General features: G+C 64.2%; 61 protein-coding genes and 1 tRNA gene (2 of these 62 only partly in view). 25 read left to right on the top strand and 37 right to left on the bottom strand.

Annotated features, from left to right (window positions below):
- A protein-coding gene (locus tag RMN73_RS08435) for a DUF3089 domain-containing protein (protein WP_309602876.1) crosses the window boundary here: on the bottom strand, positions 1-205 show its beginning. 920 nt of this gene lie to the left of the window's left edge; the window shows 205 of its 1,125 coding nt (coding positions 1-205); the start codon lies at positions 203-205; its stop codon lies beyond the left edge, outside the window.
- On the bottom strand, positions 205-1,248 hold the full coding sequence (ruvB, locus tag RMN73_RS08430) for a Holliday junction branch migration DNA helicase RuvB (protein WP_309602875.1): 1,044 nt from the start codon (positions 1,246-1,248) through the stop codon (positions 205-207). The genes RMN73_RS08435 and ruvB overlap by 1 nt, the downstream gene beginning before the upstream one ends.
- Positions 1,249-1,340: 92 nt before the next feature.
- On the opposite strand from ruvB, the gene RMN73_RS08425 reads away from it, so the two are divergent.
- Complete coding sequence (locus tag RMN73_RS08425; RefSeq protein WP_309602874.1) at positions 1,341-2,465, top strand: membrane dipeptidase; 1,125 nt, start codon at positions 1,341-1,343, stop codon at positions 2,463-2,465.
- A 4-nt stretch (positions 2,466-2,469) separates the two neighbouring features.
- Here RMN73_RS08425 and RMN73_RS08420 read toward each other — a convergent pair whose 3' ends face one another.
- From RMN73_RS08420 to RMN73_RS08390, 7 genes are read right to left on the bottom strand one after another with little or no spacing between them, the layout of a single operon-like run.
- Positions 2,470-3,132: an MIP/aquaporin family protein gene (locus tag RMN73_RS08420; protein WP_309602873.1), complete on the bottom strand. Its 663-nt coding sequence runs from the start codon at positions 3,130-3,132 to the stop codon at positions 2,470-2,472.
- On the bottom strand, positions 3,129-3,725 hold the full coding sequence (gene ruvA, locus RMN73_RS08415) for a Holliday junction branch migration protein RuvA (RefSeq protein ID WP_309602872.1): 597 nt from the start codon (positions 3,723-3,725) through the stop codon (positions 3,129-3,131). The genes RMN73_RS08420 and ruvA overlap by 4 nt, the downstream gene beginning before the upstream one ends.
- The gene (locus RMN73_RS08410) at positions 3,722-4,129 is read right to left on the bottom strand and encodes a hypothetical protein (protein WP_309602871.1); all 408 of its coding nucleotides are present in this window, start codon (positions 4,127-4,129) and stop codon (positions 3,722-3,724) included. Before RMN73_RS08410 ends, ruvA begins: the two co-directional genes overlap by 4 nt.
- A gap of 21 nt (positions 4,130-4,150) precedes the next feature.
- Entirely contained in the window at positions 4,151-4,648 is a 498-nt protein-coding gene (gene ruvC, locus RMN73_RS08405; protein ID WP_309602870.1) for a crossover junction endodeoxyribonuclease RuvC, read from the bottom strand.
- The gene (locus RMN73_RS08400; RefSeq protein ID WP_309602869.1) at positions 4,645-4,998 is read right to left on the bottom strand and encodes a DUF3147 family protein; all 354 of its coding nucleotides are present in this window, start codon (positions 4,996-4,998) and stop codon (positions 4,645-4,647) included. Before RMN73_RS08400 ends, ruvC begins: the two co-directional genes overlap by 4 nt.
- A complete protein-coding gene (locus RMN73_RS08395; protein ID WP_309602868.1) occupies positions 4,998-5,741 on the bottom strand; it encodes a YebC/PmpR family DNA-binding transcriptional regulator in 744 nt (247 codons plus the stop codon). The genes RMN73_RS08400 and RMN73_RS08395 overlap by 1 nt, the downstream gene beginning before the upstream one ends.
- Before the next feature lie 9 nt (positions 5,742-5,750).
- Entirely contained in the window at positions 5,751-5,993 is a 243-nt protein-coding gene (locus RMN73_RS08390; RefSeq protein ID WP_309602867.1) for a DUF2312 domain-containing protein, read from the bottom strand.
- Positions 5,994-6,097: 104 nt separating this feature from the next.
- Here RMN73_RS08390 and pyk point away from each other — a divergent pair, with 104 nt between their 5' ends.
- Positions 6,098-7,549 carry a pyruvate kinase gene (gene pyk, locus RMN73_RS08385; RefSeq protein WP_309602866.1) on the top strand — a complete coding sequence of 484 codons (1,452 nt, stop codon included), beginning with the start codon at positions 6,098-6,100 and terminating at the stop codon, positions 7,547-7,549.
- An 8-nt stretch (positions 7,550-7,557) separates the two neighbouring features.
- Here the strand turns inward: pyk and RMN73_RS08380 are convergent, their stop codons facing one another.
- Positions 7,558-8,328 carry a histidine phosphatase family protein gene (locus RMN73_RS08380; protein ID WP_309602865.1) on the bottom strand — a complete coding sequence of 257 codons (771 nt, stop codon included), beginning with the start codon at positions 8,326-8,328 and terminating at the stop codon, positions 7,558-7,560.
- Between the two features lie 96 nt (positions 8,329-8,424).
- On the opposite strand from RMN73_RS08380, the gene RMN73_RS08375 reads away from it, so the two are divergent.
- The 6 genes from RMN73_RS08375 (at position 8,425) to RMN73_RS08350 (ending at position 16,173) form a co-directional block, all read left to right on the top strand.
- Positions 8,425-9,951: an acyl-CoA carboxylase subunit beta gene (locus RMN73_RS08375; RefSeq protein WP_309602864.1), complete on the top strand. Its 1,527-nt coding sequence runs from the start codon at positions 8,425-8,427 to the stop codon at positions 9,949-9,951.
- 10 nt (positions 9,952-9,961) lie between these two features.
- Positions 9,962-10,855, top strand: coding sequence for a hypothetical protein (locus tag RMN73_RS08370; RefSeq protein WP_309602863.1), 894 nt, complete (start codon positions 9,962-9,964; stop codon positions 10,853-10,855).
- A complete protein-coding gene (locus RMN73_RS08365) occupies positions 10,852-11,310 on the top strand; it encodes an OsmC family protein (RefSeq protein ID WP_309602862.1) in 459 nt (152 codons plus the stop codon). The genes RMN73_RS08370 and RMN73_RS08365 overlap by 4 nt, the downstream gene beginning before the upstream one ends.
- Entirely contained in the window at positions 11,307-11,726 is a 420-nt protein-coding gene (gene mce, locus RMN73_RS08360) for a methylmalonyl-CoA epimerase (RefSeq protein ID WP_309602861.1), read from the top strand. Before RMN73_RS08365 ends, mce begins: the two co-directional genes overlap by 4 nt.
- A gap of 36 nt (positions 11,727-11,762) precedes the next feature.
- Entirely contained in the window at positions 11,763-14,030 is a 2,268-nt protein-coding gene (gene scpA, locus RMN73_RS08355; protein WP_309602860.1) for a methylmalonyl-CoA mutase, read from the top strand.
- A 145-nt stretch (positions 14,031-14,175) separates the two neighbouring features.
- The gene (locus RMN73_RS08350; RefSeq protein ID WP_309602859.1) at positions 14,176-16,173 is read left to right on the top strand and encodes an acetyl/propionyl/methylcrotonyl-CoA carboxylase subunit alpha; all 1,998 of its coding nucleotides are present in this window, start codon (positions 14,176-14,178) and stop codon (positions 16,171-16,173) included.
- A 1-nt stretch (position 16,174) separates the two neighbouring features.
- On the opposite strand, the gene RMN73_RS08345 is transcribed toward RMN73_RS08350, so the two are convergent.
- Genes RMN73_RS08345 through RMN73_RS08325 form a run of 5 tightly spaced genes read right to left on the bottom strand, consistent with a single transcriptional unit; the run spans position 16,175 to position 20,840 of the window.
- Complete coding sequence (locus tag RMN73_RS08345) at positions 16,175-17,734, bottom strand: AMP-binding protein (protein ID WP_309602858.1); 1,560 nt, start codon at positions 17,732-17,734, stop codon at positions 16,175-16,177.
- On the bottom strand, positions 17,731-18,123 hold the full coding sequence (locus tag RMN73_RS08340) for a RidA family protein (RefSeq protein WP_309602857.1): 393 nt from the start codon (positions 18,121-18,123) through the stop codon (positions 17,731-17,733). Before RMN73_RS08340 ends, RMN73_RS08345 begins: the two co-directional genes overlap by 4 nt.
- A complete protein-coding gene (locus tag RMN73_RS08335; RefSeq protein ID WP_309602856.1) occupies positions 18,120-19,280 on the bottom strand; it encodes an acyl-CoA dehydrogenase family protein in 1,161 nt (386 codons plus the stop codon). Before RMN73_RS08335 ends, RMN73_RS08340 begins: the two co-directional genes overlap by 4 nt.
- Entirely contained in the window at positions 19,273-20,082 is an 810-nt protein-coding gene (locus tag RMN73_RS08330; protein WP_309602855.1) for an enoyl-CoA hydratase family protein, read from the bottom strand. Before RMN73_RS08330 ends, RMN73_RS08335 begins: the two co-directional genes overlap by 8 nt.
- Positions 20,079-20,840, bottom strand: coding sequence for an SDR family oxidoreductase (locus RMN73_RS08325; RefSeq protein WP_309602854.1), 762 nt, complete (start codon positions 20,838-20,840; stop codon positions 20,079-20,081). Before RMN73_RS08325 ends, RMN73_RS08330 begins: the two co-directional genes overlap by 4 nt.
- Before the next feature lie 113 nt (positions 20,841-20,953).
- Between RMN73_RS08325 and RMN73_RS08320 the strand changes: the two genes are divergently transcribed.
- From RMN73_RS08320 to RMN73_RS08295, 6 genes are all read left to right on the top strand, one after another.
- On the top strand, positions 20,954-21,772 hold the full coding sequence (locus RMN73_RS08320; protein WP_309602853.1) for a class I SAM-dependent methyltransferase: 819 nt from the start codon (positions 20,954-20,956) through the stop codon (positions 21,770-21,772).
- Positions 21,773-21,905: 133 nt separating this feature from the next.
- Entirely contained in the window at positions 21,906-23,144 is a 1,239-nt protein-coding gene (locus RMN73_RS08315; RefSeq protein ID WP_309602852.1) for a hypothetical protein, read from the top strand.
- 57 nt (positions 23,145-23,201) lie between these two features.
- Complete coding sequence (locus RMN73_RS08310; RefSeq protein ID WP_309602851.1) at positions 23,202-24,314, top strand: S-(hydroxymethyl)glutathione dehydrogenase/class III alcohol dehydrogenase; 1,113 nt, start codon at positions 23,202-23,204, stop codon at positions 24,312-24,314.
- 11 nt (positions 24,315-24,325) lie between these two features.
- On the top strand, positions 24,326-24,715 hold the full coding sequence (locus RMN73_RS08305; protein WP_309602850.1) for a VOC family protein: 390 nt from the start codon (positions 24,326-24,328) through the stop codon (positions 24,713-24,715).
- Entirely contained in the window at positions 24,712-25,551 is an 840-nt protein-coding gene (fghA, locus tag RMN73_RS08300) for an S-formylglutathione hydrolase (protein ID WP_309602849.1), read from the top strand. Before RMN73_RS08305 ends, fghA begins: the two co-directional genes overlap by 4 nt.
- Positions 25,548-26,810: a DUF4010 domain-containing protein gene (locus RMN73_RS08295; RefSeq protein ID WP_309602848.1), complete on the top strand. Its 1,263-nt coding sequence runs from the start codon at positions 25,548-25,550 to the stop codon at positions 26,808-26,810. Before fghA ends, RMN73_RS08295 begins: the two co-directional genes overlap by 4 nt.
- Before the next feature lie 50 nt (positions 26,811-26,860).
- On the opposite strand, the gene RMN73_RS08290 is transcribed toward RMN73_RS08295, so the two are convergent.
- The 6 genes from RMN73_RS08290 to recJ all read right to left on the bottom strand — a co-directional run bounded on the left by RMN73_RS08290 (position 26,861) and on the right by recJ (position 33,454).
- Complete coding sequence (locus tag RMN73_RS08290) at positions 26,861-27,976, bottom strand: S8 family serine peptidase (RefSeq protein ID WP_309602847.1); 1,116 nt, start codon at positions 27,974-27,976, stop codon at positions 26,861-26,863.
- 150 nt (positions 27,977-28,126) lie between these two features.
- Positions 28,127-29,689 carry a secretin N-terminal domain-containing protein gene (locus RMN73_RS08285; RefSeq protein ID WP_309602846.1) on the bottom strand — a complete coding sequence of 521 codons (1,563 nt, stop codon included), beginning with the start codon at positions 29,687-29,689 and terminating at the stop codon, positions 28,127-28,129.
- A gap of 150 nt (positions 29,690-29,839) precedes the next feature.
- On the bottom strand, positions 29,840-30,532 hold the full coding sequence (locus tag RMN73_RS08280) for a glutathione S-transferase (RefSeq protein ID WP_309602845.1): 693 nt from the start codon (positions 30,530-30,532) through the stop codon (positions 29,840-29,842).
- Positions 30,516-31,484: a rhodanese-related sulfurtransferase gene (locus RMN73_RS08275; protein ID WP_309602844.1), complete on the bottom strand. Its 969-nt coding sequence runs from the start codon at positions 31,482-31,484 to the stop codon at positions 30,516-30,518. Before RMN73_RS08275 ends, RMN73_RS08280 begins: the two co-directional genes overlap by 17 nt.
- Positions 31,485-31,589: 105 nt before the next feature.
- Positions 31,590-31,664, bottom strand: a tRNA-Glu gene (locus RMN73_RS08270).
- Between the two features lie 41 nt (positions 31,665-31,705).
- On the bottom strand, positions 31,706-33,454 hold the full coding sequence (gene recJ / locus RMN73_RS08265; RefSeq protein WP_309602843.1) for a single-stranded-DNA-specific exonuclease RecJ: 1,749 nt from the start codon (positions 33,452-33,454) through the stop codon (positions 31,706-31,708).
- 102 nt (positions 33,455-33,556) lie between these two features.
- Between recJ and RMN73_RS08260 the strand changes: the two genes are divergently transcribed.
- Complete coding sequence (locus RMN73_RS08260) at positions 33,557-33,748, top strand: hypothetical protein (RefSeq protein WP_309602842.1); 192 nt, start codon at positions 33,557-33,559, stop codon at positions 33,746-33,748.
- Here the strand turns inward: RMN73_RS08260 and RMN73_RS08255 are convergent.
- The 10 genes from RMN73_RS08255 to RMN73_RS08210 form a co-directional block, all read right to left on the bottom strand.
- Positions 33,745-34,416: a Crp/Fnr family transcriptional regulator gene (locus tag RMN73_RS08255; protein ID WP_309602841.1), complete on the bottom strand. Its 672-nt coding sequence runs from the start codon at positions 34,414-34,416 to the stop codon at positions 33,745-33,747. The genes RMN73_RS08260 and RMN73_RS08255 overlap by 4 nt on opposite strands.
- 191 nt (positions 34,417-34,607) lie before the next feature.
- Positions 34,608-36,062, bottom strand: coding sequence for a PH domain-containing protein (locus tag RMN73_RS08250; RefSeq protein WP_309602840.1), 1,455 nt, complete (start codon positions 36,060-36,062; stop codon positions 34,608-34,610).
- Positions 36,059-36,544 (bottom strand): PH domain-containing protein, encoded by a 486-nt coding sequence (locus RMN73_RS08245; RefSeq protein WP_309602839.1) that lies wholly within the window; start codon positions 36,542-36,544, stop codon positions 36,059-36,061. The genes RMN73_RS08250 and RMN73_RS08245 overlap by 4 nt, the downstream gene beginning before the upstream one ends.
- Positions 36,545-36,581: 37 nt before the next feature.
- Complete coding sequence (gene glpX / locus RMN73_RS08240) at positions 36,582-37,562, bottom strand: class II fructose-bisphosphatase (protein ID WP_309602838.1); 981 nt, start codon at positions 37,560-37,562, stop codon at positions 36,582-36,584.
- Positions 37,563-37,634: 72 nt separating this feature from the next.
- The gene (locus RMN73_RS08235) at positions 37,635-38,456 is read right to left on the bottom strand and encodes a hypothetical protein (RefSeq protein ID WP_309602837.1); all 822 of its coding nucleotides are present in this window, start codon (positions 38,454-38,456) and stop codon (positions 37,635-37,637) included.
- Between the two features lie 67 nt (positions 38,457-38,523).
- Positions 38,524-39,012 carry a DUF2721 domain-containing protein gene (locus RMN73_RS08230; protein WP_309602836.1) on the bottom strand — a complete coding sequence of 163 codons (489 nt, stop codon included), beginning with the start codon at positions 39,010-39,012 and terminating at the stop codon, positions 38,524-38,526.
- Positions 39,013-39,015: 3 nt separating this feature from the next.
- Positions 39,016-39,597, bottom strand: coding sequence for a hypothetical protein (locus RMN73_RS08225; RefSeq protein WP_309602835.1), 582 nt, complete (start codon positions 39,595-39,597; stop codon positions 39,016-39,018).
- A 28-nt stretch (positions 39,598-39,625) separates the two neighbouring features.
- Positions 39,626-40,084 (bottom strand): GreA/GreB family elongation factor, encoded by a 459-nt coding sequence (locus RMN73_RS08220; RefSeq protein WP_309602834.1) that lies wholly within the window; start codon positions 40,082-40,084, stop codon positions 39,626-39,628.
- Entirely contained in the window at positions 40,081-41,259 is a 1,179-nt protein-coding gene (locus RMN73_RS08215; RefSeq protein ID WP_309602833.1) for an LL-diaminopimelate aminotransferase, read from the bottom strand. The genes RMN73_RS08220 and RMN73_RS08215 overlap by 4 nt, the downstream gene beginning before the upstream one ends.
- Before the next feature lie 9 nt (positions 41,260-41,268).
- Positions 41,269-41,892, bottom strand: coding sequence for a trimeric intracellular cation channel family protein (locus RMN73_RS08210; RefSeq protein WP_309602832.1), 624 nt, complete (start codon positions 41,890-41,892; stop codon positions 41,269-41,271).
- 56 nt (positions 41,893-41,948) lie between these two features.
- On the opposite strand from RMN73_RS08210, the gene RMN73_RS08205 reads away from it, so the two are divergent.
- Complete coding sequence (locus RMN73_RS08205) at positions 41,949-43,691, top strand: class I poly(R)-hydroxyalkanoic acid synthase (RefSeq protein WP_309602831.1); 1,743 nt, start codon at positions 41,949-41,951, stop codon at positions 43,689-43,691.
- Here the strand turns inward: RMN73_RS08205 and RMN73_RS08200 are convergent, their stop codons facing one another.
- The 3 genes from RMN73_RS08200 to rarD all read right to left on the bottom strand — a co-directional run bounded on the left by RMN73_RS08200 (position 43,692) and on the right by rarD (position 45,298).
- Positions 43,692-43,985, bottom strand: coding sequence for a PilZ domain-containing protein (locus RMN73_RS08200; RefSeq protein ID WP_309602830.1), 294 nt, complete (start codon positions 43,983-43,985; stop codon positions 43,692-43,694). It lies immediately after the preceding gene.
- A gap of 133 nt (positions 43,986-44,118) precedes the next feature.
- Positions 44,119-44,340 (bottom strand): hypothetical protein, encoded by a 222-nt coding sequence (locus RMN73_RS08195; RefSeq protein ID WP_309602829.1) that lies wholly within the window; start codon positions 44,338-44,340, stop codon positions 44,119-44,121.
- 22 nt (positions 44,341-44,362) lie between these two features.
- The gene (gene rarD, locus RMN73_RS08190) at positions 44,363-45,298 is read right to left on the bottom strand and encodes an EamA family transporter RarD (RefSeq protein ID WP_309602828.1); all 936 of its coding nucleotides are present in this window, start codon (positions 45,296-45,298) and stop codon (positions 44,363-44,365) included.
- 118 nt (positions 45,299-45,416) lie between these two features.
- On the opposite strand from rarD, the gene RMN73_RS08185 reads away from it, so the two are divergent.
- Genes RMN73_RS08185 through RMN73_RS08160 form a run of 6 tightly spaced genes read left to right on the top strand, consistent with a single transcriptional unit; the run spans position 45,417 to position 49,289 of the window.
- The gene (locus tag RMN73_RS08185) at positions 45,417-46,070 is read left to right on the top strand and encodes a DUF4893 domain-containing protein (RefSeq protein ID WP_309602827.1); all 654 of its coding nucleotides are present in this window, start codon (positions 45,417-45,419) and stop codon (positions 46,068-46,070) included.
- A complete protein-coding gene (locus RMN73_RS08180) occupies positions 46,067-46,444 on the top strand; it encodes a ribose-phosphate pyrophosphokinase (RefSeq protein WP_309602826.1) in 378 nt (125 codons plus the stop codon). Before RMN73_RS08185 ends, RMN73_RS08180 begins: the two co-directional genes overlap by 4 nt.
- A 13-nt stretch (positions 46,445-46,457) precedes the next feature.
- Positions 46,458-47,738, top strand: coding sequence for an RluA family pseudouridine synthase (locus RMN73_RS08175; RefSeq protein WP_309602825.1), 1,281 nt, complete (start codon positions 46,458-46,460; stop codon positions 47,736-47,738).
- Positions 47,735-48,391 carry an HAD-IA family hydrolase gene (locus RMN73_RS08170; RefSeq protein ID WP_309602824.1) on the top strand — a complete coding sequence of 219 codons (657 nt, stop codon included), beginning with the start codon at positions 47,735-47,737 and terminating at the stop codon, positions 48,389-48,391. The genes RMN73_RS08175 and RMN73_RS08170 overlap by 4 nt, the downstream gene beginning before the upstream one ends.
- Positions 48,388-48,609, top strand: a complete 222-nt coding sequence (locus tag RMN73_RS08165; RefSeq protein ID WP_309602823.1) for a hypothetical protein — start codon at positions 48,388-48,390, stop codon at positions 48,607-48,609. Before RMN73_RS08170 ends, RMN73_RS08165 begins: the two co-directional genes overlap by 4 nt.
- The gene (locus RMN73_RS08160) at positions 48,606-49,289 is read left to right on the top strand and encodes an ATP12 family protein (protein ID WP_309602822.1); all 684 of its coding nucleotides are present in this window, start codon (positions 48,606-48,608) and stop codon (positions 49,287-49,289) included. The genes RMN73_RS08165 and RMN73_RS08160 overlap by 4 nt, the downstream gene beginning before the upstream one ends.
- A 9-nt stretch (positions 49,290-49,298) precedes the next feature.
- Here RMN73_RS08160 and gmk read toward each other — a convergent pair whose 3' ends face one another.
- Positions 49,299-49,958 carry a guanylate kinase gene (gene gmk / locus RMN73_RS08155; RefSeq protein WP_309602821.1) on the bottom strand — a complete coding sequence of 220 codons (660 nt, stop codon included), beginning with the start codon at positions 49,956-49,958 and terminating at the stop codon, positions 49,299-49,301.
- Between the two features lie 123 nt (positions 49,959-50,081).
- On the opposite strand from gmk, the gene RMN73_RS08150 reads away from it, so the two are divergent.
- The 3 genes from RMN73_RS08150 to murA all read left to right on the top strand — a co-directional run bounded on the left by RMN73_RS08150 (position 50,082) and on the right by murA (position 52,629).
- Entirely contained in the window at positions 50,082-50,828 is a 747-nt protein-coding gene (locus RMN73_RS08150; RefSeq protein ID WP_309602820.1) for a phasin family protein, read from the top strand.
- 147 nt (positions 50,829-50,975) lie between these two features.
- Positions 50,976-51,308 carry an ATP-dependent Clp protease adapter ClpS gene (clpS, locus tag RMN73_RS08145; RefSeq protein ID WP_309602888.1) on the top strand — a complete coding sequence of 111 codons (333 nt, stop codon included), beginning with the start codon at positions 50,976-50,978 and terminating at the stop codon, positions 51,306-51,308.
- Positions 51,309-51,345: 37 nt separating this feature from the next.
- Positions 51,346-52,629, top strand: a complete 1,284-nt coding sequence (gene murA / locus RMN73_RS08140) for a UDP-N-acetylglucosamine 1-carboxyvinyltransferase (RefSeq protein ID WP_309602819.1) — start codon at positions 51,346-51,348, stop codon at positions 52,627-52,629.
- On the opposite strand, the gene RMN73_RS08135 is transcribed toward murA, so the two are convergent.
- Positions 52,626-53,963: an amidohydrolase family protein gene (locus RMN73_RS08135; protein ID WP_309602818.1), complete on the bottom strand. Its 1,338-nt coding sequence runs from the start codon at positions 53,961-53,963 to the stop codon at positions 52,626-52,628. The genes murA and RMN73_RS08135 overlap by 4 nt on opposite strands.
- A gap of 14 nt (positions 53,964-53,977) precedes the next feature.
- Positions 53,978-54,268: the final stretch of a DUF445 domain-containing protein gene (locus tag RMN73_RS08130; protein ID WP_309602817.1), read on the bottom strand. 969 nt of this gene lie beyond the right edge of the window; the window shows 291 of its 1,260 coding nt (coding positions 970-1,260); its start codon lies beyond the right edge, outside the window; the stop codon is at positions 53,978-53,980.

Genomic DNA, 54,268 nt, shown 5'->3' with positions numbered 1-54,268 from the left:
TCGGCGGTGCCTTGGCGGAGGTGGGAACCGTCTTCGCGCCATAGCCGGCCGGGGTGACCTCGACCGTCGATTGCGGGGCAGAGCAGACGTCGGCCCGGCCCGGGAGGCACAGCCAGTTGCTATCTTTTGCGTAGTCGACACGGGCTGGGGTTTGGGCGGCGAGCGGGGTCGCGGCAAGCAGTGCCCCGGCAGCTAGGATACGCATCACTTGGCTGAATCTCCGGTGTCGAACAGGCCGGTCTGCGCGCCGGCGGGCGGGTTGAGGCCGAGGTGGCTCCAGCCGCGACCGTTGAGACAGCGACCGCGTGCGGTGCGGGCGATGAGGCCAAGCTGAATGAGATAGGGTTCGACCACGTCTTCCAATGTGTCGCGCGGCTCGCTGAGTCCTGCGGCGAGGGTTTCGATCCCGACCGGGCCGCCGCCGTAGAGATCCGCGATCATCATGAGGTAACGGCGGTCCATCGAGTCGAGGCCTAGCTGGTCGATTTCGAGGCGGTGGAGCGCGCGGTCGGCCGAGGCGGCGTCGATGCTGTCGTGGCCAGCGGCATGGGCGAAATCGCGCACACGGCGGAGCAGGCGACCGGCGATGCGCGGGGTGCCGCGACTGCGCTTGGCGACTTCCTTCGCACCATCCTCGGTCACCGGGGCATTGAGCAGGCGCGCGGCGCGACGGACAACTTGCTCAAGTTCCTCGACCGAATAGAAATTGAGGCGAATGGGAATGCCGAAGCGATCGCGGAGCGGGGTGGTGAGCAAGCCCTGACGCGTGGTTGCGCCGACGAGGGTGAATTTGGGCAAATCGATGCGGACCGATCGGGCGGACGGGCCTTCGCCGATCATCAGGTCGAGCGCGCGATCCTCCATCGCCGGGTAAAGGATTTCCTCGACTGCCGGATTGAGCCGGTGGATCTCGTCGATGAACAAGACGTCGCCATCCTCGAGGTTGGTGAGCAAGGCGGCGAGATCGCCCGACTTGGCGATGACCGGCCCGCTGGTGGCGCGGAAGCCGACCCCCATTTCACGCGCCAGGATCGCGGCGAGCGTGGTCTTGCCGAGCCCGGGCGGGCCGAAGAACAATACATGGTCGAGCGCCTCGCCGCGTGCTTTCGCTGCATTGACGAAGATGCGGAGATTTTCGCGCGCGCCCTGCTGGCCGATGAATTCGTCGAGCGACTTTGGCCGCAACGCCGAATCGGCATCCTCGGCGGTGCGCTCGGGGGTGGTCAATCTGGCGGGGTCGGTGCTCATGCGGCGATGCTTGTGGCAAAAAGGTCCGGCCATGGCGAGCGACTTGTCGTAGCCATCGATCAACGGCACATCGGCCGAAAGGGGAGACGATAATGGAGATTTCACGACGGGCGATGCTGGGCGGGGTGGCCGCGCTGGCGGCGACGGGGCCAGCAATGGGGCAACGCCGGGGGGCTGCACCGGGCTGGTTTGACCGCGCCATCGTCATCGACGGGCTGGGCGGGGTGGCCGATCCCTATGGCGGCGAGGGCATTACCCGAATGAGCGACCGCGCCTTTGCCGAGACGATGGCGACCGGCGTGACCATGCTACGCGACACGGTTTTTCCGGTCGGCAATGTCGCCGACCCGTGGGGCGATTATCAAAAAGCGCGGGACGAAAATGCATCCTATCTTGGTGCCAACCCCGACCGATTGCTGCTGGTGCGGAGCGCGGCGGATATTCTGAAAGCCAAGCGCGAGAAGAAATTCGCGGTGATGGTCGGCACCCAGGACAGCTGCATGATCGGCGGCGAACTGGATCGCGTGGCGCAGCTCAAGAAGGACGGCGTGATGTCGGTCCAGCTGACGTACAATAATCGCAATCTGTGTGGTGACGGGGCGCTCGAGCCGGCCAATGCCGGTCTGTCCAAGCTGGGCCGGGCGACGATCGAGCGGGTCGAGGCGGAGAAATTATTGCTCGACCTGAGCCATGGCGGGGCGCGGACGATGGCGGAAGGCGCAGCGCAGGCGAAGCGACCGTTGGTCATCAGCCATACCGGCGCGCGGGCAGTGACCGACCATCCCCGCAATACCGCCGATTCGACGATCAAGGCCGTGGCCGACAAGGGCGGGGTGGTCGGGGTCTATTTCATGCCGTTCCTGCGCATCGGCAGCCCGGCGCGACTGGAAGATGTGGTCGCGCATGTCGAGCATGTTGCACGGGTCGCGGGCGAGGATCATGTCGGGATCGGCACCGACAATGGCGTGCTTCCGCAGGGCACGACGCCAGAGGCGCGCAAACGGAACGACGATTATACCGCCCAAAGGATCAAGCTGGGGATCGCCTCGCCCGGCGAAGGGGTCGGCATTTATCCGTGGATCGACGACCTCAACACTATCGACCGCTATCGGCGGTTCGCCGGCGTGTTGGCAGCGCGCGGGTGGAGTGTCGGGCGGCTGGAGAAATTATTCGGCGGCAATTTCCTGCGAGTCTATCGCGAGGCGTGGGGCGGGTAGGCGCTTAGTCGGGTGATTTGGCAAACAGCAGGCCGCCGAGCCACGCGCCGAGGCCCGCGCCGATCAGTTGGGCGACGATGAAGGCCGGGACGTCGACGGGTGCAATGCCCGAAAAGCTGTCCGACAGGCTGCGGGCGATGGTGATCGCGGGGTTGGCGAAGCTGGTCGAGGCGGTGAACCAGTAAGCCGCGACGATATAAAGAGCGACTGCAGCTGCGGCCTCGGCGGGCTTGCGACCGGCGACGCCCATTACGGTGAAGAGCAGGCCGAAGGTAGCGATCCCCTCCGCGAGCCACTGTCCAGGGCCGGTGCGGGCGTGGGCCGAGGTTTGGAACAATGGCAAATCGAACATCGCATGGACCGCTAGGACCGCGAGCAGGCCGCCGGTTAGCTGGGCGAGGATGTAGGCGAGGGCTGTGCCCGGCGTGATTTGGCGGCGGAAGGCGAGGGCGAGCGTCACCGCCGGATTGAAATGCGCGCCCGAGATGGGACCGAGCAGCGCGATCATCACGAACAGGATTGCCCCAGTGGCGATGGTGTTGGCGAGCAAGGCGACGCCGTCATTTCCGTTGGAAAGCGCGGCGGCCATGATGCCCGAGCCGATCACCCCGGCGAAGAGGAAGAACGAGCCGACGGCTTCGGCGGCGAGGGGGCGGGGGAGAGTCACTTCGCCGCCTTGCGCAACGCCCGCCTGACGAGGGCGTCGAGCGTTGCTGCGTCGCCGAGGTCCGCAAGCGCGGCGGCGACGGCGGCGCTGGCATCGGCGGGTTTGAAGCCGAGGTTGGCGAGCGCGCTAAGCGCATCCTGGGCGGCACCGCCTTTGGCGAGTGGGGTTCCGGCGGTGGCGGCGAGCGCGGGGTTGCCGAGTTTTCCGGCGAGCTCGTTGACGATCCGCATCGCGAGCTTGGGGCCGACGCCATTGGCGCGCGCGACCATGGCCTTGTCGCCGCGCGATACGGCAGCGGCGAGCTCGGCCGGGTCGAGTACCGACAGGATCGCGAGCGCGACTCGGCCGCCGACGCCTTGCACGCTGGTGAGGTGGCGGAAGCTCTCGCGCTCGCCGGCGGTGCCGAATGCGAACAAAGTCATGCTATCCTCGCGCACCTGCATTTCGGTGAGCAGCATCACCGTGCCGCCGATCGGGCCGAGCGCGTCGAGCGTGCGGGCGGAGGCGAGCACCTGATAGCCGACCCCCGCGACATCGAGCACCGCGCTGTCGGCGGTGGTTTCGGCGAGCGTTCCGGTGAGGCGGGCAATCATCCGGTGATGAGCGTCGGCGAGTTGATATTATAGCCAATCATCTTTGGCTTTGGTTTGCCCATATCGAACGTGAAGGTTTCAACGGCATCACCCTTGGTGAAGTGACTCTTATATTGGACAACGACGTTGTTGCCCGAGGTGTTGTAATTCACCCGCCAACCCTCGTTCTTCCCATGTTCGTAAGCGCCGAGCTTGGTGTGGACCGCCGTCATGAACTTGGTGAAGTCAGGCCCGGTGGCAACTGCGCGGAATTTCGGTGATGCAGTGGCATAAATCGTGTCGAAGGCTCCCTGATTGAGCTGCTGGTGGAAGACGTCGATCGCATTTTCGGATTGCTCAATCGATTCGCTGCCGCTGCAGGCGGCAAGCGCGAGCATCGTACTGGCCAGAAAAGGAAATCGCATTGCCATCAAACTCCAAAACAATCAGCGAGGAGTAAGGCCGCTTTGCGCACTCGCCAAGTGGTGGGCGTGGGTGATCGCAACCGCGAGGGCATCGGCGGCGTCGGGGCCGGCGATTGCGACTCCGGGGAGCAGGCGCTGGACCATCGCGTGAACCTGCACTTTTTCGGCCGAGCCAACACCGACGACGGCCTTCTTGACCAGCCGCGCGGCATATTCGCCGACGGTCATGCCCGAGCGTGCGGCGATCATCAGCAAGGCGCCGCGCGCCTGGGCGAGCTTGAGCGTGGTCTGGGGGTTCTTGTTGACGAATATTTCTTCCGCGGCGGCGGTGTCGGGCGAATGATCGGCAATCAATGCTTCGAGCATCGTCGCGAGATGGGCGAGACGCGCCGGGAGCGGCTCCTTCGGGTTGGTCTTGAGCTGGCCATTGGCGAGGTGGCTGAGGCGATTGCCCTCGGCGCGGATCAGGCCCCAGCCGGTGGTACCAAGCCCCGGATCAAGCCCGAGGATGATCGTCAAAGCTTGACGCCGAAGCGTGGGGCGAGGGCGATCATGGCGAGGTAGAGCAGGATGGTGAGGAGGCAGCCGAGTAACAGTGACAAGTGGAAGTTGAGGCCGGCGCGGAGCAAGGCGGGGATGACGAGGAACATTGGCAGGCTGGGGAGCACATACCAGAAGGTCGCGGCGCTATGGACCGCCATGTTGGCGCGGTCGGGCTGGTCGTTCCACAGCCACAGCATGCCGAGCACGGATACGAGCGGCAGCGAGGCAATCAGTGCGCCGGTGGTCGGATAACGGCGGGCGATTTCGGACACGGCGGCAATGATCAGGCCGGACACGAGCGCCTTGATCGCCAGCCAGCCCCACATCAACCGAGCTTTTCGAGGATGTCGTCGGCGATGTCGTAATTGCCCCATACGGTCTGGACGTCGTCGTCATCGTCGAGCGCGTCGACCAGCTTGAACAAGGTCCCGGCATCGCCTTCGCCGACGTCGATCATGACTTGCGGCCGCCACGCGAGCTTGGCACCTTCGGCCTCGCCGAGGACGGCTTCGAGCGCCTTGGCGACTTCGTGCAGGCTGCCGATCTCGGTCCAGATTTCGTGGCCGTCGTCGGACGAACTGACGTCCTCCGCGCCGGCATCCAATGCGGCTTCGAACACTTTCTCGGCGTCGCCGACGGTGGCGGGGTAGTTGATCAGGCCGACGCGGTCGAAGGCGTGGCTGACACTGCCCGAGGCGCCCAGATTGCCGCCGTTCTTGGCGAAAGCGGTGCGGACGTTGGTCGCGGTGCGGTTGCGATTGTCGGTCAACGCCTCGACGATCAACGACACGCCGCCGGGGCCGAACCCCTCGTAGCGGATTTCCTCATAGGTTTCGGCGTCGCTGGCCGAGGCCTTGTCGATCGAGCGCTGGATATTGTCCTTGGGCACCGACTGCGCCCTGGCGGCGATGACGGCAGCGCGCAGGCGCGCGTTCATGTCCGGATCGGGCAGCCCGGTCTTGGCCGCGACGGTGATTTCGCGGCATAGTTTCGAAAACAAGGTCGAGCGCTTTTTATCCTGCGCGCCCTTGCGGTACATGATGTTCTTATATTTGGAATGACCTGCCATGGTGTGACCTTATGCCAGACCCAAGGCATTGCGATAGGTGTCGAGCAATGCGTCCGCTTCCTGGCGGACATGGGCTTCCATGCGGCGCAGCGCGACAATCTTGCGCATCGTCTTGGTGTCATAGCCGTTCGACTTGGCCTCGGCGTAAACATCGCGGACATCGTCGGCCATGCTCTTTTTCTCTTCTTCGAGACGTTCAATCCGTTCGATGAACAGCCGCAGCTGGTCCGCCGCGACATTGCCTTCGGCCATAGATATTGCTCCGATTCCTGAGTTGGTTTGGCGGTGCCTTAGGCGAGGCGGCAGGCGGCCTCAAGCCGGTTGAATGAAGCCCGCGAACCTTTATGGCTGCGCTGGTGACGACCACCATTCATCCGCGCGCACGCAAGGTGCGCATCCTCGCCACGCTTGGTCCCGCAAGCAGCACACCAAAGATGATTCGCGGGCTGTTCGACTGCGGCGCCGACGCGTTCCGGATCAACATGAGCCACGGCACGCAGGCCGACAAAGCCAAGTTGATCGCCACCATCCGCGCGATGGAGGCCGAGACCAAGCGGCCGACGACGATCCTGGTCGATCTTCAGGGACCAAAGCTGCGCGTCGGCAAATTTGCCGGCGGCGAGGCGATGATCGGCAATGGCCAGATGTTCGTGATGGACCGCGACAAGAAGCCGGGCGACGAGAACCGGGTCGAATTGCCGCATCCCGAACTGTTCGCCGCAGTCAGCAAGGGCGATCGCCTGTTGATCGACGACGGCAAGGTGCGGCTGCGGGTGGTCGCGGTCGAGGCCGACAAGATCGCCTGCGTGGTCGAGGTTGGCGGCCGGGTGTCGGACAATAAGGGGGTCAATGTCCCCGACGTGCTGGTGCCGATCCCGGCGCTGACCAAGAAGGATCGCGGTGATTTGGCGTTCGCGCTGGAGCAGGGTGTCGACTGGATCGCGCTGAGCTTCGTTCAGCGGCCCGAGGATGTGGCCGAAGCGCGTGCATTGATCGGCGACAAAGCGGCGTTGCTGGCCAAGATCGAGAAGCCCGCCGCAATCACCCAATTGGACGCGATCATCGATTTGGCCGACGCGGTGATGGTCGCGCGCGGCGACCTGGGTGTCGAACTCCCGCCCGAGGACGTGCCGCCGATGCAGAACCGGATCGTCGCCGCCGCCCGCCAGCGCGGCAAGCCGGTGGTGGTCGCGACGCAGATGCTTGAATCGATGATCATCTCGCCGACCCCGACCCGCGCTGAAGTGAGCGACGTCGCGACTGCAATCTATGACGGTGCGGATGCGATCATGCTATCGGCCGAATCGGCAGCGGGGCAATATCCGCTGGAAGCGGTGGCGATGATGGACCGCATCGGGCGCAGCGCGGAAAGCGACCCGGTCTATCCGGCGCGGATCCATTTCACCGAGACCCCGGCCGAGGCGACGACCGCCGATGCCTTGTCCGAAAGTGCGGCGCAGATCGCGCGGCTGATCGATGCCAAGGCGATGGTCTGTTATACGTCGTCGGGATCGACCGCGCGGCGCATCGCGCGCGAGCGGCCGCCGGTGCCGATCATGGTGATGACTGCGTCACTGAAGGTCGCGCGGCGATTGGGGTTGCAGTGGGGGGTGCATGCGATCCACACCAAGGACGTCAATAATTTCGAGGAAATGGTCGGCAAGGCCAAGCGCATGGCCTTGCGCCACAACGTCGTCGGCGCGGGCGAGCGGATGGTGATCATGGCCGGGGTGCCATTCGCCAAGAGCGGATCGACCAACGTGATCCATGTGGTCAAACTGGAAGGCGACGAGCTCGACGACCACTAGGTCGAGGCTTAGCGCGAGCCGGTCATCGCATCGGGGGCGGAGGTCTTGGTCGCGCCGGCCTGTTCCATCGGCGCCGCGAGGTTCCAGATGGCGAGCCTGGGGCGGCCGAAGCGCGGGTCGCTGGTATCGAAATCGAACGCCGAAATGCCGCAATTCAATAATTCGCCCTGTTTGTTGAGCGCCATCAATTGCTCCTCGGTCAATTCCTCGAGAATGTAGCGCAGGCACATCACCACCACCTGATGACCGACGACCAGCACACGCTTGCCGGCATATTGCAGATTGATGGTGTTGAGCACCGACCTCAGGCGCAGGATGACGTCGGCCCAGCTCTCGCCGCCGGGCGCGCGATGGTAAAACTTGCCGAGCTTGGCGCGGTGCGCGGCTTCCTCGGGATATTTGTCGGCGATGCCGAGCGGGGTCAGCCCGTCGAAGATACCGAACTCGCGTTCGCGCAATCGCTCGTCGAGCAGAGTCGGGCGCGCACCGCCGCCAAGACCGCCAGCGGCGCAGATTGCCTCGGCGGTCTGGCGCGCGCGGAGGTACGGCGAGCTGAGCAGGACTTCGGGGCGCTGGTCGTCGGGCAAAGCGGCGAACCATGCGCCGGCCGCCTTGGCCTGGATATGACCGAGCGCGGAGAGCGGCACGTCGACGTCGCGAATGTCGAGATTGATGATCTTGGCATCGCTCGCCTCGGCCGCGACGCGCGCGAGGTTGCCTTGGCTTTCGCCATGCCGGACGATCCACAATCGCTCGGGCCAATGTTCGACGGACGGCATTCGTATGCTCCTTCGGCGAACAGATTGCCGCGTTGCCGCCATCCTCGCAATGACGAATGATTTGACGGGTGAAGCCGAGCGCCCGAAAGAGCGAGCATGGCAACGACGATCGACGAATTGGAAGCACGGCGCGCGGCGGCGCGGATGGGCGGGGGGCAGAAGCGGATCGATGCGCAGCACGCCAAGGGGCGGCTGACCGCACGCGAGCGATTGAGCATATTGCTCGACGTCGAATCGTTCGAGGAAGTCGACATGTATGTCGAGCATAATTGCGTCGACTTCGGGATGGAGGAGCAGAAGTTTCCGGGCGACGGGGTGGTCACCGGCAGCGGCACGATCAACGGGCGGCTGGTGTATGTGTTCGCGCAGGATTTCACCGTGTTCGGCGGATCCTTGTCCGAGCGGCATGCGCAGAAAATCTGCAAGGTGATGGACGCGGCGATGAAGGTCGGCGCGCCGGTGATCGGCTTGAACGACAGCGGCGGGGCGCGGATCCAGGAGGGGGTGGCGAGCCTTGGCGGCTATGCCGAAGTGTTCCAGCGCAATGTGCTGGCGAGCGGCGTAATCCCGCAACTGTCGCTGATCATGGGGCCATGCGCGGGGGGTGCGGTTTACTCCCCCGCGATGACCGACTTCATCTTCATGGTGAAGGATTCAAGCTACATGTTCGTCACCGGACCCGAGGTGGTCAAGACGGTGACCAACGAGGTAGTGACGCAGGAAGAATTGGGCGGGGCGGTGACTCATACCACCAAGTCGGGCGTGGCCGATGTGGCGTTCGAGAATGATGTCGATGCGTTGCTCGCGACGCGCGATTTCTTCGACTTTTTGCCGTCGTCGAACCGTCACGACGTGCCCGAACGGCCGACCGACGATGCGTGGGACCGGATCGAGGAAAGCCTGGATACGCTCGTGCCACCGTCTGCGGCGACGCCGTATGACATGCACGAATTGATCCGCAAGCTGGCCGACGAGGGCGACTTTTTCGAGCTGCAGCCGAACCATGCGGGCAACATCATTGTCGGTTTCTGCCGGATCGAGGGGCGCAGCGTTGGGGTGGTGGCGAACCAGCCGATGGTGCTTGCGGGGTGCCTCGACATCAATTCGTCGAAGAAGGCGGCGCGGTTCGTGCGCTTCTGCGATGCGTTCGACATTCCGATCGTGACATTGGTCGACGTGCCGGGGTTTTTGCCCGGTGTGGGGCAGGAGCATAACGGGATCATCAAGCATGGCGCTAAACTGCTGTTCGCTTATGCCGAGGCGACGGTGCCCAAGATCACGGTGATCACGCGCAAGGCCTATGGCGGGGCGTATGACGTGATGGCGAGCAAGCATTTGCGCGGCGATTTGAACTATGCCTGGCCGACTGCGGAGATTGCGGTGATGGGGGCCAAGGGCGCGGTCGAAATCATCTTCCGCGGCAAGACGGCCAAGGAAATTGCCGAGCACACCCGCGAATATGAGGAGCGCTTCGCCAACCCGTTCGTGGCGGCGAGCAAGGGCTTCATCGACGAAGTGATCATGCCGCATTCGACAAGGCGGCGGGTGGCGTTGGGGCTGCGGAAACTGCGCGACAAGCAGCTGGAAAATCCGTTTAAGAAGCACGACAACATTCCGCTTTGAGGTCGCAATTATGAAGTTTGACGTACTCAACCTTGTGATTACCTCGGTTGTCTCGTTGGTATTGGGTATTTTGATATCCCGGCACTTTGCGTCGCGGCGTAAAATTGCCTGGACCTTACGTCGTCGTAAGGTTTTAGATCCAGTGGGCGGTAAGTTTCCCACCAATGTCAAAATGTTTTTCGACAATCATGAAGTGCTAGGTCTTAGCGAATGGAAATTTGGCCTGTGGAACAGCGGAAACAGAGCAATAACCAAGGAAGAAATAACCACCGCAGGTAAATTAACTGTAAATTTTAAAAACGATAATTTACTGAAAACCACAGAGCCATCTCAGTCTAGGGAAGGCATGATTACTTCAATAGACATTGTATCACAAAGCGTTATAGAAATCATCCCTGAATTATTAGACGTCGGCGATGCGATCGCATTCACCATTTATACTACACATGACAATGCAATATCGACGAAAATTCGAGATGAGGTTAGTGTAGAAGGGCATGTATTGAACATGCCCCGCGGGTTACGTTTCGTTGGATATTCAAGGTTTGACCGCACAAATAGTGTTATATTGTTGCTGGGATTAGTGTTCTACGGTGTTTCTGGGGCTTTTCTCCTTGGAGGTGGTTTGAGAGGTTGGGGCAATCCGACTGGCGATGATGCGTATCGGTACTTGGTAACGATCTTTTTAAGCGATATCGCCTGGCTACTCACTATGGCCTTGGCGGCGGCTTTGATCGTGTTAGGCGCTTTGATGATCTTTGGCGGGCTGGCGCTTGTGGTTGTTTTTATCACGGATTGGTTCAACCAACCGCCGAAGTTCATACAGCGCAACCTTTCGCCAACCGACGACGTGAAGGGCCTGAGGACTTCGATCAGAAACTTTTTCCGATTCACGTACGGATGAGCACTTACACCGCCACGATCCGCTGGGCACGCGCCACTTCCGACGACTTCGCCAAAGGCCGCTATTCGCGCGCCCACAGCTGGTCGTTCGACGGCGGGGCGGTGGTGCCCGCCTCCTCATCACCGCATGTCGTGCCGCTGCCGTTTTCCGATCCTGCCGGGGTTGATCCGGAGGAGGCGTTTGTGGCGTCGCTGTCGTCTTGCCACATGCTGTTCTTCCTCGATTTCGCGCGGCGGGCAGGGCTGGTGGTGGAGGGATATGAGGATGTTGCCGAGGGGGTGATGGCCAAACGCGAAGACGGGCGGATGGCGATGACTCTGATAACGTTGCGGCCCAAGGTGAAGTGGGGCGGGGAGGCGCCGGATGCGGAGGCGCTCGCGGTCCTGCACCACAAGGCGCATGAGGCGTGCTTCATTGCCAATAGCGTGACGTGTGAAGTGAGGATCGAACAATGAAACTGGGGCGTTTGAACCATGTCGGGGTCGCGACGCCGTCGATCGAGGCGTCGGTGGCGCATTATCGCGACGTGATGGGGGCCGAGGTGGTGCGGGAGGCGCTCAATCTCCCCGCGCAGGGGGTGCGGGTGTGTTTTGTCGATACGCCTAATTCGCAGATCGAATTGATCGAGCCGCTTGGGGACGCCTCGCCTATAGCGGCGTTCCTGGCGAAGAACCCGCTCGGCGGGCAGCACCATGTTTGTTTCGAGGTGCCTGATATCAACGCGGCCAAGGCGTGGTTCGAGGCCAAGGGCGCGCGGGTGCTTGGCGAGCCGCGGATCGGTGCGCACGGGACGATGATCTTCTTTCTCCACCCCAAGGACATGGGCGGCGTGCTGACCGAGATCATGGAATCGCCGAAGCAGGCGCATTGATTGGCAAGGCGGCGGGGCCGCGCTAGGGCCGTTGCCATGAATGACGTCGATAAGAAAACCGCCTGGAAAGCCCTTGCCGACAAGGAATCGAAGGGCCGCGACCTGAGCCGCGAAACGCTTGAGGGGATCACGCTCAAGACGGTCTACGGGCCGGAAGATGTTGCGGGGATCGACAGCGGCTACCCCGGCGTCGCGCCCTACACGCGGGGGCCCTATGCGACGATGTTTGCGGGGCGGCCGTGGACCATTCGCCAATATGCGGGCTTCTCGACCGCCGAGGAATCGAACGCTTTTTACCGGCGCAACCTGGCGGCGGGGCAAAAGGGGCTCTCCGTCGCGTTCGATCTGGCGACGCACCGGGGATACGACTCGGACCACCCCCGCGTCACCGGCGATGTCGGCAAGGCCGGGGTAGCGATCAACAGCGTCGAGGACATGAAATTGCTGTTCGACGGAATCCCGCTCGGCGAGATGTCGGTCAGCATGACGATGAACGGCGCGGTGCTGCCGATCCTGGCGTTCTACATTGTCGCGGGGGAGGAGCAGGGGGTGTCGCGCGCCGACCTGACGGGGACGATCCAGAACGATATCCTCAAGGAGTTTGCGGTCCGCAACACCTATATTTACCCGCCCGAACCGTCGATGCGGATCGTGTCCGACATTATCGCTTTCACATCGCGCGAAATGCCCAAGTTCAACTCGATTTCGATCTCGGGCTATCACATGCACGAGGCCGGGGCGACCGCGGTGCAGGAGCTGGCGTACACGCTGGCCGACGGCATGGCGTACGTCCGCGCGGCGAAGGAAGCGGGGCTCGATGTCGATGCGTTCGCGCCGCGCCTGAGCTTCTTCTTCGGGATCGGGATGAACCTGTTCATGGAGGTCGCCAAGCTGCGCGCGGCGCGGACGTTGTGGGCGCGGATCATGACCGGGTTGGGCGCGAAGTCGGAGAAATCGAAGCTGCTGCGGACGCACTGCCAGACCAGCGGCGTGAGCCTCACCGAGCAGGACCCGTATAACAATATCGTCCGCACGACGGTCGAGGCGCTGGCGGCGGTGCTTGGCGGGACGCAGTCGCTGCACACCAACAGCTTCGACGAAGCGATGGCGCTGCCGACCGATTTCTCGGCGCGGATCGCGCGCAATACGCAGCTGATCCTGGCGGAGGAAAGCGGGGTGACCGCGGTCGCCGATCCGTTGGGCGGAAGTTATTATGTCGAGGCGCTGACCCGCGAACTGGAGGACAAGGCGCAGGCGCTGATCGACGAGGTCGAAGCGCATGGCGGGATGGTCAAAGCGGTCGCCGACGGCCTGCCCAAGACGCGGATCGAGGAAGCCGCAGCGGCACGCGCGGCCAAGGTCGATGTCGGCGAGACAGTGATCGTCGGGGTCAACAAGTATCGGCTGGAGCAAGAGGCCGAGATGGATATCCTCGAGGTCGATAATGCAAAGGTGCGCGCGGGACAGATTGCGCGGCTGGGGACGATGCGTAGCGCGCGGGACGAGGGGGCGGTGAAGGCTGCGCTGGATGCGTTGGAGGAAGCAGCACGAAACCCCCAACCCGAGCATCCCGAGCCCATCGACTTCGCTCAGGATAAACTACGACGAGGGACTAGTTCGAGCGAAGCCGAGAACCAACGAGCACAAGAGCCTCGGCTGCGCTCGGCAGAGTCCCTCGTCTTCGCTCGGGAAAGCGGAAATCTCCTCGCCCTCGCCGTCGACGCCGCCCGCGCCCGCGCGTCACTCGGCGAAATATCCGACGCGCTGGAGCGCGTGTTCGGGCGTTATTCGACCCACCCCGAGCCGGTCAGCGGAATCTATGGCCAGCGCGATGACCAGCGCTGGCGCGAGGCGGTGGCGGGGACGCTGGCGGTGGCCGAGCGGATGGGACGCAGGCCACGCATGCTGGTCGCCAAGATGGGGCAGGACGGGCATGATCGCGGCGCCAATCTGGTGAGCAGCGCGTTCGGCGATCTGGGGTTCGAGATCATCCCCGGCCCCCTGTTCCAGACCCCGCGCGAGGCGGCCGAACTGGCGGTGGCTAAGGAGGTCGACGTGGTTGGCGCATCGTCCCTGGCGGCGGGGCACAAGACGCTCATTCCCGAACTGATCGGCGCGCTGAAGGATCTCGGCGCGGCGGACATCAAGGTGGTCGCGGGCGGGGTCATCCCGGCGCAGGATTACGCGATGCTCCGCGCCGCCGGTGTGCAGGCGATCTTCGGGCCGGGCACCAACCTTGCCGACGCGGCGGACGAGGTGCTGCGGCTGCTCGGGCACAACAAGCCGCCGGTTGGGGGCGAATGAGTCGTCGTACGATCTTGATAGTTTCAGTTGGCACGATGCTTGTGGTCGCGCTTATGGTTTACAATGGCTGGCTCATGAAGGGGGATCGTGACGTAGAATGCCTCTCCTATGCTGACTGCTCCGCTGCGAAAGAAGAGGCTCAATAGTGTTCTCCAAAATCCTGATCGCCAATCGGGGCGAAATTGCTTGTCGGGTGATCCGCACGGCGCGGAGCATGGGTATCAAAACCGTTGCGGTTTATTCGGATGCCGATGCTCGCGCGCCGCATGTGCGGATGGCTGACGAGAGCGTTCGCCTCGGCCCCGCGCCGGCGGCGGAGAGCTATCTCAAGGCCGAGCTGATCATCGATGCGTGCAAGGCGACGGGGGCGGAGGCGGTGCATCCGGGTTATGGGTTCCTATCCGAGCGGGCGAGCTTCGTCGAGGCGCTGACCGGCGCGGGGATCGCGTTCATCGGGCCGCCCGCCAGCGCGATCGCGGCGATGGGGGACAAGATCGAGTCCAAGAAACTGGCCAAGGCGGCGGGCGTGTCGGTTGTTCCGGGCTATCTCGGCGAGATTGCCGACACCGATGAGGCGGTCAGGATCGCAAGCGAGATCGGCTATCCGGTGATGATGAAGGCCTCGGCCGGCGGCGGCGGCAAGGGGATGCGGCTGGCGTACTCCGAGAAGGATGTCCGCGAAGGGTTTGAGGCGACCAAGCGCGAGGGGCTCAGTAGCTTCGGCGACGACCGCGTGTTCATCGAGAAATTCATCGAGGATCCGCGCCATATCGAGATCCAGGTGCTCGGCGACAGCCACGGCACGGTGCTCTATTTGAACGAGCGCGAATGCTCGATCCAGCGGCGGCACCAGAAGGTGATCGAGGAAGCGCCGTCGCCATTCGTCACGCCCGAAATGCGGCGCGCAATGGGCGAGCAGGCGGTCGCGCTGGCGGCGGCGGTTGGCTACACCAGCGCGGGGACGGTCGAGCTGATCGTCGGCGCGGATCGCAGCTTCTACTTTCTCGAGATGAACACAAGGCTGCAGGTCGAGCATCCGGTGACCGAGGAGATTACCGGGCTCGATCTGGTCGAACAGATGATCCGCGTCGCGGCGGGGGAGAAGCTGAGCTTCGGTCAGGCGGATGTGAAAATCGACGGTTGGGCAATCGAGAGCCGGGTTTATGCCGAGGATCCGTATCGCGGGTTTTTGCCGAGTACCGGGCGGTTGAGTGTGTATCGGCCGCCTGCTGTCGATGCTGAAGGCGAGGTTCGAACCCGCGTTGATGACGGCGTGGTCGAGGGCGGCGAGGTCAGCATGTTCTACGACCCGATGATCGCCAAACTGGTGACCTGGGCACCAACCCGCGAAGGGGCGATTGCGGCGCAGGTCGAGGCTTTGGACTCGTTCCAGATCGACGGGGTCAGCGACAATATCGACTTCCTCTCGGCGCTGATGCAGCACCCGCGGTTCGCCGCCGGGACGCTGACGACGGGGTTCATTGCCGAGGAATATCCCGACGGTTTCCACGGCGCGCCGGCGGACGAGGAATTGCTCGGCGACCTGGCGGCGATTGCGGCAATTGTCGAGCTGACGGTGGATACCCGCGCGGCGCTGATCGACGGGCAATTGGGCGAGCCGCAATTCCCGGAAGCGACGCAAATCGTTCGGCTGGCGGGGCGCGATTACGAAGCGACCGTGACGCCGCATGAAGATGGCAATCTGGTCAGCATCGACGATGGCGAGGAAATGGCGGTGGTCGGCGACTGGGCGCCGGGCGAGCGGTTGCTGACGGCGGAAATCGACGGACGGGGGCGCGTGGTGCAGGTGGCGCGCAAGGGTCGCGGCTGGGTGCTGACGACGCGCGGGGCGGCGCATCAGGTGACGGTGATGGCGCCGCACATTGCAGCGCTGACCCGGCACATGATCGCCAAGGTCGCGCCCGACCTGTCGCGCTTCCTGCTCGCGCCGATGCCGGGGCTGCTGACACGGCTCGAGGTGAAGGCCGGCGACACGGTCGAGCTCGGCCAGCCGGTCGCGGTGGTCGAAGCAATGAAGATGGAGAATATCCTGCGCGCCGAGAAAGGCGCGACGGTCAAGGCGGTGGCGGCGGGGGTCGGGGACAGCCTGGCAGTTGATCAGGTGATTGTGGAGTTCGAGTGATCTAGCGGTTGCGCAATTCCACGCGGCGGAGTTTGCCCGTCGCGGTCTTGGGGAGTTCGTCGATGAACTCGATCTCGCGGGGATATTTGTAGGGTGCGATCTGGTCTTTGACGAAGGCTTTCAATTTGTCGGCCAGTTCGTCGCTGGCCTCCGCGAAATCGGCGAGCACGACGAACGCTTTGACCTTCTGCCCGCGCTCGGGGCAGGGCACGCCGATGACGGCGCATTCGGCGACGGCGGGGTGGGCCAGGAGGGCGGATTCCACTTCGGGCGCGCCGATGTTGTAGCCCGAGCTGACGATCATGTCGTCGGAGCGCGCGATATACCAAAAATAGCCATCGGCATCGCGGCGGAAGGTGTCGCCGGTGATGTTCCAGCCGTCCGCTACATAATCGGCCTGGCGCGGATCGTTGAGATAGCGGCAGCCGGTTGGTCCCTTAACCGCGAGGCGGCCTTCGCCTTCTGCATCGGGATCGAGAATCGTTGCCTCATAGCCGGGAACCACACGGCCGGTTGAACCGGGGCGGATCGCGGGGCCGTTTTCGGAAATGAAGATGTGCATCATCTCGGTCGCGCCAATGCCGTCGACGATAGCGATGCCAGTGCGGTCCTGCCATTGCTGCCACACCGATTGCGGAAGATGTTCGCCGGCCGAGACGCAGGCCTTGAGCGTCAACAAAGCAGAATCAAGTTCCGCCTTATAAGGGAGCATTGCCTTATAAGCCGTGGGAGCGGTGGCGAGATGAGTCACTTTAAAGCGGGCAATCGCGTCGAGCATTTTGTCGGGGCTGGCTTGTTCGAGCGTTGCGGTGGCGGCACCGAAACGCAGCGGGAACAAAAGGGTCGCGCCGAGTCCGAAGGTAAACGCGATCGGGGCCGAGGTGAGGATGATGTCGCCGGGCTTCATCGGCAAATGCGTTTTGGCAAAGGTGTCGCACGGGCTGAGGATATCGCGGTGGAAATGGACGCAGCCCTTGGGCGTGCCGGTGGTGCCGCTGGTAAAGGCGATGATCGCGGGATCGTCGGCGGCGGTGTCGACCGGGCCCGAAGGCTCAAGATCGGCGATGCGGCTCTCGATCGCGCCGTGACCATAGTCGCCGTCATATTTCAGCACCGTCTTGACTAAGCGGGTCTGGTCGATCGCGTCGCGCAGGTCGCCGATGAAGCGGCTGTCGCAAATCGCGTGGGAGATTTGCGCCGCGTCAATGATCGCAGCGAGCTCGCCGGGGCGGAGCAATGGCATGGTGGTGACCGCGACTCCGCCGGCTTTGAGGACGCCCAACCACGCTGCGAGCATCATATGGCTGTTGGGACCGCGGAGCAGGATGCGGGTGCCGGGAATGACCCCCTCCTCGACCAACAGGCGGGCTATTTTCCCTGATGTTTGAGATAGTTGTGCGTAGGTCCAGCGGCCATGGTCGTTGACGATGGCGAGATCGTCGGGCTTGCCGCCGTTGAGCAATTCGGCCGCGGCATTGAGGCGCGCCGGATAGTCGAGCAGCAGGAAATCGGGGAGCTGGTCCGCGCCCGGCAGGTGCTCCTCGACAAAGCGGTCCCTCATTCCGGGACGACCGCCGTTGCCTCGATTTCGACCAATGCCGAACTTTCGACCAAGGCCTTGACCTCGACCAGCGCCATCGCCGGGAAATGCGCCCCCATGATACTTTTCCAGATCGGGGCCAGCTCGTCGCGGAGTTTGAGATATTGGGGGCGGTCGGTGATGTAGATCGTCAGGCGGACGATATGCTCGGGCCTAGCGCCGCCCTCGGCGAGCACCGCGACAACGTTGCGCAGCGCTTGGCCGAATTGCAGGTCAAGCCGGTGCGAGACGATCATCTCCTTCTCGTCCCAGCCGATCATCCCGGCGGTGTAGATCGTCCGCCCGGTGGCGCTGATGCCGTTGGAATAGCCCTTGGGTCGCGGCCAGCCGGGGGGTTGGAGGATATTCATCGGCAATGCTCCTTCAACAAATCGCGGGCGATGATCACGCGCTGGACCTCGGACGCGCCTTCGTAAATGCGCAGCGCGCGAATCTCGCGATAGAGGCTTTCGACGATCGCGCCTTTGGTCACGCCCATGCCGCCGTGAAGCTGGACCGCCATGTCGATCACCTTCTGCGCGGATTCGGTGGCATGGAGCTTGGCCATTGCAGCGGCGCGGCGATTGTCGTCGCCGGCAATTTCGGGCTTGTCCTGCGCCCAGGCGGCGCGCGCGATGAGCAACGCCGAGGCGTCGATCGCGAGTGCCATTTCGGCGAGATTGGCCTGAGTCACGGCATTGTCGGCGAGCGTGCCATGGCCGAGCTTCCGGCCGGTCGAGAAGGCGATCGCCTCGTCAAGAGCGCGGCGGGCAAAGCCGAGTGCGGCGGCACCGACGGTGACGCGGAACAGGGTCAGGGTCTGCATCGCCACCTTGAAGCCTTCGCCGGGGTGCCCAAGCATCGCCGATGCGGGAAGGCGGACGTCGGTCAGGGTCAGGCGCGCGAGCGGGTGCGGGGCGATCGCCTCGATCCGTTCGGCGACCTTAAGGCCAGCGGTGCCACCGGGCAGGATGAAGGCCGAGATTCCGCGCGCGCCTTCGGCTTCGCCAGTGCGGGCGAAGAGGGTGATGACGTCGGCGATCTGGCCGTTGGAGATATAGGTTTTCTCGCCATTGATGACGTAATCGTCACCGTCACGAGTGGCTGTGGTGGAAATGTTGGCGGCGTCCGATCCGGTGGCGGGCTCGGTCATGGCGAAGGCGGCGATCGACTGGCCGCTGGCGACTTGCGACAGATATTGGGCGCGCTGGCGGGCGGTGCCGAACAGGCTGATCGCGCCCGATCCAAGACCCTGCATGGCGAAAGCGAAATCGGCGAGGCCCGAATGATAGGCAAGGGTGGCGCGGGCGATGGCAAGGCTGCGCACGTCCAATGCGCCGTCGGCGATGGTCAGGCCGAGGAACCCCGCCGCGCCGAGCTTGGCGACGAGGGCGCGGACTTCGGCTTCGACGTCGTCGGTGTGGGCCGGGGTGAGGTTGGCGGCGGACCAGTCTTCCAGGTCACGGGCGAGCTGGCGATGGCGGGTGTCGAAGAAGGGCCAGTCGAGATCGAGACCCGATTTAGTCACCCTTGAATTCCGGGCGGCGCTTGTTGGCGAAGGCGTCGTAGGCGCGGCGGAAGTCGTTGGTTTTCATCAGCTCGGCCTGGACCTCGGCCTCCATGTCGAGCGCAGTTTCGATCGATTCGTGCCACTCGGCATCGAGCTGCTGCTTGGTCACGGCGTGCGCCAGCGACGGGCCGCTGGCGATTTCGCGCGCGAGGACCAAAGCATCGGCCAGCGGATCGTTGGCAAGGCGGTTCCAGAAGCCCCAGCGTTCGCCCTCAATCGCGGTCATCGACCGGCCGGTGAACAGCAATTCGGCGGCGCGGCCGTGGCCGATGATCCGCGGCAGGATCGCGCAGGCGCCCATGTCCGCGCCGGACAGGCCGACACGACTGAACAGGAAAGCGGTGTTGGCCGAGGGCGAGGCCAGGCGAATATCGCTGGCCATGGCGAGGATCGCGCCCGCGCCGGCGCACACGCCATCGACCGCGGCGATCACCGGCTGCGGGCAGGCGCGGATCGCGCGGACGAGATCGCCGGTCATGCGGGTGAACTGGATCAGCCCGCTATCGTCCATCTTGGTCAGCGGTCCGATGATCTCATGAACATCGCCGCCCGAACAGAAATTGCCGCCAGCGCCGGTCAGCACGATACATTTGACCGACGGTGTCTGGCCAAGCTCGAAAAACAGGTCGCGAAGCTCGGCATAAGAGTGAAACGTCAGCGGATTCTTGCGTTCGGGCCGGTTGAGCGTGATGGTGCCGACGCCATCCTCGAAATCCCACAGGAAGTGCGATGGGGTGAGCGAATAAGGATCAATGCTCATGCGCTGGTTCCTCCATCGATGGCGACGCTCGCGCCGTTAATCGAGCCGCTCAGGGGATGGCACAGGTTGAGGATCGAAGCAGCGACTTCCTCGGCCGTGATCAGCCGGCCGTGGGCGTTCAAGGCGGCCAGTGCAGCGCGCGATTCGTCATCGCTGCGCTTGGTCACGCGGCTGATCCGCGTCGCGCTGTCGTCGACCATCGGGGTGGCGACGAACGACGGGCAGATGGCGTTGACCGTCATCCCGGTCTTGGCGAATTCGAGCGCCAGGCTTTTGACCAGGCCGATCACGCCATGCTTCGACGCCACATAAGGCGCGGCGTAGGCGCCGCCCTGAAGTCCGGCGACCGAGGCGATGACGATCAGTCGTTTGTCCTGCCCGTCGAGCAGGTCGGGACTGGCGAGCTGGGCGCCGTCGAACACGGCGGTGAGGTTGGTGGCGATGATTGCATCGAAGGTGGCGCGCGGGGTGCGGAGGAAGGGCGCGCTGTCGCCGATCCCGGCGTTGAGGATGACATAATCGAACGGGCCATTGGCGGCGCGGGCGGCGGCGAAGGCAGCTTCCATCGCGGCGCGGTCTGTGAGGTCGCAGGGGATTGCGGTGCCGCGGGTTTCGGCTGCGATGGCGTCGAGTGGCTCGCGGCGGCGGCCGAGCAGGCTGAGCCTGGCGCCCTCGGCGGCCAGCATCCGCGCTGCCGCCGCGCCGATGCCGGTGCCGCCGCCCGTGATCAGTGCATGTTTTCCCGACGCAAAACCCATACAATATCCCCTTTACGCCGCAGCTTGGCGGAGCGCGCTGGCCGAGGCAACCGCCAAGACGGCGCATTCAGTTTATGCTAGGTAATGATCGAAGCGAAGAGGCGCACATCGACATGAACGCGAACAAGCAATTGTGGGAAAAGGGCGACTTCACCAAGCTGGCCGATTGCATGCGCCAGAGCGGCGACGAACTGGTCGAGCGGATCGGGGTCGCGGCGGGCGAGCAGGTTCTTGACCTGGGCTGCGGCGATGGAACCACGGCGCTTCCCGCCGCGACCCGCGGGGCCGATGTCACCGGGGTCGATATCGCTGCCAATCTGGTGGCTGCGGGACAGGGCCGGGCGCAAGCGGCGGGCCTTAACAATATCACGTTCGAGGAAGGCGATGCGAGCGACCTGGCGGGGATCGCCGATGACCGCTTCGACCGGGTGGTGAGCGTCTTCGGCGCAATGTTCGCGCCGCGCCCCGACGATGTGGCGCGCGAGATGGTGCGGGTGACGAAGCCGGGGGGCACCATCGTGATGGGCAACTGGATCCCCGGCGACCCGACGTTGGTCGCGCAGATTCTCAAGACCAGCGCGGCTTATACGCCGCCGCCGCCCGAGGGATTTGTAAGCCCGATGCTGTGGGGCAATGAAGATAAAGTCCGCGAGCGCTTCGCCGCTGCTGGCATCCCCGATGACCATGTTGCCTGCGAGCGGGACATCTTCACCTTTCGACGCGATTGCCCGCCGGGAGACTTCCTCGACCTGTTCCTCAACTTCTACGGCCTGACGATGAATGCGGTCGAAGCCGCCGACCGGGAGGGCAAAGGCGAAGCGTTGCGCGCGGAGCTAAGCTTTTTGTTCGACAGTCAGAACGTCAGCAGCGATCCGAGCACGACTGAGATCCCGGCAGCATTCCTGCGGGTGACGGTGAAAAAGCCGGGGTGAGCGCTATCTCGTAAATGCGAATTGTGTGACGCAATCCATTTGCCTCATTTGGGCTGGATTGCCGCGAGCGATGTAAGGATGCTCGCCTCGCCGGATTGCGCTATGGCCGCAACTGGAAACGGGGGAAGATGCGATGCTTCGAATCGTATTGACGACGATCATGGCAATGGGCTTGGCGACGGCGTCGGTCGGCGCGGAGGCCAAAGCTGGGCAATATCTGTATGTCTTTGCAGGCGACCAGGCGGGCAAGGCAAACGACTTCCTGGCGGTGATCGATGCCGATCCGGCTTCGCCCGGCTATGGCAAATTACGCGCCAGCGTAGCGACGGACCAAGTCAGCATCCGGCCGCATCATACCGAATATGAAATGCCCGCCAGCGGGGTGCTGTTCGCCAACGATCATAATGCCAATCGAAGCTTCATTTTCGACTTGCGCGATCCGCTCCACCCCAAGGTAGCGACGAAGTTTGGCGACATGGGCGGATTTGCCATGCCGCACAGTTTCCTGCGGCTCCCCAACGGCAACGTGCTGGCGAGCTTCCAGCAGCGGCGCGGGATGGAGCATGACATGACCGCTGCGCACGACATGGGCGGGATGAACGGCAAGTTGCTGACCGGCGGGCTGGTCGAAATCGACGATGCGGGCAAGGTGATCCGCGCGGTCAGCAATGCCGATCCGGCGCACCCCGACTGGCCTTTGCTGCCTTACTCGCTGATGCCGCTGCCGAAGATCGACCGGGTGCTGGTGACCAACTCGCCGATGCAGGAAGAGCATCTGCTGCAGAGCGTGACCTATCAATTGTTCCGACTGTCGGACCTCAAGTTGCTGGGCACTTACCAGTTCGACCCCGGCCCGTCGCTGAGCGGGCACATCGATCCCGAAGAGGTTCGTATCGGCCCCGACGGCGCGGCCTACGTCCAGACGCTGAGCTGCGGCTTACAGCGGGTGACGGGCATGGATAGCGCCGCGCCAAAGGCGGTAATGGTCCATCAGTTTCCCGGGACATTCTGCGGCGTGCCGACCATTGCCGGCCATTATCTGATCCAGGCTGTCGAAAGCATCGGCGGTTACGTGGTACTCGACATCGCCGACGGAGCGAAACCGGTCGAAGTGTCGCGGCTGACCATCGCGCCGGACTATGCGTCGCACTGGACGGCGTGGGACCCGTCGAGCGGGCGGTTGGTGGTGACGTCGGGCAAGGCGGGCGACCGGCTATATGTGCTCAAGCTCGACATGAAGGACGGGAAGCTGACCATCGACGCGGGGTTCCGCGATGCGGACGGCAGGCCCGGCTTCAGCATGGCGGGCAAGACTTGGCCGCACGGGTGGACCGGTGACGGCAAGCCGCACGGCGCGGTGTTTTCGCGCTAATCGACTTGGCGCGACTGCGCGGCCATGCAAAGCGCGTGGCCTGAGGAGAATGACTCGATGAAGAGCCGTGCTGCCGTTGCGTTCGAGGCCAAGCGCCCGCTGGAGATTGTCGAGGTCGATCTGGATGGACCGCGTGACGGCGAGGTGCTGGTCGAGATCATGGCGACCGGGATTTGCCACACCGATGCGTACACGCTCGATGGGCTCGACAGCGAGGGGCTGTTTCCGTCGATCCTGGGGCATGAAGGTGCAGGCGTGGTGCGCGAGATTGGCGCGGGCGTGACCAGCGTCGCGGTCGGCGACCATGTCATTCCGCTCTACACCCCCGAATGCGGCAAGTGTAAAAGCTGCCTTTCGGGCAAAACCAACTTGTGCACCGCGATCCGCGCCACGCAGGGCAAGGGTCTGATGCCCGACGGGACCAGCCGTTTCTCGTACAAGGGGCAGATGCTGCACCATTATATGGGCTGCTCGACCTTCTCCAACTTCACCGTTTTGCCCGAAATAGCGGTGGCGAAGATTCGCAGCGACGCGCCGTTCCAGTCGAGCTGTTACATCGGCTGCGGGGTCACCACCGGGGTCGGCGCGGTGACCAAGACCGCGAACGTGCAGGCGGGCGACAATGTCGTAGTGTTCGGGCTGGGCGGGATCGGGCTCAACGTCATCCAGGGGGCGCGGCTGGTCGGGGCGAACCGGATCATCGGGGTCGATATAAACCCGGCGCGCGAGGAATGGGGGCGGCGGTTCGGCATGACCGACTTCGTCAATTCGAAGGGCATGAGCCGCGACGAGACCGTGGCGAAGATCGTCGCGCTGACCGATGGCGGGGCCGATTACAGTTTCGATGCGACGGGCAATACCGAGGTCATGCGCACCGCGCTGGAATGCTGCCATCGCGGCTGGGGGACGTCGATCATCATCGGGGTCGCGGAAGCAGGCAAGGAGATTGCGACGCGGCCGTTCCAGCTGGTGACGGGGCGCAACTGGCGCGGGACGGCGTTCGGCGGCGCGAAGGGCCGAAGCGACGTGCCGGGGATCGTCGACATGTATATGGACGGCAAGATCGAGATCGACCCGATGATCACGCATGTGCTCTCGCTCGACGAGATCAATCGCGGGTTCGAGCTGATGCACGCGGGGGAGAGCATCCGCGCGGTGGTGGTTTATTAAGGAGAGCGAATATGTTCAGTCACGTGATGGTCGGGTCGAATGACCTTGATGCGTCGAAGAAGTTTTACGATGCGATTTTCACCGCAACCGGCGGACGTGAGGGCAAGCTCGATCCCAAGGGACGGCTGGTTTACGTGAATAATGGCGGGGTTTTCCTCGTCACCCCGCCGATCGACGGCCAGCCCGCGACCCACGGCAATGGCACGACGATCGGCTTTGCGGTCGACGGGCCCGAGCAGGCGCAGGCGTGGGAAAAGGCCGGGGTTGCGGCTGGCGGCACCGCGATCGAGGATCCACCGGGGGTGCGATCGGGGATGGGCGTGAATTTGTATCTCGCCTATCTGCGCGATCCGTCGGGCAACAAATTATGCGCGCTGCATCGGCTCCCCGCCGACGCATGATCGAAACGCTCAGCGAGGTGCGGGCGTACGGCGGGGTGCAGGGCGTCTATCGCCATGCCTCCGCCGTGACCCACACCGACATGATTTTCAGCGCGTTCGTTCCGGGCGGCGCAAGCGGGCCGATACCGGTTTTATGGTATCTGTCGGGCCTGACCTGCACCCACGCCAATGTGACCGAGAAAGGCGAGTTTCGCGCGGCTTGTGCGGAAGCCGGCGTGATCTTCATCGCGCCCGACACGTCGCCGCGCGGGGACGAGGTGCCTGACGACCCCGATGGCCTGTGGGACTTTGGCCAGGGCGCGGGCTTTTACGTCGATGCGACCGAGGCGCCGTGGGACCAGCATTTCAACATGTGGTCGTACCTCGCCGACGAGCTTCCGGCATTGGTCGGTGAGCATTTCCCAGCCGACATGGAGCGGCAGTCGATCTGCGGTCATTCGATGGGCGGGCATGGCGCGCTGACGCTGGCGCTCGGGCTGCCGGGGCGGTTCAAGTCGGTCAGTGCATTCGCGCCGATCGTCGCGCCGAGCCAGGTGCCGTGGGGCCGCAAGGCGCTCAAGCATTATCTCGGCGAGGGTCAGGCGGCGTGGCGCAAGCATGATGCGGTCTTGGCGATCGAGGATGGCGCGCGGGTGGCCGAAATATTGGTCGATATCGGCGATGCCGACCCGTTCCTGGACAAGGAATTGCGGCCCGAATTGCTCGAGGCGGCGTGCGCGGACGCCGGGATCCCACTGACGCTGCGGCGGCAGGCTGGGTATGATCATAGCTATTATTTCATCTCCAGCTTCATGGCCGATCATGTGCGGTGGCATGCGGAGCGACTGGCCGAATGATCGACGGCCTCGACCCGTGGGCGCAGCAGGGATTGCGGGTCGGTGTCGGGCTGGTGGTCGGAATATTGGTCGGGCTGGAGCGCGGGTTCAAGCTGAAGGACGAAGCCGACGGCCGTCGCGTGGCGGGGGTGCGGACTTTTTCGTTGCTCGGACTTGGCGGCGGGATAGCGGGGCTGATCGGGTCGTTGGGCCAAGGGATCGTTGCGGCGGTACTGATGCTTGGCGCGATCGGGATGCTCGCCATCGCTTATTCGCCGAGGCTCAAAGCCAAGGGCGATGCGACCAGTCCGGTGGCGGCGGTCGCGACGCTGGGGATTGCCTATCTCGCTGGGTTTGGCCTTATCGGGCTGGCGCTGGCAGCTAGCGCGATCGTGGTGTTGATCCTCGCGATGCGCGACGAAGTCCATGGGTTCGTCGACCGGCTGGATGAGCGTGACATCAAGTCACTGGCGCGGTTCGCGGTGATCGCGCTGGCGGTGCTGCCGTTCCTGCCCAGCGAATCGTTCGGACCCTATGACGCGTGGAACCCGTTCAAATTATGGTGGGTGGTGGTGCTGGTCACCGGCTTCAGTTTCGTCGGGTACATCGCCAATCGCATTTTCGGGGCGCGCCACGGGACGATTGCCACCGCGCTGATCGGCGGTGCCTATAGCTCGACCGCAGTGACCCAATCCTTGGCGCAACGACTTGGGACCGATGACGCGGGCGGCGCCGAGCCAGCCGGGATCGCGCTCGCATCCGCCGTGATGTATTTGCGTGTGCTGGTGCTGGTCGCGGTGCTTGCCAACCGAATGCTGGTGCCGCTGGCGATCATCATCGCCCCGGCGTTGGTGGTTGCGTGGGCAGCGGGTTGGTGGCTGTATCGGCGCGCGCCGGACAGCAAGCACAGCGTTCCACCGGGCAATCCGATCGCGCTGCTTCCGGCCCTAACCTTCCTGGCGTTCGTGGCTGGCGCGGCGGTCGCAGCGCGCTGGGCGCAGGGGCAATTTGGCGAACAGGGCATTGCGTTGCTGCTATTCCTGATGGGGTCGATGGACGTCGATGCCTCGATCGTCACTGCGGGTGGGTTGCCCGAGCAATCGATCGGAGCGGCGCTTGCGGCGATCGCGATCGGCGGAACGGTGGTCGCCAACATGGCGGTCAAGATCGGCGTGACGCTGGCTTATGCGCGCGCCAAGGGCAGGAGTTCGGCAATCGCGCTAGGCGCGAGTTCATTGACGCTGATGGCGTCGCTAGCGGTGGCCTGGCTGAGCATGTGAAAAAGGCGGCCCGCGCGATGCGGACCGCCTTTTCCGCGGTGAGTCGAGCCCTATTTGACGCCAATCACGTCCGGATTGCCGTCGGGATCGCCGGTCACGTTGCCGCCACTGCGCACTGCGCCAGCGAGCAACAGTCCGGCCAGATGCGGGGTCGCCATCGAGGTGCCGCTGATAGTGTTGTAGCCACCGTTCAACCAGGTCGACTTCACGCCCACACCAGGCTCGGCATAATCGATTGGCGGATTGCCGAAGTTGGAGAAGCTCGCCCACTTGTCGCCGACCGAGAAGGCCGAGACGGTGAAGACGTTGGTGCCGTTGGCACGGGCCGGCGAATGGTTGTTGGCATTGTCGGTTTCGTTACCGGCGGCGAGCGCGAAGCGGACACCGCTGGAGGCGGCGGCATTGATCACTGCCGTGTCGAGCGCGGCCGAAACCCCGCCGCCGAGGCTCATGTTGGCGACGTCACCCGGACGGCCGTTGGCGGCGACATAATCGACCCCCGCGATCACGCCCGAGTTGGAGCCGCTGCCACGACGATCGAGCACGCGCACCGCAACCACGAGCGCGCCCGGCGCGACGCCGATCACGCCAATGGCATTGTCACGCGCGGCGATGGTGCCGGAGACGTGGGTGCCGTGGCCGTTACCGTCGACCGGCGACGTATCGCGGATGAAACTGCGGCTGCGCGCGGTATCGACGTTGAGATCGGGATGGGTGAAATCGATCCCGGTATCGATGATCCACGCAGTGGCGAAGGTGCCCGCCGCGCCACCATTGACCCGGGCGATACCCCACGGCGTTTCCTGCGCCGGCTGGGTTCCGCCGCCGCCGCTCGGGGGCGCTGCGGCCTGGATCGGGCCGGTAGTGACGATCTGGTCCTGCTCGCAATAAGCGATGTTGGGGTTGTTGGCCTGCATCCGCTCGACCGCTTGCTGCGGAAGATCGGCGGCGAAACCGCGCAGCGCGACCGAATAGACATGTTTGGCGCGGGCACCGACGGCCTGAAGCGAACGATTGGCCTCCGACTGGGCTTGGCCACGCGACACACTTGCCTTGAACACGCAGATATAGCTGTTGGCGATCTTGTCGCCCGGGCGTTCGGCCTGTGCCGGCGTTACGGCGACAAGCGGCAGTACCGCAGTAGCGGCCAAGAGCAGTTTCTTCATGTCAGCATTCTCCCCAATTCGCGCGATGACCGTCGTTAGTGACGAACGTCTGGAATTAAGACCATGCTAAGCAAGGCGACCTGATTGTCGATAGTAAAACGCATCGCTGCTGAAATTAAATTCCAAGTTAATTCTGTGCCTTAACGGGAATCACCGGCGCGGCGACTCTGACGGTGCAAGCGGGCTTCCAAGTGGCAGGTTGATCGTCGGTGTGGGCAGCGGCGCCGGGATTGCATCGGGCAGCGGCGGCGGCGTTCCAGTTTCAAACCGGCGGTGACGCACGATGTGCGGCGTGATCACGATATAGAGTTCGGTCTTGGACCGGGTCGAGCGCTCGACCCGGAACAATTGCCCGGCGAGCGGGATGTCACCGAGGATAGGCACCTTGCTCTTGGTGGACAGGACATTGTCCTGCGTCAGGCCGCCGATCACGAACGTCTCTCCGTCGCGCACCGAAGCCGAGGTTTCGGCTTCGCGCTGGCTGATGGTCGGATAGCCTTGGCTGGTGCCGGTGACCGACGACACGACGCCATAAATTTGCGAGGTAACGAAGCCGTCCGAGCTGACCCGCGGCGCAATCTGCAGGGTCACGCCGACGTTTACATATTGCACCTGTTGCGACACGCCATTGACGCCCGACAAGGTGATGTTGGTGAGGATCGGTATCGCGTCGCCGGTGATGATCTTAGCGGTCGAGCCCGATTGCGCGGCGATGCGCGGGCGCGACACGATGCGGCCCTCGCCGCGCTGAACCTGGGCGTAGATGGCGGCCTGCAACTGTCCCGACGGAAGGATGCGATTGGGATCGAGCCCGAACGGCAGGTTGGAGCCGGTATTGATGGTACCAACCGCAAGCTGGCCGTTGGCATTGTTGAAATCGACTCCGAGATTGCGCGCACCATTTTCGGTCAGTTCGACGAATTGGGTTTCGAGAATCACCGAATCGACCGGGATGTCGATCAACGCAATCTGCTGTTTGACGCGGGCGATGCGATCGGGGCTGCCAGTGACCCAGATCGCGTTGAGGCGGCGATCGATGGCGAGGCCATTGCCGAACGACTGGCCGAGGGGAAGCTGCTGCTGCTGGGCCTGGCTCTGCGCGCTGACATAATTGGGCTGCGAGGTGGTCGCGAGTGACCCGAAGCCGGGTTCGCGACGAATGAAGATATTGTTCGGCTGAATCGTTTCGCCCTGGGTGAGGAGGCCGATGATCTCGCTGACGTCGGCATATTTGAGCGGGATCAGTTCGTAGGAATCGCCTGGATTATAATCGACATAGGTTGGCAGGTTGGTAGCCGGAACCACCGCCTCGCCGCTCGAGCCGAGCGGGCGGCTGCCCAGCGCCTCGGCCTCTGTCAGCTTAGTGATGGTGATCTGGATGCTCTTGTCGCCGGCCGGTTCGACGGTCGCTTTCGCAGGGGCGGCGGTTTCGAAATAGAGGGTCAGCCCTGAGTCACTGCTTGCGAAATTGGTCGAGCGGACGATCCCCCTCCACGGTGCGCGCTGGCCCACGCGGGGCGCACGAAGTGTCCCGCGCATGATCACTTCGGGGCGGGTCGGATTGGCGTTGACCGCGGCATATTGTGGCTCGGCCGGGGAGAAGCGGATGATGAACGACGCGCGGCTGTCGTCGGCAGTGACCAGCTTGATTTCCTCGACCACCGCCGGAACCTGGGCAGTCGCCGGGGAGGCCACAGCAACCAGCAGAGGCATCAGGCACAGGAAGAGGCAGCGTAAGTCCGCCAATCGCAATTTCAGCAAATCAATTCCTTTGGCGCAGCTACCGCGCGGCACCAGTCGGGCAGGAGTCTTAAGCCGCGAACACCGGATTGCAAGGGGCGGCAGCGGGAGTGGAACGGGCGATCACCTGGGCTTTGTAGCGTGATTGCAACAGCTTGCCTGATGGCGACTTCCAGTAACAGGCAGCGGGACGAGGGTGGGGGCGTTGCCCGGGGACCAAGGCTCGACCGGCAGCATGATCGAGTGGAAAAGATCGGCGCGAAGATAATCTTCGAGCCACGGCCGCAGGTGCGGCAGCGGTTGGGCGTTGAACCACGGCGGGTCGACCGCTGCAAACTGCCGAACGAACGGCACGATGGCGGCGTCGGTAAGCCCGAGCGCCCGCCCGCCAAGCTGCTTGCCGGCTGAAACCAAAAAGTCGATTTGCCGCAGGAACGCCAATCCGGATTCGCGGTGGACCAGCGGATCGACCGCATGTTGCTGCGGATATTTGTAGCGATCGAGATCTTGCTTGAAGGGCCCGTCATTGGCCGCGATCAAGGCCGCGTCGTTGCGCTCCAGCCAGGCGTCGGGATCGCATCTAGCCAGCGCCCAGCGCATGATGTCGAGGCTTTCGTCGATGACCTCGCCGTTGGGCAGGACGAGCACGGGCACGGTGGCCTTGGCCGAGGCCGCCAGCATCGCGGCCGGTTTCGCGGTGAGCTTCACTTCGCGCAGTTCGACCCGCGTCCCGCTGACCGCCAGTGCCAGCCTGGCGCGCATTGCGTAGGGACAACGGCGGAAACTGTAGAGGATGGGGTCAGGCGGTCGGGTCATCGGCTGGCTCCGTCCGTACGTGGCCGATGTGGGTGCGCCCGTGTTCCAAGGCGAGCGCCTCCTGACGATGGCGTTCGCGGTACGACGCGCGCTGGTCGTCACTGCGCATGGCATGGCAGGCGCCACAACTTGCGCCCGCCTCATAATGCGGCGAGGCCTGGTCCTGCTTGCTCAGGGGACGGCGGCAGGCGCGGCACAGTTCGTGGGTGCCGCGCACGAGGCCATGGCCGATCGCGACCCTTTCGTCGAACACGAAGCACTCGCCGCGCCACAGGCTCTCCTCCTCGGGCACGACCTCCAGATAGGTGAGAATCCCGCCCTTGAGATGATGCACGTCATCGACCCCCTCCTGTTTGAGGAAGGCGGTCGATTTCTCGCAGCGGATGCCGCCGGTGCAGAACATGGCGACCCGTGGCTGGCGACCGCTGCCCAGCAGTTCAGCCCGCGCATTTCGAAACCAGCCGGGAAAGTCGCGAAAGCTGGCGGTGTTGGGGTTGATCGCACCGGCGAACGTGCCGACCGAAACTTCATAATCATTGCGCGTATCGATGACGATCGTGTCGGGGTCCGAAATCAACGCGTTCCAATCCTCCGCCTCGACATAGGTCCCGGCGCTTGCCGTGGGATCGAGCTTTGGCTCGCCCATTGTCACGATCTCGCGCTTGAGGCGCACCTTCATCCGAAGAAACGGCATCGCGTCGGCGTTCGACCATTTCACGTCAAGCTCAGCGCATCCGGGTAGCTCGCGGATATACGCCACGACGCTGGCAATCCCGCTGCGAGGTCCCGCAATGGTGCCGTTGATACCCTCGGGCGCGAGCAACAAGGTGCCACGGACGCCATGCTCGCGGCAGATCGCCTCGAGCGGCGCGCGCATCGCCGTACAATCGGTAAAGGGCGTAAAACGGTACAACGCCGCTACGCTCAGGGGTTCAACAAAGCAGTCAGTCATGCCACCCGCCATAACGCCGCGCGCGCGGCGCGTCAGCATGGATGCTTCCAAGTGGAGAGAATCGCCATATTGCCGGCAAGAGCATTGGCTCGATGATGCACAACTTGGTGACCCCTACGGGATTCGAACCCGTATTTCAGCCGTGAAAGGGCCGCGTCCTAACCCTTAGACGAAGGGGCCAATTGGTGCCGTGGCGCGACTAGGGGATGCGCGCGACAGGGTCAAGCAGGCGCGGCGTCTTCGACGTGCATTTCTGCCGCATTGCCGCCGGTCCACTCGTCGCGCTTGATCGTCCCCGCCAGCCACCAGCGCGTATCGGGGGCGGACGCGAGCAACGCTGCCCCAAGCGGGGTGTCGGCGGCGCGGAAGGCGATCCACTTGAAGCTTTTGCCATCGTCGCCGGCCGCGATCCCGCGCACATGGCCGTTACCGACGATGGTGGTGCGGATCAGCCGCGCGGGGCCGGCGGCGATTCGCGGGGCGGGCCAGCCGGCACCATATGGCCCGCCAGCGTCGAGCTCGTCGCACAGGCCGCCCGCGACTCCGCCGGGGGAGAGCAAGGCGTCGAGGGTCAGCGCACGGCCACCGCGCGCGGTCTCGATCGTGGTGGCAAGGCGGTCGTGGAGGAAGGCGCGCAACGGTTCGAGCCCGCCCGGCGCAATGGTGACGCCCGCCGCCATTGCGTGGCCGCCGCCTGCAACCAGCAGGCCATTGTCTTTGGCAGCGAGAATCGCGGCGCCGAGGTCGACGCCCGAGATAGAGCGGCCCGAGCCTTTGCCGACGCCGGTTTCATCTTCAGCAATGACGATCGCCGGGCGGCCGTACTTTTCCTTGAGGCGGCTGGCGACGATCCCGACCACGCCGGGGTGCCAGCCAGCGCCCGAGACGATGATCAAGGGCGCGTCGGCCTGGGCGAGCGCCTGGGCTGCCGCTTCGTCGGTGACCAATTGTTCGATCCCGCGACGTTCTTCGTTGAGCCGGTCGAGCTCGATCGCGATGGTCCGCGCTTCTTCCGGGTCGGTGGCGGTGAGCAAGCGCACGCCGAGGTCGGACTTGCCGACGCGGCCACCGGCGTTGATCCGCGGGCCGAGCGCAAAGCCGAGGTCGCGGCTGGTCGGGCTTTTGACGAGCCGTGCGGCATCGGCGAGCGCGGCGAGGCCGATGTTCTGGCGCCCGGCCATGACCTTCAGGCCTTGCGTGACGAAGGCGCGGTTGAGGGTCTTGAGCTTGGCGACATCGGCGACCGTGCCGAGCGCGACAATGTCGATCAGGTCCAGGATCTTGGGTTCGGCAATGCCATTGACGAAGCGCCCGCGTTTACGGAGCTCGCGGAGCAGGGCAACCCCGAGCAGGAAGGCCATGCCGACCGCGGCGAGATGGCCGTGGGCCGCGCCCTCGTCGCTTTCGTCGAGCCGGTTGGGATTGATCATCGCCACGGCGATCGGCAGCGCGGCCGAGCATTGGTGATGGTCGCAGACGATCACCTCGAGCCCGGCCGCCGCAGCCTCGGCCAGCGCGTCGAACGCCTGCGCGCCGCAATCGACCGTGATGGCGAGGCTCGCGCCTTTGTCCTTCAACTCGACCAACGCTTTCCCGCTCGGGCCATAGCCTTCCATCAGCCGGTCGGGGATGTAGATCATCGGGTCGTTGCCGAGGCGGCGCAAGAGCAACACGAGCAACGCCGCCGAAGTTGCGCCGTCGACATCATAATCACCGAAGATCGCGATATTTTCCTTCGCCTCGACCGCATCGGCGAGGCGGCTGGCGGCCTTGTCCATGTCGGTGAAGACCGACGGATCGGGGAGGAAATCGCGCAGGGTCGGGGCGCGGTGGCGGTCGAGATCGGCCGGCGCGACCCCGCGCGCGAGCAATAACTGGTCGATCAGGGCGATGCCGAGATCGTCGCCGCCATCGCGCCGCGCGCGCCACGGTTGGCCGCTGACCGCGCGGAAGGAAGCGAAACTGCTCATCCACCGGACTTAGAGTGCCGCAGCAGCGCGAACAAGATGAGTACGCCACCGGACAGAGCGCGGGCGGTGAACCTGCTTATTGCAGGGTCGGGGGGTCGTTGTATGACCGAATCGAGTTTAGACTATTTGCGACGGCGGGCGGGCGAAGAAAAACAGCGCGCCGAGCAGTGCACCGAGCCGAGAGTCGCGGCAATTCATGCGCGACTGGCGGTGCTCTATGCCGATCGCGTCGCGGTGATGACCGACAATCCCGAGTTCGACCCGATCATCCAGACCCGGATCGTGCGCGATTAATCGCCGATCAGGTCGCGATAATTGGCTTCGGGGACGCCGTAATTATCGCCGGCGCGTTTTTCCAGTGCGCGCCGGTCGAGGATGGTGATCTGCCCGCGACTGGTGCCGATCAGGCCCGAGCCCGCGAGATTGTTGAGCGCATCGGTCACGCCCGCGCGGCGAACGCCAAGCATCAGCGACAGAAATTCGTGGGTCACCGGGAAAGTATCGCTTTCCGACCGGTCGCAGCTCATCAACAGCCAGCGGGCCAGGCGGTCCTCGATATTAAGCGCCACCTTGGCAAGCGCGGTGTGCGACACCTGGATCAGGAAGCTGTGCGCGAAGCCCAACAGCAGGCGCCTGAAATCACGGCTTTCGTCGAGGATTATTGTGAGTTCGCCGGTCGGGATGGCAAAGGCCTCGCCCGGCATCTGGATGAACACTTCCAGCGGGCTGCTCGCGCCGCCCATCACCGCCGCGACATCGACCATGCCCTCGCGGCCGATAATCCCGATCTCGGCCTGCTTGCCGTCGGCGGTGCTTGAGACCACGGAGGCGACGCCCGATTCGAAGAAATAACAACGCTCGATGATCTGCCCCGGCCTGACCAGCGACATGCGCTGGGTGAGCGTAACAAGCGACAGATGGGGCACGATCCGCGCGCGGTCGGCAAGCGACAGCTTGGCCAATAATTGATTTCGGAATTTGGCAGTCGATTGCTGCACGATTACGCCCCAAACTAGCTTGGGGCGAGAGTGCCTTAGCCTCTCTGCCCGCCGCGCCCACAAAGCTCTGCGGCGGATGCCGAGGAGTTACTCGGTTCGGATTGACGGTGCAATCGTTACGCGTCTGTACACTAACGTAGGCAACCGAAATGAACTCAGCTAAGCAATTGGCGACGAAGATTTTCTGCGCTCGCCCGCGACAAAGCAGGTACCAGATGTCCGGCGAATCCGCCCCCGCCTGCGACGCCGAGACGAAGCGTGCAAAAGCCGAACCGGCGCGTCCAGAAACTCTCCGTCAGCTCAACGCTCTGGACCTTGGCGGCGGGCAGGATGACGCGTTTCTGACGCCACCAGCCATTCTCGACAAACAGGATGTCGCCCGACAAGGCGTAGCGTGCGTGGCGCCATTCGAGCCAACGGGTAAGCGCGGCGATGGCGAGCAACGGGAGCCCGAGCAAGGCCGACGGCGCGACCAGCCACGAGGCCACCACTGCGATCACGCCAAGCCCGGCGAGGAACGCCGTGAGCGACGCGAAATAGCCGCGCGCGAGCGGCCGCCATTGATCGGTATCGGGAGATGCAGGCCAGCCGAGTGAGGCGAGGATCGATACGGCCTCGTCCGGGTGCGCGAGCGGCGCGACGACATGGTCGCCCTTGGCCCCATCCATCGCCAGGCTCTGCAGCTTGAGCGCGCACCAGCCAAAAGCGCGGCGCACCGGGCCCGACCCGATGATCGCGGCCTGGACGCGTTTCGCGGGGATGGTGACGTCGGTCAGCGTCGCAAGCCCGCGGCGGCGGCGGAACCCGGTTGCGGTACGGTCGAGCCGAAAGCCATGTTCGCGAAGCGCGGTCCGGACGATGCCGGTGGCGGCGCCAAGGACGATCAGCAAGATCGATCCGGCAATGGCGGCCAGATATTGGTGGGCGAGCATCAGGTCGCGCGCCGGCTCGGACCGCGACAAAAGATCGATCCAGAAGGTGCGGCGGAACGGGTCGAACCCGATCACACTGCCCAAGGTCTGGCTAATCCCGAACAGGCCGGCGAGGACCGCGAGCGAAAAATTGAACAATCCGGCAGTGGCCACGCGGCGGCGGTCCATCGCGAAGATCGGCGGCGGCTCGACCTGATCGACGAGCGGCGCGACGGCAATTCTCCGGCGGCCTCTAATATGATCGCGCAGCGCCTCAGCGCGATCGAGCGCAATCGCATCGAGCACGCCATCTTCGGACTTGGCGCCGGCCGATGCCCCGGTTTCGAGCCGCACGCGGGCGAGCCCGAACAGGCGGTGCAGCGGCCCTTGTTCGAGATCGACATCGGTCACCCGGTCAAACGGGATCGCGCGGCTGGTGCGATTGACGAACCCGCTGTCGATCCGCAGCTCATCGGCACCGACCCGATATTCGAGCTTCAGCCACTTGAGGAGCAGCGAACCGACCGACAGGATGACGAACCCGATGCCAAGGGCGGCCGCCAGCCACCAGCGCCCCTGAGTGACGAACACCGCGGTGCCGGCGACCAGCCCCCACGCTCCGCGCACCGCCTTGCCGAGGCCGGTGATGAGATACAAAGGATGGAGCCGCTCGGGCGGGCCGAGGCCGGCAGCGGTCATTCGACGTCGGTGGGAATCGAACCGCGGATGAGCTCGCGCAGTTCGGCAGCCCGATCGGGCGACAGGCCGGGCAAGGTAACGATGCTGTTGTGCGTGCCGGCGGTGTGAACGACCAGGCTGGCGGTCCCGAACACTTTGTCGAGTGGGCCGCGATTGACGTCGATATGCTGGACGCGAACGAACGGGACGATCGTGTCGCTGTGGAACAGCCAGCCGCGAACGACGCGCAGGAAGTCGCCATCGACCGAATAACCAAGGCGGCGGTAGATGCGGTTGGGGGCGATGACGATCGCACCGAGCGCGAGCAACCCCGCCAGCGCGGGCAGCAGGCCGGCGAACGGGAATTCGTGGAGGATCAGCCGGTCAACCACCAATGCGCCAAGCGATGCCGGCACCCAGAACGCCGCCGCAGCAAGCCTCAGGCCGTTGCGATAGCTGGGCTCAACCGGCTGGATCGGAGCGGCGAGTGGTTCAGCTGTCATGCGCGCACAATACAGTGAAGCCGGGGCTCCACAAGGATTAAGAGGCGACCCCGTGACGATGTTCGGTGAACACCCGGCGAATGGTGCCCGAACTGGCGCGCATGACGATCGTCTCGCTGGTTACGCAACCGCCCTTGCGGCGCCGGATGCCCTTGAGCAGCGAGCCGTCGGTGACCCCGGTGGCGGCAAAGATGCAATCGCCCATGGCCATGTCCTCAAGCGCGTATACCCGGTCGAGATCGGTGATCCCCCAGCGCTTGGCGCGAGCGCGTTCATCGTCGTTGCGGAACAGCAAGCGGCCCTGAATCTGGCCGCCGATACACGCCAGTGCGGCGGCCGCAAGCACACCCTCGGGCGCGCCGCCGGTGCCAAGATAGACGTCGATCCCGGTGTCGGGATCGGTGGTTGCAATGACGCCTGCGACATCGCCGTCGGAGATCAAATGGATCGCGCACCCGATCGCTCGAAGCTCGGCAATGATCCCAGCATGGCGATCACGATCGAGCACGCAGGCGGTGATGTCGACCGGATCGACGCCCTTTGCGGCGGCGATGGCGCTGATGTTGTCGGCGACCGATTTGTCGAGGTCGATCGTCCCGGGGGGATAGCCCGGGCCGATAGCGAGCTTTTCCATATAGACGTCGGGGGCGTTGAGCAGTCCGCCGCCCTCGGCAATCGCCAGTACGGCGAGCGAATTGGGGCCGGCCTTGGCGGTGATGGTGGTGCCTTCGAGCGGGTCGAGGGCGATGTCGATCTTGGGGCCGCCGTCCTGCGCATTGCCGACCTTTTCGCCAATGTAGAGCATCGGCGCTTCGTCGCGCTCGCCCTCGCCGATGACGATCGTGCCGTCCATCGGCAATTGGTTGAGCGCGGTACGCATGGCGTCGACCGCAGCGGCATCGGCCGCTTTCTCGTCCCCGCGCCCGACCATCCGCGCCGCAGCGATTGCCGCAGCTTCGGTCACCCGGACCATTTCGAGAACGAGGACTCGGTCGAGGATCGAGGAAGCGCGGATCATGGCGGGAATGAACTTTCGAAAGAGGCTGAGGAAGGACGGCCTCGCGTTACCGGGCGGGCCGATGCTTGTCGCCTATTTCCTCGTCTTCTTCTTGGCCGGGGCGGCTTTCTTGACCTCGACCTTCTTGGGCCACGGATATTGCTTGTCGATCGCCGCGAACCGCGCCGCCGATTGCGGCATGGCCCGCATCAGGTCGGGCATTGCAGCGACCATCCCGCGGACCACGTCGCCGTCGATGAACATCAGCATCATGTCCTGCCCAAAGGCGCGGCCGGTATCGGTGGCGAAAAAGCGATTGAGGTCGGTCAGTTGATTGGCATCGAAGCGGCGGGCCATGGCGCGCGCCATGCCTTCGCGAAGCTTGGGCTCCATGATGCTCATAGTCTGCTTCATTTCGTCCTTGAAGGCGGTGGCATAGGCCTTGATCCGGGCGTCAAACAACGGGTCGTTCCTGGTCGCCTGCTGGCGCAACGTCAGTCCTGCGTTGGGGCCATTGGCGATGGGCAGCCCGATCGAGTTGGACAAATCGGTCCCGGTCATCGCCATCAACCGGTCATAGACTCCATTCATCAGATTGTCGGTCATGACATTGGTCATCCGGCTGTAGCTGCCGGCGGGCATGAACCCGTCCATCGTGGTCCGGGCGATCGCGAGGCGGGCGGGCTCCGGATCGGCCTGCGGCGGCAGGATCCGGTCGAGCGCCTTGATTGCCATTTCGGCGACCATCGACATGGACGCGGCCTGGTTGGCGGCCTTGGTGGCTTCGCTCGCGACCGACTTGGCGGCCGGCGCTGCAGTCGTTTGCTTCTCGACGACGATGACCGGCGGTGGCGGCACTGCGGGCGCAGGCGCGGTCGTGGCGGCAGCAAGCGCGAGAACGAACGGTAATGACATGATGATATCCCCCTGTTGAGCGCATTTTTATGAGGCGAAACGGGGACTTGCAAGCGCCGCGTGACGGTCAATCGTCGTCGGGATCGGCCTCATGATCGAGGATTGAGGTGCGCACCCTGACCGAGCGGGTGCCAAGCCGCGTTTCATGGAGGAAGATTGCGAAACCAAGCCCGGTGCAGATCATCGAGGCGATGAACAGCAAGGCAATCAGGGTGCCGAATTTCAAGCCCGAAAGGAAAGCGGAGAATAACAGGATCACGACCGCGGAGATGAGCAAGGCGGCCGTCACGGTGAAGAATATCGCCAGATTGACGATCCGGATGCGGCGGTCGAGCAACCGGACTTCGCGGATCAGCCGGTCATGTTCATCGCCGCGACTGCCAAGGATGCGCGGCTCAAGCGTGCGTGCCCGGTCGACGATCCGGGCGAGGCGACCGGCACAGACGTTGAGGAAGGCACCAAGACCGGCAAGCAGGAACACCGGCGCCACCGCAAGCTGGATGATCTGCGCCAGCTGGGTAAGTTCGGGCGAGGGGGTCGGTAGCGGGGCTGACATCGGTCAGACATCCTCGGAAGCGCGGGCGGAGGCCGCGACTTCGAGCAACAGCATCGCGGTGGCGATGAAGCTCGCCGCAAGGATCCAGGCGAAGCTGGCAATCATCGGCGGGGTCGCGCCGAACAGGCTGACGATCAGGGTCGCGATCGACAGGCCGACGGCGAGGATCAGCGCGAGCACCAGATCGGTCGCTGCGGCGATCCCGGTCCAGGTGCGGACCGACCCGCGTTCGAGCCAAGCGGCGCGGATCAGCACCAAGGAGCGAAGGAACAGCCAGCCGGCGATGATCGAGATGGTCGACAGGAAATGGGTGGCATTGTCGGTAGCGAACAGCACGCCGGCCACCGTGGTCAGCACACCTGCGAGGATCGCCAGGCGACGCGTTTCATGGCGCAACGTGCCGGCAAAAATCTCGGTTAGACCCGCAAGCACCAGCAAGCTGCCGATGATCAGCGAACTGTGCGCCTTGCCATAAAGCGGGAGCAAAGCCGATCCGGCGCTCAGCAACAGGATGAACCAGCCGGCTGTGGCGATCCACTTGGCGCGACCGGAAAGGTCGGTGGCGATGTCCGGGAGCGTGGTCACGAGCAGGAGACTAGAGCATCGCGCCGGGTCAGGCCACCGCGATTGCGACGATGGTGATCGCGCCGCCGGGGCCGGGGGGATCGACTTCCTCGCCGACTTCATTGCCGATCAGAACCTTGGCCAGCGGGGCGGTGAACGCGATCCGCCCTGCCGCAGGGTCGCTTTCGTCATGGCCGACGATGGCGAGCGTCCGGGCCTTGCCGTCCTGTTCGATCGTCACCGCCGTGCCGAAGGCGACAATCTCACCCGATGCGGGCGGCGCTAGCTGGGCGGTCGCGAGCCGAGCGCGCCAGTAACGCAGGTCGCGCTGAAGCTCGGGCAGCGCCTCGGCGGACGCGGCGGCAACTGCGGCCTCAAGCTCGGCATTGCGCGCCTCGATCAGTTCGAGACCGCGCGGGGTGACGAGATTGGGGCCGAGCGGGATCGGCAGCTCGAACTTGGGCTCGAGATGCTCCTCATCGCTCTCGCGGCGGAAGGCGACACTCATGCTTGGCCCATGATTTTTTTGATCCCTCGCGCGGCCTGGCGGAGGCGTTGTTCGATTTCGACCAATGCCAGGCGCACGCAGCCTTCGCCTTCCTCGCCGAAACCGACCCCCGGTGCGACCGCGACTCCGGCTTCGGTCATCAGTTTCTTGGCAAACTCGACGCTTCCCAGATGGCGGAAGGGCTCGGGAATCGGGCTCCACGCGAACATGCTCGCCATTGGTGCCGGCACGTCCCAACCGGCGCGGGCGAAGCTGTCGATCATCACGTCGCGGCGGCCTTTGTAGAGCTTGCGATTGAAGTCGATGATGTCCTGCGGGCCGTTGAGCGCAGCGGTGGCGGCGGCCTGGATCGGGGTGAAGGCGCCATAATCGAGATAGCTCTTCACCCGGGTCAGCGCGCCGATCAACCGCGCGTTGCCGACCGCAAACCCCATCCGCCACCCGGCCATCGAATAGGTCTTGGACATTGAGGTGAATTCGACTGCGACATCCTTCGCGCCATCGACTTGCAGGATCGACGGGGTGGGCACGTCACCAAAGTAGATTTCGGCATAAGCGAGGTCGGAAATGACGATCAGCCCTGCTTCGCGCGCGAACGCGACGAGTTTCTCGTAGAACGCCAGATCGACGGTTTGCGCGGTCGGATTGCTCGGGTAGCCGATCACCAGCACCTTGGGCCGCGGCACGGTGTAGCGCATCGCTTTCTCCAACCGGTCGAAGAAATCGGGGCCGGGGACGGCGGGGATCGAGCGGATCGCGGCTCCGGCGATAATGAAGCCGAAGTGGTGGATCGGGTAACTCGGGTTGGGGGTCAGCACGACATCGCCCGGCGCGGTGATCGCCTGCGCGAGATTGGCGAGGCCTTCCTTGCTGCCGAGGGTGACGATGATTTCGCTGTCGGGGTCGAGTGCGACGTTGAACCGGCGCTGATAATAAGCCGCCTGGGCCTTGCGCAGGCCGGGGATGCCCTTGGAGGCCGAGTAACGATGCGAGGTTGGCTTGGCGGCGACCTCACACAATTTCGCGATGACATGCGGCGGCGGCGCGCCGTCGGGATTGCCCATGCCGAGATCGACAATATCCTCCCCGCGTGCGCGGGCGGCGGCCTTCATCGCATTGACTTCGGCGAAGACGTAGGGCGGCAGGCGCTGGATGCGGTAGAAATCGTCGGTCATCGGGCGATCTTAACGGTCATAAGCGGGCAGGCTCAATCCCCGTGCAATTGCCGCACCGCGCAAACTGAAACCGGCGAGGCCTGCCACCAGCGCCGCAAGTCCCGGCGGGGCACCGAACAGGGTGAGGGCGACGAACAGGCCCGAGGCGAGCGCGGCGGCGGTGACGTAGAGTTCGGGGCGCATCAGGATCGATGGTTCATTGGCGAGCACGTCACGGATGATGCCGCCGACACAGGCGGTCATTACCCCCATCGCAAAGGCCGGGACCGGGGCGACGCCATAATTGAGCGCCTTGGCCGCGCCATAAGTGGCGTAAGCGGCCAGGCCGACCGCGTCGAACCACAGCAAGGCCTTCTCGGCGATGGTGGTGCGTGACAGGAACCAGACAAGAAAAGCAGCGGCGATACAGATCAGCAGGGTGCTGTTGGTCGATACCCAGAATACCGGCGCCCCGATCAGCAGGTCGCGTACGGTGCCACCGCCGACCCCGGTGACCACTGCGAAGAAGATGAAGGTGACCAGGGTCTGTTTCTTTTCCGCCGCCAGCAGCGCGCCCGACATGGCGAACACCGCAATGCCGACATAATCGAGCAGGACGAGCGCATCGACGGGGAGGATAACAGGCGTGGTCATGACGGCGCGCTATGGATTGCTTCGCATTCGCTCGCAATGACGCTTATGAAAGCGCGATGACCGACGATACGACAACCACCACGCCGCCGCTGCCCGGGTTCGAGGACGTCCAGCACTGGACGTTGCTGATGGGCAAGGCGCAGCAGATGGTAATGGAAGCGTGGGCGGAAAATCTGTCGAAGGCGAGCGCCATGCCGGGGTTCGGCCTTCCCACGCCGCCAGCCACCAATGCCGATCCGATGCAGTGGATGAGTGCCGGTGCCGAGGCGTGGTCGAAGGGCATGGAGGCATGGAGCCAGATGATCGACCAGGCGACCGCGGCCGGCGAGCAGCGCGACCGCCGCTTTTCGGGCGAAGGCTGGCAGGACCCGGTGTTTGATACCGTCAAGCAAAGCTATCTCGCCATTGCCGACCGGTTGATGGGGACGGTCGATAAGATCGACGGGATCGACGATGACGCGCGCAGCCGCTTGCGCTTCGCGACCAAGGAATTCGTCGATGCGATGAGCCCGACGAATTTCGCCTTGCTCAACCCCGAGGTGATGAAGCGCACTGCCGAGACCAAGGGCGAGAACCTCCTGTCCGGGCTCAAGAACATGCTCGGCGATATTTCGCGCGGGCAGGTGACGCAGAGCCCCGAAGGTGCGTTCGAGCTTGGCCGCAATCTCGCGACCACGCCGGGCAAGGTCATCCACGAGACCCGGTTGTTCCAGCTGATCCATTATGCGCCGACCACCGAGGATGTGCTGGCAACGCCGCTGGTGATCTTTCCGCCGTGGATCAACCGCTTTTACATTCTCGACCTCACGCCCGAGAAAAGCTTCGTCAAATGGGCGGTCAAGCAGGGCGTCAGCCTGTTCATGGTCAGCTGGAAATCGGCCGACGAGACAATCGCTGACGTGACGATGGACGATTATGTCGCGGCGCAGGTCGAGGCGATTGACGTGATCCGCGACGTGCTGGGTGCGAAATCGGTTCACACGATCGGATATTGCGTGGCCGGGACAACGCTCGCGGCGACCCTGGCAATGCTCGCGGCGAAAGGCGACGCCGACAAGGTCGCCAGCGTGACCTTTTTCACCGCGCAGGTCGATTTCGAAGATGCCGGCGACCTCAAGATGTTCATCGGCGACGACACGATAGGGACCCTGCAGAAGCTGACCGCGGAAACCGGCGTGCTCGACGGGCGGGTGATGGCAGCGACCTTCAACCTGCTGCGCGGGCGCGACCTGGTGTGGAATTACGTCGTCAATAATTATTTGATGGGCAATGACCCGCCGCCGTTCGACCTGCTCCACTGGAACAGCGATGTGACCAATCTGCCGGGCGAATGGCACCGCGATTATCTGACCCGATTGTACCGCCAGAATCTGCTCGTCCAGCCGGGGGGGATCAGCATCGACGGGGTGCCGATCGACCTGACGAAGATCGCGACCCCGGCCTATATCCAGGCTGGCCGCGAGGATCATATCGCCCCTTTGGCAAGTGTGTGGAAATTGATGCGTATCTTGTCAGGGTCGAAGCGCTTCGTGCTCGCCGGATCGGGCCATATCGCCGGGGTGGTCAATCCGCCCGCGGCTGGCAAATATCAATATTGGACCAACGACAAGAAGGTCGCGAGCCTCGACGAGTTCGTCGCCGGCGCGACCGAACATAAGGGCAGCTGGTGGCCTGATTGGATCGAGTGGCTGAAAGCGCGGGACCCGAAGACGGTCAAGGCCGAGGGCGCGCGCGTGCCGGGCAAAGGCAAGAAAAAGGCCATTGAGGAGGCGCCGGGGCGTTACGTCAGGACGCGCTGATCACTTGCGCAGGCGGTTGACCACATCATCGAACACCGCCGGATGGAACGGCTGGTCGAACTTCACCCCGACCTTCCATTGCTCGATCCACGCGACGCGGCCGTGAACCGCCTCGAGATCGCCGAAACGCAGGAAAATCCGCTCGCCAAGCTCGACCTTGACCGGCGGCGTTATGCAGCAGCCATCGGGCGAGAAATCGACCAGCTCAATTCGATAGCGTGCGTCGCCGTGGCGGCGGAACCCGATCTCGCACTGCAGTGGCACACGCTCCGCGCGTCGCGCTTGTTCCGTCAATTTGCCCTCCCCGGCAGGGTACGCAGCACAATAGACGACAGCTCCCCACTGGATAGGAGGGATCGGCCCGCAATGGACCTACCCCTTTTCTAGCATCGGCACGGTTTCCAAATCCTTACTGGCGATGGCACGATCAGAAAAAGCCGCCGGTCAGCATTAGCCGCAGGACGCCCACGACAATCACGAACAGGTTCAGGTTGCGCCCGGCATTGCTCGACGACGCCGCACCGATCACCGCGCCGATGATCGCCAACGGGATGATCAGATAATAAGCGAGCGCCAACACCGGCAGAAACGCCGGGATTGCGAACAGCAAGGCAACGAGGCCGATAATTATCGAAACGACATTGAGCATGAGGAGCTTCCTATCACGGGGGTCAGGCTTCGCCCAATTCGGTCGCATCACCGGCTTTGCGGCGCGCCCCGATCAGGGAGGAGGCGTAGAGCGCGAGCGCGATCCAGATCGCACCGAACGCAATGGCATGGGGAACAGTGAATGGCTCGCCATAAAGGCCGACGGCAAGCGCGAATTGCAGCGTAGGGGCGAGGAACTGGAGCATCCCGACGGTCGAATAAGGCAAGCGGCGCGCGGCGGCGGTGAAGCATAGCAATGGTACGGTCGAGACGATCCCGGCGGCGATGAGATAGGCATTCACGGTGGCGGAATGCGCGAACATATGTTGACCGGTTGCGCCGCCGAGCAGCAGGAAGCCGAGTGCTAGCGGGGACAGCAAGGCGGTCTCGATCGACAGCCCGGCCAGCGAATCGACCGCAATGACCTTGCGCAGCAGGCCGTAGGTGGCGAAGCTGAAACACAGGATCAAGCTGATCCACAATGTCCCGCCAGCCCCCGCCGCAAGCACGGCGATTCCCGCGCCGGCGATACCGACCGCGGCCCATTGCCGTTTCGCCAGCTGTTCGCCGAGCACGAACCGGCCAAGCAGGATGTTGGCCAGCGGATTGAGATAATAGCCCAGGCTGCCAGCGAGAATGTGTCCACTGTTGATCGCGTAAACGTAGAGCAGCCAGTTGGTGCCGACCAGCAGTGACGTGACGAGCAGGGTCAACATCACCTTGCGATTGCGCAAGGCAGCGAGAACCTCGCCCCAGGCGCGGGCAATGGTCAGGAGGCCCGCGAGGACCAGCATCGACCAGATGATGCGGTGGGCAACAATGTCGAGTGAGGCGACGCTAGCGATTTGCTTGAAGTAGATCGGCATCACGCCCCACAGGGCATAGGCGACCACGCCATAGGCCAGCCCGGCACGCCACTGTCGGTCGCTTGGCGCGGGGGCTGACCGGGATGCGTTCATCCTGGGTGCGCCTAGCCGGACTGCACCCCAAGTCAACGGACATGCTCAACCGGTTGTTAGTTGAAAGCGGCGCGCGGTAGTGCCACCTTGGCCGGCCCGATAACTGAAAGTTTCCGCTTTGCCGTCGATCCGCCAGATCCTGCCGCTAATCATTGCCGTTACGACGGTCGGCGGCTGCGTTCCGGTCAAGGACAAGCCGCGTGCCGTGATCAGCGTCGGCGAACCGCTCAAGGCCGAGGTGTGGCAGGGCATCGCCAGCGCCGCCGACAAGGGCCGACTGGCCAACGTCAGCGGCGCCTGGGCGGCGGGGCTGGCCGATGCACGCAAGGCCGGCTTCGGCAGCGCGATTCGCGAAGAGAGCGAATTGGTGAAATCCAATGCCGCGCTTTCTCGGCCGGCACCTACCCCGGGCAGCTATCGCTGCCGACTGGTCAAGCTTGGCGGCAAGCCGGCGTTCGAGAAATTCAAACCCTTTTTCTGCTACGTGGAAGTCGACGGCAATCTGCTGACGATCGTCAAGCAGACCGGCAGCCAGCGGCCCGCCGGCCGATTGTGGGAAGATGATGATCCGAAACGGCTTATTTTCCTCGGCAGCCTGGCGCTAGGCGACGAGGAAGCGCCGATCGCCTATGGCGACAATCCCAAGCGCGACATGGCCGGGATCCTTGAACGGACTGGCCCGTTCCGCTGGCGGCTGGTGATCCCATGGCCGCAGGACGGCTCCAAGCTCCATGCTTACGAACTGACGCCGGTCGCCGACCAGCCGAAGTGACCGGCAGCAACGCGAACCTGCTGGCCGACCCGGCCGAAGTCCGCGCGCATCTGATCGCCTCGGCCAAGGCCGGATCGTCAATCACTTATTCGGCCATGCTCGGCCACCTCGGCTTCGCTTTCTCGCGCCCCAAGATGCGGGCGCTGTGCGCCGTGCTCGGGAGCGTCGATCGCGAGGCCAACGCGCTGGGCGAACCCGAGCTTGCGGTATTGGTCGTGCGCCAGTCGGACGGGCTTCCGGGGCAGGGCTGGTGGGTCGCTGGCGGGGCGGACAATCACGGCCATGTCGGGACTTGGGATGGCCCCGCTGCACGCCGTCTGGTCGAGCGATTGCAAGCCGAGGCGTTTGAATATTGGTCGGGAGCGGATCGCTAGGCTAAGGGGCCGCATGACCTCCCCCAATGAATCACGCAATTTCATCGTCGCCGATGACGATGACGGCATTCGCCTCGACCGCTGGTTCAAGCGGCATTTGGCCGATGTCAGCTTCAACCAGGTGTCGCGCTGGGCGCGCACCGGGCAAATCCGCATCGACGGCAAGCGCGCCTCCCCGGGCGACCGCATCGAATCGGGCCAGTCGATCCGCGTGCCCCCCGCCGAAGCCAAGGATGAGGAAGAATTGCGCCCCAGGCGCGCCGCAATTGTCCTGACCGACGACGAGGCCGAGCTGGTCCAGTCGATGAAGATCGATCATGGCCGCGACTGGTTTTTGCTCAACAAGCCGCCTGGCTTGGCGACTCAGGGCGGGACGAAGACCAGCCAGCATCTCGACCGATTGCTCGGCGGACTGGCGGGGGAGAATGAACAGCGGCCCAAGCTGGTCCATCGGCTAGACAAGGATACCAGCGGCGTGTTGCTGGTGGCGCGTTCGGCGCGGGCGGCCGCGCATTTCTCCAAATCGTTCAGCGGCCGCACCGCGCGCAAGGTGTATTGGGCGATCATCACCGGCGTGCCGAGCCTCGATCAGGGGTTGATCGACGCCCCGCTCGCCAAGCAGCCCGGCAGTGGCGGCGAGAAGATGCACGTCGACGAGAAGGACGGCCAGACCGCCAAGACCCGCTATCGGATGATCGACCGGGTCGGCAATCGCGCCGCCTGGGTTGAGCTCCAGCCGCTGACCGGACGCACGCACCAGCTGCGGGCGCACATGGCGGCGATTGGCCACCCGATCGTCGGCGATGCCAAATATGGCGGTGCAGAAGCGTTCCTGACCGGCGGGGTCAGCCGCAAGATGCACTTGCATGCGCGGCGGCTCAGGATCGACGGCCCCGACGGGGTGGTGATCGACGGTACCGCCGAACTTCCGGTCCATTTCGCTGAGACATTGAAGATGCTCGGCTTCGACCCGCTGGCGGGCGATGCGCTGCCGCTCGACACCTTCGATTACAAGACCGACCCCGAGGTGAAGGCGCGGCGCGAGGCGGCGGCGGCCAAGTCCCGCCGGCGTGAGCGCAAGGGCGAGCGACGCGGGCGCGGCGAGCGGGGGGACGACAAGAAAGCGACCGGCAAGCCTTCTGGCAAACCTGCGGGCAAAGCGACTGGCAAACCAACCCGCAAGCCCGCCGGAAAACCGCCTTCAAGAGCGGAACGGTCAAGCGGCAAACCTCCGGCACGGCCGGTCAGGTCAGCGCCCCGCAAGCCTGGCGGAAAGCCCGCCACGCGCAAATGATCAAGCTGGCGATTTTCGACTGCGACGGAACCCTGGTCGACAGCGGCGGGAGCATCGATCGCGCGCTGCGCACGACGTTTTCGGCGCACAACATCGACTGCCCGCCGCGCTCCGTCACCAAGCGAGTGATCGGGCTGAGCCTCGACGAAGCCTTTGCCGAGCTGGTCCCCGATGGTGATCACCGGGCGCTGTCCGCCACCTACCGCGAGGCATTCATTGCGATGCGCGGGGCGGGTTCGGTCGAGGAACCGCTCTATGACGGCATGGTCGAGGCGCTCGACGCCTTGCGCGCCGACGGCTGGGCGCTTGGCGTCGCAACCGGCAAAAGCGACCGCGGGCTCGCCCACTGTCTCGCCGCACATGGAATCGCCGACAAGTTCGTCACCCTCCAGACTGCCGATCGCCACCCCTCCAAGCCGCACCCGGCAATGGTGCTTGCGGCGATTGACGAAGCGGGCGCGACCCCCGGATCGACTATTTTCATCGGTGACACCTCGTGGGACATGGGTGCCGCGCGCGCCGCACTTTGCGGTGCGATCGGGGCCGCCTGGGGCTATCACGATGAAGCTGAGTTGCGCGACGCCGGGGCGCACCACGTCGCCAAAGACCCCGCCGAGCTACCGGATATGGCCAATCAATGGGTGCACGCATGAGCCAAGAAGATGATGCAATGTGGAAGAAGCGCTTTCATCTGTTCGCCTTGATGAGGATCGTCGGGCTGGCGATTTTTCTGCTCGGGATCGCCATTGCGTCCACCGGGCTGATTCGACCAGGCGGCTGGCCGGCGCTGGGCGCGATCATCGCGATCGTCGGCGCGATCGATGCGATCGTCATGCCGCGCTTGCTGAAACGGTCGTGGGACAAGAAGTGAAGCGTTTCTGGAAAGAAGCGGCTGCCGCGCCGGTCGATGGCGGCTTTGGCATCACCCTTGACGGTAAACCGCTCAAGACCCCCGCCCGGACTGCGCTGGTCGTCCCGACCCGCGCGTTGGCCGACGCAATCGCCGCCGAATGGAATGCGTCCGGCGAGACAATCGACCCGCGTGCGATGCCGATGACCGGCCTCGCCAACGCAGCAATCGACCGCGCCGGGGGCGAGATTGCGACCGGCCTCGCCAGGTTCGGCGAGAGCGACCTTACTTGCTACCGCGCCGCCGATCCGGAGCCACTCGTCGATCGCCAGACCAAGGCGTGGGATGCGTTGCTGGGCTGGGCGCGGCGGCGATACGACGTCGACTTCGCGACCTGCAGCGGGATCATCCACGTCCCCCAGCCGCCCGAGACGATTCGCCACCTCGGCCAAGCGGTTCATTCGCTCGATCCGTTCAGGCTCGCCGCGCTGGCACCGTTAGTAACGATCAGCGGTTCACTGGTCGCGGGCCTCGCAGTGGTCGAGCAAGCGATACCGGCCGACGCGGTGTGGGATGCGGTGACCATCGACGAGCAATGGCAGCTCGAACAATGGGGATCAGACGCGGAGGCCGAGGCGATGATCGAGGCGCGGCGGATCGAGTTCCTCGCCGCGTCCCGCTTCGTCGAATTGCTTAATTAGGCTGCATTTTCAGTTAGGTCGGGCGACCAGTTCGCGGACGAATTGCATCAGATAGGGCTGGCGTTCGCGGTGGAGCCGCTCGGCAGTGACGATCGCCTGGACATCCTTCGAACAGCGCTCGACGTCGTCGTTGATCAGGACATAATCATATTCCGCCCAATGGCCGATCTCCTGCGCCGCGCGGCGCATGCGGAAGTCGATCACTTCTTCGCTGTCGGTGCCGCGATCGTTGAGCCGCTGGGCCAGCTCGGGCATTGACGGCGGCAGGATGAAGATCCGCACGAGGTCGGTGCGGAAGGCATATTCGAGTTGCTGCGTGCCTTGCCAGTCGATGTCGAACAGAATGTCGCGCCCGTCCTTGAGCGCTTCCTTGATCGGCTCCTTCGGGCTGCCGTAGCGATGATCGAAGACGTAGGCCCATTCGGCCAGTTCGTCGTCGGCAACCAGTTTCTCGAACGCTGCATCGGTGACGAAATGATAATCTTTCCCGTCGACTTCGCCGGGGCGCATCGGCCGGGTGGTGGCACTGACCGACATGGTGATCGACGGGTCGACCTCCATCAGCTTGCGGCTGATCGTGGTCTTGCCCGCGCCCGATGGCGACGACAGGACGATCAGCAGGCCGCGGCGGCGGCGGTCAGGGGAGGGAGTTTCGATCGCGGGATCCATGGCCGCACTTGCCTTGGCGATGCGCCCCGCGTCAAGGCGCGTAGCCGAAATGGTGCAGTGCAACAAAATGCTTGTATTCCTCGCTGCAACGCACTATTGTGCACTGCAGCAAAGGAATTTCACATGGCTAATGACACCATCATCGCAAACACCGAACCTACCACCGACAAGGCCGTCGAGGCCGTCACCGCTCCGGCGAAGGCAGTCGCTGCCAAGGTCGAGAAGATCGCCGCCAAGCCGGTCCGCAAGGCCCGCGCCGTGGTTGCCAAGCGTCGTTCGCGCAAGGCTCCGGCCAAGCTCAATGCGACGGTCAAGAAAATCAACAAGCGTGCGGTCAAGTCGACCAAGCGCATTGCCAAGGCGACCATCGCTGCGGTCACCACCCAGATCGAAAGGAATTCACCCATGGCTTATGATTTCACCAAGATGTTCGCTGGTTTCGAACTTCCCGCCGTCGACCGTTTCCAGACCATTTTTGCCGGTGCCGGCGAGCGTGGCCAGGATCTGGTTCGCAAGTCGCAGGAAGCAGCCAGCGAAATGACCGAGATCGCCAAGGCGAACCTCGAAGCGATCACCGAGGCCGGCCGTATCGCCGCCACCGGCGTTCGCTCGCTCGGCCAGGACGCGCTTGCCAGCAGCCGTGACGGCTTCGAGCAGGCATCGACTTCGCTCAAGACCCTCGCCGACGCCAAGTCGCCGACCGAGTTCTTCCAGCTTCAGTCGGAACTGGCCCGCACCTCGTTCGACCGTCTGGTCGCCGAAGGTTCGAAGTTCACCGAAGCGATGGTCAAGCTCGCCGGTGAAGCGGTTCAGCCGCTGTCGAACCGCGCGTCGATCAACGCCGAGCGTATCAACGAGCTTGCTGCCTAACACTCCCTCCTCCTTGTTAGGCAGTGATGCGGCCGTCCCTTGATGGGGCGGCCGCATTTTTTCATGGGGTTTGCGGACCGTCCGGGGGTTGCGGCGCGTTCGCGGCATGCCATATTCTAGAGCGACATGATGATCCACGATGTAACCATGGCCGACCCGCCCCAACGCGACGGCACCGACGACGATTTCGAAACTGGAGTCGTTACCCGCACGCGCCCCAAGACCAAGCAGCCGTCGAATTACAAGGTGCTGCTGCTTAATGACGATTACACGCCGATGGAGTTCGTCGTGCTCGTCCTGCAGCGCTATTTTTCGATGGGGATCGAAGATGCTACGCGGGTGATGCTCGCGGTGCACCAGAAGGGCGTCGGGGTGTGCGGCGTGTTCACCTATGAAGTGGCCGAGACGAAGGTCAGCCAGATCATCGACTTCGCCCGCGAGAACCAGCACCCGCTGCAGGCGACGCTCGAGAAAGCGTGACAGCTTGTGACTCGCAGCGCTTTCGCTAAAGCGCGGCATGGATTCCATTCGTATCACTGGCGGCAAACGCCTTGAAGGCAAAATCCCGATTTCGGGCGCGAAGAATAGCGCGCTGACCCTATTGCCCTGCGCCTTGCTCACTGCGGGCAAGCTGACGCTCGGCAATCTGCCGCGACTCGCCGACGTCGATAATTTCTCGCATTTGCTCAACGGGCTTGGCGTCTCGACCAAGGTCGCGGGGGTCAAGAAAGGCGAATTCGGGCGCAAGATGACGCTCGAGGCCAAGGATATCGCCTCGACCGTCGCGCCCTATGACATGGTGCGCAAGATGCGCGCCTCGATCCTGGTGCTCGGGCCGATGCTCGCCCGCGCTGGCGAATCGACCGTGTCACTGCCCGGCGGCTGCGCGATTGGCGACCGGCCGATCGACCTGCATTTGAAGGCCCTGGAAGCACTCGGCGCCGATATCGACCTGGCGGCGGGCTATGTGAAGGCGACCGCGCCCAAGGGTCGTCTACCCGGGGGCGATTACACGTTCCCCGTGGTGTCGGTCGGGGCGACCGAAAATGCGCTGATGGCGGCGGTGCTGGCTACCGGCAAAAGCCAATTGTTCAATGCCGCGCGCGAGCCCGAGATTGTCGATCTGTGCAATCTGCTGGTGGCGATGGGCGGCAAGATCGACGGCATCGGTTCGTCGCATCTCACCATCGACGGGGTCGAGGGGCTCGACGGCTGCACTTATGACGTGATGCCCGACCGGATCGAGGCGGGCAGCTATGCCTGCGCCGCCGGGATCACCGGCGGGTCGATCGAATTGGTCGGCGCGCGCCCGGCCGATATGCTGGCGATCACCAACGCCATTGCGGCCTCAGGCCTGACGATCGAATTCACCGACAACGGGATGAAGGTTTCGGCGCACCAGCCGCTCAAGCCGCTCGCGGTATCAACAGCGCCATACCCCGGCTTCCCGACCGACATGCAGGCGCAGTTCATGGCGATGCTGACCGTCGCCGAGGGGCAAAGCTTCCTTGAAGAAACGATCTTCGAAAATCGCTACATGCACGTCCCCGAATTGCGCCGCATGGGCGCCGAAATCGAGGTCCACGGACGCTCGGCGATCGTCAAGGGCGGGGCGCATTTGACCGGCGCGCAGGTCATGGCAACCGATTTGCGCGCGTCGATGAGCCTGGTGCTCGCCGGGCTTGCAGCCGAGGGCGAGACCGAAGTGCTGCGGGTTTACCACCTCGATCGCGGCTATGAGCGGCTCGAAGAAAAGCTCCAGGCAGTCGGCGCGACGATTGAGCGGGTCAGCGCGGGCTAATCTGCGCTGGTCAATTGGCGCTGGCCGCCGACCTTGTGGACCCGGCCCGATTTCATCAAAAAGCCGACCTGTTCGAGCAGCCGGACGTTCTGCGTGGGATCGCCGTCGACAGCGATGATGTCGGCGTCCTTGCCGGCTTCGATCGTCCCCGCGCGCGCAGTGATCCCGAGCAGTTCGGCCGCGTCGACTGTGGCCGAGCGGATCGCCAGCGTCGGGCTCATGCCATTTTTGACCATCAGCGCGAATTCCTCGGCATTGCGGCCATGCGGCGACACACCCGTATCGGTGCCGAAGGCGATCTTGACCCCGCGACGGATTGCTTCGGCGAAGCTTTTCTCGGCATTGCCAGCGGCGGCGCGCGCCTTGTCATATTGCGCCTGAGTGAGCGCCCCGCGCACCCCGTCGGCAAGCGCTGCGGCGGGGGCGAGCAGGGTCGGGACGTAATAGGCCCCGGTCTGCTTGTAGAGGCGGAAGCTCTCCTCGTTGGTGAAGGTGCCATGCTCAATCGAATCGACCCCGGCGCGGAGTGCGGCGTTCACGCCTTCGACCCCGTGGGCGTGGGCCGCGACCTTGCGGCCGAACGTGCGCGCGGTGGTCACCACAGCGCGCATTTCGTCGTCCATCATCTGCTGGTTGAGCCCGCCGGGCACATTGCTCAGCACCCCGCCAGTGGCGGCGAACTTGATCACGTCGGCCCCGGCACTAACCTGCTCGCGGGTGGCGCGGCGGCAGTCGTCGGCGCCGTTGCAGGTGTTGCCCGGCCGCTCGACCAGGCTGGCAAGGCCGCGATTGGCGCCGTTGCGGCCGTCGCCATGGCCGCCCGAGACCGACACCATCCGCGCCGCTGCAAGGATTGTCGGGCCGGAGAATTGCCCGGCATTGATCGAATCGCGCAACGACAGGACGAGCCGTGGGTCGCCACCGAGATCGCGCACCGTGGTGAAACCGGCGAGCAATGTCTTGCGGGCGTTGAGGATGGCGGTGAAGGTTTCGTCTTCATTGTCGCGCCCCGAAGCCTGGAGCCGCGCCTGAAGCCGGTCATCGAGCCCGGACAAGTGGACGTGGCTGTCGATCAGGCCGGGCAGGACGGTCGCGTTTCGCAGGTCGACGACGCGGGCGCCTGGCACATCGACGAACCCGTCGCGCACCTCGGCAATGGTCCGGCCGCGAATAATGATCGAGGCGTTGCGGCGGGCGGGCTTGCCGGCCTCGGCAATCAACGTGCCGGCATGGATGACGGTTACCGGATCGGCGATGGGGGTGACCGTGACAGGGGCTTGCCCGAACGCAGGAGCAGCGGTGCCGAGTGCGAGCGCGATGACGAATTTTTTCATATAATGTTCCCTGTTCAGATCGTGTCTAATGCGTGAAGTATGAGGCCGACCAGCCCACCGACCAAGGTGCCGTTGATGCGAATATATTGCAGATCGCGCCCGACGGCGGCTTCAAGGCGGTTGGTGATGGTTCGAGCGTCCCATCCGCGCACAGTCTCGCTGACCAATTTGACGATCGAGCTGCCGTAACTTGCCGCCATCCCGGCCACCGCGCGCCGCGCGAACTGGTTGATGGCGTTGCGGATGCGCACGTCCTTCTCGAGGCTCTGACCCATCGATTTGAGCACATCGCCAAGCTTGCCGGC

The sequence above is a fragment of the Sphingomonas sp. genome (assembly GCF_031372575.1).
Lineage (GTDB): Bacteria > Pseudomonadota > Alphaproteobacteria > Sphingomonadales > Sphingomonadaceae > Sphingomicrobium.
Note: the sequence above shows the minus strand (reverse complement) of the source record. Positions and strands in the feature narration are given on the sequence as shown.

Excerpts from the sequence above, each read along its gene's own strand:
- RMN73_RS08285 (WP_309602846.1), bottom strand. The coding sequence starts at position 29,689 with ATGCCTCTGCTGGTTGCTGTGGCCTCCCCGGCGACTGCCCAGGTTCCG.
- glpX (WP_309602838.1), bottom strand. The coding sequence starts at position 37,562 with ATGATCCGCGCTTCCTCGATCCTCGACCGAGTCCTCGTTCTCGAAATG.
- RMN73_RS08325 (WP_309602854.1), bottom strand. The coding sequence starts at position 20,840 with ATGGGTTTTGCGTCGGGAAAACATGCACTGATCACGGGCGGCGGCACC.
- RMN73_RS08395 (WP_309602868.1), bottom strand. The coding sequence starts at position 5,741 with ATGGCAGGTCATTCCAAATATAAGAACATCATGTACCGCAAGGGCGCG.
- fghA (WP_309602849.1), top strand. The coding sequence starts at position 24,712 with ATGATCGAAACGCTCAGCGAGGTGCGGGCGTACGGCGGGGTGCAGGGC.
- RMN73_RS08425 (WP_309602874.1), top strand. The coding sequence starts at position 1,341 with ATGGAGATTTCACGACGGGCGATGCTGGGCGGGGTGGCCGCGCTGGCG.
- recJ (WP_309602843.1), bottom strand. The coding sequence starts at position 33,454 with ATGAGCAGTTTCGCTTCCTTCCGCGCGGTCAGCGGCCAACCGTGGCGC.
- RMN73_RS08260 (WP_309602842.1), top strand. The coding sequence starts at position 33,557 with ATGACCGAATCGAGTTTAGACTATTTGCGACGGCGGGCGGGCGAAGAA.
- RMN73_RS08210 (WP_309602832.1), bottom strand. The coding sequence starts at position 41,892 with ATGACCACGCCTGTTATCCTCCCCGTCGATGCGCTCGTCCTGCTCGAT.
- RMN73_RS08280 (WP_309602845.1), bottom strand. The coding sequence starts at position 30,532 with ATGACCCGACCGCCTGACCCCATCCTCTACAGTTTCCGCCGTTGTCCC.
- gmk (WP_309602821.1), bottom strand. The coding sequence starts at position 49,958 with ATGGATCCCGCGATCGAAACTCCCTCCCCTGACCGCCGCCGCCGCGGC.
- RMN73_RS08310 (WP_309602851.1), top strand. The coding sequence starts at position 23,202 with ATGAAGAGCCGTGCTGCCGTTGCGTTCGAGGCCAAGCGCCCGCTGGAG.
- RMN73_RS08365 (WP_309602862.1), top strand. The coding sequence starts at position 10,852 with ATGAGCACTTACACCGCCACGATCCGCTGGGCACGCGCCACTTCCGAC.
- RMN73_RS08175 (WP_309602825.1), top strand. The coding sequence starts at position 46,458 with ATGACCTCCCCCAATGAATCACGCAATTTCATCGTCGCCGATGACGAT.
- RMN73_RS08150 (WP_309602820.1), top strand. The coding sequence starts at position 50,082 with ATGGCTAATGACACCATCATCGCAAACACCGAACCTACCACCGACAAG.
- RMN73_RS08320 (WP_309602853.1), top strand. The coding sequence starts at position 20,954 with ATGAACGCGAACAAGCAATTGTGGGAAAAGGGCGACTTCACCAAGCTG.
- RMN73_RS08340 (WP_309602857.1), bottom strand. The coding sequence starts at position 18,123 with ATGAATATCCTCCAACCCCCCGGCTGGCCGCGACCCAAGGGCTATTCC.
- rarD (WP_309602828.1), bottom strand. The coding sequence starts at position 45,298 with ATGAACGCATCCCGGTCAGCCCCCGCGCCAAGCGACCGACAGTGGCGT.
- RMN73_RS08250 (WP_309602840.1), bottom strand. The coding sequence starts at position 36,062 with ATGACCGCTGCCGGCCTCGGCCCGCCCGAGCGGCTCCATCCTTTGTAT.
- ruvB (WP_309602875.1), bottom strand. The coding sequence starts at position 1,248 with ATGAGCACCGACCCCGCCAGATTGACCACCCCCGAGCGCACCGCCGAG.
- RMN73_RS08165 (WP_309602823.1), top strand. The coding sequence starts at position 48,388 with ATGAGCCAAGAAGATGATGCAATGTGGAAGAAGCGCTTTCATCTGTTC.
- RMN73_RS08215 (WP_309602833.1), bottom strand. The coding sequence starts at position 41,259 with ATGACCGACGATTTCTACCGCATCCAGCGCCTGCCGCCCTACGTCTTC.
- RMN73_RS08400 (WP_309602869.1), bottom strand. The coding sequence starts at position 4,998 with ATGTGGGGCTGGCTGGCGATCAAGGCGCTCGTGTCCGGCCTGATCATT.
- RMN73_RS08410 (WP_309602871.1), bottom strand. The coding sequence starts at position 4,129 with ATGCGATTTCCTTTTCTGGCCAGTACGATGCTCGCGCTTGCCGCCTGC.
- RMN73_RS08275 (WP_309602844.1), bottom strand. The coding sequence starts at position 31,484 with ATGACTGACTGCTTTGTTGAACCCCTGAGCGTAGCGGCGTTGTACCGT.
- murA (WP_309602819.1), top strand. The coding sequence starts at position 51,346 with ATGGATTCCATTCGTATCACTGGCGGCAAACGCCTTGAAGGCAAAATC.
- RMN73_RS08245 (WP_309602839.1), bottom strand. The coding sequence starts at position 36,544 with ATGACAGCTGAACCACTCGCCGCTCCGATCCAGCCGGTTGAGCCCAGC.
- ruvA (WP_309602872.1), bottom strand. The coding sequence starts at position 3,725 with ATGATTGCCCGCCTCACCGGAACGCTCGCCGAAACCACCGCCGACAGC.
- scpA (WP_309602860.1), top strand. The coding sequence starts at position 11,763 with ATGAATGACGTCGATAAGAAAACCGCCTGGAAAGCCCTTGCCGACAAG.
- RMN73_RS08220 (WP_309602834.1), bottom strand. The coding sequence starts at position 40,084 with ATGAGTGTCGCCTTCCGCCGCGAGAGCGATGAGGAGCATCTCGAGCCC.
- clpS (WP_309602888.1), top strand. The coding sequence starts at position 50,976 with ATGGCCGACCCGCCCCAACGCGACGGCACCGACGACGATTTCGAAACT.
- RMN73_RS08305 (WP_309602850.1), top strand. The coding sequence starts at position 24,326 with ATGTTCAGTCACGTGATGGTCGGGTCGAATGACCTTGATGCGTCGAAG.
- RMN73_RS08230 (WP_309602836.1), bottom strand. The coding sequence starts at position 39,012 with ATGTCAGCCCCGCTACCGACCCCCTCGCCCGAACTTACCCAGCTGGCG.
- RMN73_RS08195 (WP_309602829.1), bottom strand. The coding sequence starts at position 44,340 with ATGCTCAATGTCGTTTCGATAATTATCGGCCTCGTTGCCTTGCTGTTC.
- RMN73_RS08170 (WP_309602824.1), top strand. The coding sequence starts at position 47,735 with ATGATCAAGCTGGCGATTTTCGACTGCGACGGAACCCTGGTCGACAGC.
- RMN73_RS08330 (WP_309602855.1), bottom strand. The coding sequence starts at position 20,082 with ATGAGCATTGATCCTTATTCGCTCACCCCATCGCACTTCCTGTGGGAT.
- RMN73_RS08290 (WP_309602847.1), bottom strand. The coding sequence starts at position 27,976 with ATGAAGAAACTGCTCTTGGCCGCTACTGCGGTACTGCCGCTTGTCGCC.
- RMN73_RS08235 (WP_309602837.1), bottom strand. The coding sequence starts at position 38,456 with ATGTCATTACCGTTCGTTCTCGCGCTTGCTGCCGCCACGACCGCGCCT.
- RMN73_RS08345 (WP_309602858.1), bottom strand. The coding sequence starts at position 17,734 with ATGAGGGACCGCTTTGTCGAGGAGCACCTGCCGGGCGCGGACCAGCTC.
- mce (WP_309602861.1), top strand. The coding sequence starts at position 11,307 with ATGAAACTGGGGCGTTTGAACCATGTCGGGGTCGCGACGCCGTCGATC.
- RMN73_RS08380 (WP_309602865.1), bottom strand. The coding sequence starts at position 8,328 with ATGCCGTCCGTCGAACATTGGCCCGAGCGATTGTGGATCGTCCGGCAT.
- RMN73_RS08205 (WP_309602831.1), top strand. The coding sequence starts at position 41,949 with ATGACCGACGATACGACAACCACCACGCCGCCGCTGCCCGGGTTCGAG.
- RMN73_RS08370 (WP_309602863.1), top strand. The coding sequence starts at position 9,962 with ATGAAGTTTGACGTACTCAACCTTGTGATTACCTCGGTTGTCTCGTTG.
- RMN73_RS08295 (WP_309602848.1), top strand. The coding sequence starts at position 25,548 with ATGATCGACGGCCTCGACCCGTGGGCGCAGCAGGGATTGCGGGTCGGT.
- RMN73_RS08135 (WP_309602818.1), bottom strand. The coding sequence starts at position 53,963 with ATGAAAAAATTCGTCATCGCGCTCGCACTCGGCACCGCTGCTCCTGCG.
- RMN73_RS08315 (WP_309602852.1), top strand. The coding sequence starts at position 21,906 with ATGCTTCGAATCGTATTGACGACGATCATGGCAATGGGCTTGGCGACG.
- RMN73_RS08390 (WP_309602867.1), bottom strand. The coding sequence starts at position 5,993 with ATGGCCGAAGGCAATGTCGCGGCGGACCAGCTGCGGCTGTTCATCGAA.
- RMN73_RS08375 (WP_309602864.1), top strand. The coding sequence starts at position 8,425 with ATGGCAACGACGATCGACGAATTGGAAGCACGGCGCGCGGCGGCGCGG.